This is a genomic window from Rhodococcus indonesiensis (genome assembly GCF_047782815.1).
GTDB lineage: Bacteria > Actinomycetota > Actinomycetes > Mycobacteriales > Mycobacteriaceae > Rhodococcus > Rhodococcus indonesiensis.
On the sequence record NZ_CP180630.1, the window covers coordinates 1,811,543 to 1,869,213 of the forward strand.

At 69.3% G+C, this 57,671-nt stretch carries 47 protein-coding genes (2 of these 47 running past the window's edge); 34 read left to right on the plus strand and 13 right to left on the minus strand.

Annotated features, from left to right (window positions below):
* The 9 genes from ACM26Y_RS08535 to ACM26Y_RS08575 all read left to right on the plus strand — a co-directional run.
* Nucleotides 1-233, plus strand: partial view of a hypothetical protein gene (locus ACM26Y_RS08535; RefSeq protein ID WP_416063191.1) — the 3' portion only. It extends 103 nt beyond the left edge of the window; 233 of the gene's 336 nt are visible here — the last part of the coding sequence; the start codon falls outside the window, past its left edge; the stop codon is at nucleotides 231-233.
* Nucleotides 234-515: 282 nt separating this feature from the next.
* Nucleotides 516-2,633, plus strand: coding sequence for a hypothetical protein (locus tag ACM26Y_RS08540; protein WP_416063192.1), 2,118 nt, complete (start codon nucleotides 516-518; stop codon nucleotides 2,631-2,633).
* Between the two features lie 45 nt (nucleotides 2,634-2,678).
* Nucleotides 2,679-6,248, plus strand: coding sequence for a tubulin-like doman-containing protein (locus ACM26Y_RS08545; RefSeq protein WP_416063193.1), 3,570 nt, complete (start codon nucleotides 2,679-2,681; stop codon nucleotides 6,246-6,248).
* A 1-nt stretch (nucleotide 6,249) separates the two neighbouring features.
* A complete protein-coding gene (locus tag ACM26Y_RS08550) occupies nucleotides 6,250-8,985 on the plus strand; it encodes a magnesium transporter (RefSeq protein WP_416063194.1) in 2,736 nt (911 codons plus the stop codon).
* A 14-nt stretch (nucleotides 8,986-8,999) separates the two neighbouring features.
* A complete protein-coding gene (locus ACM26Y_RS08555) occupies nucleotides 9,000-11,012 on the plus strand; it encodes a hypothetical protein (protein ID WP_416063195.1) in 2,013 nt (670 codons plus the stop codon).
* On the plus strand, nucleotides 11,009-13,774 hold the full coding sequence (locus ACM26Y_RS08560) for a hypothetical protein (protein ID WP_416063196.1): 2,766 nt from the start codon (nucleotides 11,009-11,011) through the stop codon (nucleotides 13,772-13,774). Before ACM26Y_RS08555 ends, ACM26Y_RS08560 begins: the two co-directional genes overlap by 4 nt.
* 46 nt (nucleotides 13,775-13,820) lie before the next feature.
* The gene (locus ACM26Y_RS08565) at nucleotides 13,821-14,840 is read left to right on the plus strand and encodes a hypothetical protein (RefSeq protein WP_416063197.1); all 1,020 of its coding nucleotides are present in this window, start codon (nucleotides 13,821-13,823) and stop codon (nucleotides 14,838-14,840) included.
* Nucleotides 14,837-16,000, plus strand: a complete 1,164-nt coding sequence (locus ACM26Y_RS08570; RefSeq protein WP_416063198.1) for a TRAFAC clade GTPase domain-containing protein — start codon at nucleotides 14,837-14,839, stop codon at nucleotides 15,998-16,000. The genes ACM26Y_RS08565 and ACM26Y_RS08570 overlap by 4 nt, the downstream gene beginning before the upstream one ends.
* A 146-nt stretch (nucleotides 16,001-16,146) precedes the next feature.
* Nucleotides 16,147-16,686 carry a hypothetical protein gene (locus ACM26Y_RS08575; RefSeq protein WP_416063199.1) on the plus strand — a complete coding sequence of 180 codons (540 nt, stop codon included), beginning with the start codon at nucleotides 16,147-16,149 and terminating at the stop codon, nucleotides 16,684-16,686.
* Nucleotides 16,687-16,878: 192 nt separating this feature from the next.
* Here ACM26Y_RS08575 and ACM26Y_RS08580 read toward each other — a convergent pair whose 3' ends face one another.
* Both ACM26Y_RS08580 and ACM26Y_RS08585 read right to left on the minus strand, forming a co-directional pair.
* Nucleotides 16,879-18,759: a DNA/RNA helicase domain-containing protein gene (locus tag ACM26Y_RS08580; RefSeq protein ID WP_416063200.1), complete on the minus strand. Its 1,881-nt coding sequence runs from the start codon at nucleotides 18,757-18,759 to the stop codon at nucleotides 16,879-16,881.
* 217 nt (nucleotides 18,760-18,976) lie between these two features.
* Nucleotides 18,977-20,620, minus strand: a complete 1,644-nt coding sequence (locus ACM26Y_RS08585; RefSeq protein WP_416063201.1) for a DUF262 domain-containing protein — start codon at nucleotides 20,618-20,620, stop codon at nucleotides 18,977-18,979.
* 352 nt (nucleotides 20,621-20,972) lie between these two features.
* On the opposite strand from ACM26Y_RS08585, the gene ACM26Y_RS08590 reads away from it, so the two are divergent.
* Both ACM26Y_RS08590 and ACM26Y_RS08595 read left to right on the plus strand, forming a co-directional pair.
* A complete protein-coding gene (locus ACM26Y_RS08590; RefSeq protein ID WP_416063202.1) occupies nucleotides 20,973-21,479 on the plus strand; it encodes a hypothetical protein in 507 nt (168 codons plus the stop codon).
* Nucleotides 21,480-21,646: 167 nt separating this feature from the next.
* On the plus strand, nucleotides 21,647-22,132 hold the full coding sequence (locus tag ACM26Y_RS08595) for a hypothetical protein (protein ID WP_416063203.1): 486 nt from the start codon (nucleotides 21,647-21,649) through the stop codon (nucleotides 22,130-22,132).
* Between the two features lie 31 nt (nucleotides 22,133-22,163).
* Here ACM26Y_RS08595 and ACM26Y_RS08600 read toward each other — a convergent pair whose 3' ends face one another.
* A complete protein-coding gene (locus ACM26Y_RS08600) occupies nucleotides 22,164-22,784 on the minus strand; it encodes a DUF2510 domain-containing protein (protein WP_416063204.1) in 621 nt (206 codons plus the stop codon).
* A 530-nt stretch (nucleotides 22,785-23,314) separates the two neighbouring features.
* On the opposite strand from ACM26Y_RS08600, the gene ACM26Y_RS08605 reads away from it, so the two are divergent.
* From ACM26Y_RS08605 to ACM26Y_RS08665, 13 genes are all read left to right on the plus strand, one after another.
* A complete protein-coding gene (locus tag ACM26Y_RS08605; protein WP_416063205.1) occupies nucleotides 23,315-24,367 on the plus strand; it encodes a LacI family DNA-binding transcriptional regulator in 1,053 nt (350 codons plus the stop codon).
* 127 nt (nucleotides 24,368-24,494) lie between these two features.
* Nucleotides 24,495-25,580 carry a pyrimidine utilization protein A gene (rutA, locus tag ACM26Y_RS08610; protein ID WP_416063206.1) on the plus strand — a complete coding sequence of 362 codons (1,086 nt, stop codon included), beginning with the start codon at nucleotides 24,495-24,497 and terminating at the stop codon, nucleotides 25,578-25,580.
* A 73-nt stretch (nucleotides 25,581-25,653) separates the two neighbouring features.
* A complete protein-coding gene (locus ACM26Y_RS08615; RefSeq protein WP_416063207.1) occupies nucleotides 25,654-26,622 on the plus strand; it encodes a carbon-nitrogen hydrolase family protein in 969 nt (322 codons plus the stop codon).
* Nucleotides 26,619-28,271, plus strand: a complete 1,653-nt coding sequence (locus ACM26Y_RS08620) for an amidase (protein ID WP_416063208.1) — start codon at nucleotides 26,619-26,621, stop codon at nucleotides 28,269-28,271. The genes ACM26Y_RS08615 and ACM26Y_RS08620 overlap by 4 nt, the downstream gene beginning before the upstream one ends.
* Entirely contained in the window at nucleotides 28,264-29,751 is a 1,488-nt protein-coding gene (locus ACM26Y_RS08625) for an MFS transporter (RefSeq protein WP_416063209.1), read from the plus strand. The genes ACM26Y_RS08620 and ACM26Y_RS08625 overlap by 8 nt, the downstream gene beginning before the upstream one ends.
* Nucleotides 29,748-30,386 carry an isochorismatase family protein gene (locus tag ACM26Y_RS08630; RefSeq protein WP_416063210.1) on the plus strand — a complete coding sequence of 213 codons (639 nt, stop codon included), beginning with the start codon at nucleotides 29,748-29,750 and terminating at the stop codon, nucleotides 30,384-30,386. Before ACM26Y_RS08625 ends, ACM26Y_RS08630 begins: the two co-directional genes overlap by 4 nt.
* 191 nt (nucleotides 30,387-30,577) lie before the next feature.
* Nucleotides 30,578-31,756, plus strand: a complete 1,179-nt coding sequence (locus ACM26Y_RS08635; protein ID WP_416063211.1) for a sugar ABC transporter substrate-binding protein — start codon at nucleotides 30,578-30,580, stop codon at nucleotides 31,754-31,756.
* Nucleotides 31,743-33,281, plus strand: coding sequence for a sugar ABC transporter ATP-binding protein (locus tag ACM26Y_RS08640; RefSeq protein WP_416063212.1), 1,539 nt, complete (start codon nucleotides 31,743-31,745; stop codon nucleotides 33,279-33,281). Before ACM26Y_RS08635 ends, ACM26Y_RS08640 begins: the two co-directional genes overlap by 14 nt.
* Nucleotides 33,281-34,312 (plus strand): ABC transporter permease, encoded by a 1,032-nt coding sequence (locus ACM26Y_RS08645; RefSeq protein ID WP_416063213.1) that lies wholly within the window; start codon nucleotides 33,281-33,283, stop codon nucleotides 34,310-34,312. The genes ACM26Y_RS08640 and ACM26Y_RS08645 overlap by 1 nt, the downstream gene beginning before the upstream one ends.
* A 24-nt stretch (nucleotides 34,313-34,336) precedes the next feature.
* Nucleotides 34,337-34,840 (plus strand): NADPH-dependent FMN reductase, encoded by a 504-nt coding sequence (locus tag ACM26Y_RS08650; RefSeq protein WP_140188484.1) that lies wholly within the window; start codon nucleotides 34,337-34,339, stop codon nucleotides 34,838-34,840.
* On the plus strand, nucleotides 34,837-35,316 hold the full coding sequence (locus tag ACM26Y_RS08655; RefSeq protein WP_416063214.1) for a flavin reductase family protein: 480 nt from the start codon (nucleotides 34,837-34,839) through the stop codon (nucleotides 35,314-35,316). Before ACM26Y_RS08650 ends, ACM26Y_RS08655 begins: the two co-directional genes overlap by 4 nt.
* A 5-nt stretch (nucleotides 35,317-35,321) precedes the next feature.
* A complete protein-coding gene (gene ribB, locus ACM26Y_RS08660; protein WP_416063642.1) occupies nucleotides 35,322-36,599 on the plus strand; it encodes a 3,4-dihydroxy-2-butanone-4-phosphate synthase in 1,278 nt (425 codons plus the stop codon).
* A gap of 191 nt (nucleotides 36,600-36,790) precedes the next feature.
* On the plus strand, nucleotides 36,791-37,669 hold the full coding sequence (locus ACM26Y_RS08665) for an alpha/beta fold hydrolase (RefSeq protein ID WP_416063215.1): 879 nt from the start codon (nucleotides 36,791-36,793) through the stop codon (nucleotides 37,667-37,669).
* A gap of 147 nt (nucleotides 37,670-37,816) precedes the next feature.
* Here ACM26Y_RS08665 and ACM26Y_RS08670 read toward each other — a convergent pair whose 3' ends face one another.
* Both ACM26Y_RS08670 and ACM26Y_RS08675 read right to left on the minus strand, forming a co-directional pair.
* Nucleotides 37,817-38,446: a DUF3558 domain-containing protein gene (locus ACM26Y_RS08670; protein WP_416063216.1), complete on the minus strand. Its 630-nt coding sequence runs from the start codon at nucleotides 38,444-38,446 to the stop codon at nucleotides 37,817-37,819.
* A complete protein-coding gene (locus ACM26Y_RS08675; RefSeq protein ID WP_416063217.1) occupies nucleotides 38,443-38,775 on the minus strand; it encodes a hypothetical protein in 333 nt (110 codons plus the stop codon). The genes ACM26Y_RS08670 and ACM26Y_RS08675 overlap by 4 nt, the downstream gene beginning before the upstream one ends.
* 242 nt (nucleotides 38,776-39,017) lie before the next feature.
* Between ACM26Y_RS08675 and ACM26Y_RS08680 the strand changes: the two genes are divergently transcribed.
* Together ACM26Y_RS08680 and ACM26Y_RS08685 are read left to right on the plus strand one after the other, a co-directional pair.
* Nucleotides 39,018-40,298: a glutaminase gene (locus ACM26Y_RS08680; RefSeq protein WP_416063218.1), complete on the plus strand. Its 1,281-nt coding sequence runs from the start codon at nucleotides 39,018-39,020 to the stop codon at nucleotides 40,296-40,298.
* 70 nt (nucleotides 40,299-40,368) lie between these two features.
* Complete coding sequence (locus ACM26Y_RS08685) at nucleotides 40,369-41,583, plus strand: GNAT family N-acetyltransferase (protein ID WP_416063219.1); 1,215 nt, start codon at nucleotides 40,369-40,371, stop codon at nucleotides 41,581-41,583.
* 88 nt (nucleotides 41,584-41,671) lie between these two features.
* Here ACM26Y_RS08685 and ACM26Y_RS08690 read toward each other — a convergent pair whose 3' ends face one another.
* The 4 genes from ACM26Y_RS08690 to ACM26Y_RS08705 all read right to left on the minus strand — a co-directional run bounded on the left by ACM26Y_RS08690 (nucleotide 41,672) and on the right by ACM26Y_RS08705 (nucleotide 44,291).
* Entirely contained in the window at nucleotides 41,672-42,352 is a 681-nt protein-coding gene (locus tag ACM26Y_RS08690; protein WP_416063220.1) for a DedA family protein, read from the minus strand.
* A 57-nt stretch (nucleotides 42,353-42,409) separates the two neighbouring features.
* Entirely contained in the window at nucleotides 42,410-43,558 is a 1,149-nt protein-coding gene (locus tag ACM26Y_RS08695) for a serine hydrolase domain-containing protein (RefSeq protein WP_416063221.1), read from the minus strand.
* Between the two features lie 105 nt (nucleotides 43,559-43,663).
* A complete protein-coding gene (locus ACM26Y_RS08700; RefSeq protein ID WP_416063222.1) occupies nucleotides 43,664-43,798 on the minus strand; it encodes a hypothetical protein in 135 nt (44 codons plus the stop codon).
* Nucleotides 43,799-43,838: 40 nt separating this feature from the next.
* Nucleotides 43,839-44,291, minus strand: coding sequence for a DUF5994 family protein (locus tag ACM26Y_RS08705; RefSeq protein ID WP_416063223.1), 453 nt, complete (start codon nucleotides 44,289-44,291; stop codon nucleotides 43,839-43,841).
* A gap of 190 nt (nucleotides 44,292-44,481) precedes the next feature.
* Between ACM26Y_RS08705 and ppk2 the strand changes: the two genes are divergently transcribed.
* From ppk2 to ACM26Y_RS08720, 3 genes are all read left to right on the plus strand, one after another.
* The gene (gene ppk2 / locus ACM26Y_RS08710) at nucleotides 44,482-45,429 is read left to right on the plus strand and encodes a polyphosphate kinase 2 (RefSeq protein WP_003935142.1); all 948 of its coding nucleotides are present in this window, start codon (nucleotides 44,482-44,484) and stop codon (nucleotides 45,427-45,429) included.
* 135 nt (nucleotides 45,430-45,564) lie between these two features.
* On the plus strand, nucleotides 45,565-45,735 hold the full coding sequence (locus ACM26Y_RS08715; RefSeq protein ID WP_200863113.1) for a hypothetical protein: 171 nt from the start codon (nucleotides 45,565-45,567) through the stop codon (nucleotides 45,733-45,735).
* Nucleotides 45,736-45,765: 30 nt separating this feature from the next.
* A complete protein-coding gene (locus ACM26Y_RS08720) occupies nucleotides 45,766-46,455 on the plus strand; it encodes an alpha/beta fold hydrolase (protein WP_416063224.1) in 690 nt (229 codons plus the stop codon).
* Between the two features lie 11 nt (nucleotides 46,456-46,466).
* On the opposite strand, the gene ACM26Y_RS08725 is transcribed toward ACM26Y_RS08720, so the two are convergent.
* Nucleotides 46,467-48,554 carry an elongation factor G-like protein EF-G2 gene (locus ACM26Y_RS08725; RefSeq protein ID WP_416063225.1) on the minus strand — a complete coding sequence of 696 codons (2,088 nt, stop codon included), beginning with the start codon at nucleotides 48,552-48,554 and terminating at the stop codon, nucleotides 46,467-46,469.
* 149 nt (nucleotides 48,555-48,703) lie between these two features.
* On the opposite strand from ACM26Y_RS08725, the gene ACM26Y_RS08730 reads away from it, so the two are divergent.
* The 3 genes from ACM26Y_RS08730 to ACM26Y_RS08740 all read left to right on the plus strand — a co-directional run bounded on the left by ACM26Y_RS08730 (nucleotide 48,704) and on the right by ACM26Y_RS08740 (nucleotide 51,855).
* Complete coding sequence (locus tag ACM26Y_RS08730; RefSeq protein ID WP_416063226.1) at nucleotides 48,704-49,777, plus strand: alpha/beta hydrolase; 1,074 nt, start codon at nucleotides 48,704-48,706, stop codon at nucleotides 49,775-49,777.
* Between the two features lie 96 nt (nucleotides 49,778-49,873).
* Nucleotides 49,874-51,298 carry an aldehyde dehydrogenase family protein gene (locus ACM26Y_RS08735; RefSeq protein WP_003935146.1) on the plus strand — a complete coding sequence of 475 codons (1,425 nt, stop codon included), beginning with the start codon at nucleotides 49,874-49,876 and terminating at the stop codon, nucleotides 51,296-51,298.
* A gap of 89 nt (nucleotides 51,299-51,387) precedes the next feature.
* On the plus strand, nucleotides 51,388-51,855 hold the full coding sequence (locus ACM26Y_RS08740; RefSeq protein WP_003935147.1) for a hypothetical protein: 468 nt from the start codon (nucleotides 51,388-51,390) through the stop codon (nucleotides 51,853-51,855).
* An 83-nt stretch (nucleotides 51,856-51,938) separates the two neighbouring features.
* On the opposite strand, the gene ACM26Y_RS08745 is transcribed toward ACM26Y_RS08740, so the two are convergent.
* Nucleotides 51,939-52,235, minus strand: coding sequence for a chorismate mutase (locus ACM26Y_RS08745; protein WP_003935148.1), 297 nt, complete (start codon nucleotides 52,233-52,235; stop codon nucleotides 51,939-51,941).
* Nucleotides 52,236-52,607: 372 nt separating this feature from the next.
* Between ACM26Y_RS08745 and ACM26Y_RS08750 the strand changes: the two genes are divergently transcribed.
* Both ACM26Y_RS08750 and ACM26Y_RS08755 read left to right on the plus strand, forming a co-directional pair.
* The gene (locus ACM26Y_RS08750) at nucleotides 52,608-53,459 is read left to right on the plus strand and encodes a hypothetical protein (protein ID WP_003935149.1); all 852 of its coding nucleotides are present in this window, start codon (nucleotides 52,608-52,610) and stop codon (nucleotides 53,457-53,459) included.
* Nucleotides 53,460-53,573: 114 nt separating this feature from the next.
* Nucleotides 53,574-54,758, plus strand: a complete 1,185-nt coding sequence (locus ACM26Y_RS08755; protein WP_416063227.1) for a thiolase family protein — start codon at nucleotides 53,574-53,576, stop codon at nucleotides 54,756-54,758.
* 63 nt (nucleotides 54,759-54,821) lie between these two features.
* On the opposite strand, the gene ACM26Y_RS08760 is transcribed toward ACM26Y_RS08755, so the two are convergent.
* Both ACM26Y_RS08760 and ACM26Y_RS08765 read right to left on the minus strand, forming a co-directional pair.
* Nucleotides 54,822-56,378: a long-chain-fatty-acid--CoA ligase gene (locus ACM26Y_RS08760; protein WP_416063228.1), complete on the minus strand. Its 1,557-nt coding sequence runs from the start codon at nucleotides 56,376-56,378 to the stop codon at nucleotides 54,822-54,824.
* A 115-nt stretch (nucleotides 56,379-56,493) separates the two neighbouring features.
* Nucleotides 56,494-57,671, minus strand: the 3' portion of a protein-coding gene (locus ACM26Y_RS08765; RefSeq protein ID WP_416063229.1) for a hypothetical protein. 97 nt of this gene lie beyond the right edge of the window; the window shows 1,178 of its 1,275 coding nt (coding positions 98-1,275); its start codon lies beyond the right edge, outside the window; its stop codon occupies nucleotides 56,494-56,496.

A 57,671-nucleotide genomic window follows, 5' to 3' on the forward strand; every position in this document is an offset into this window, starting at 1 on the left:
TCGCCTCCCAGCGCGAGGGCGATCTGCTGTTGATGATCGACGAATCCGGCAGTCTGCAGGTCTCGGACCCTGAGGCGGCGCGGGTCTCCGCGGCCAACTACCTGCTCGAACAGCTCAGCTCCTTCGGCGGCTCCGCCGGGGTCGCGCTCGACGTTTCGGTCGCCGGCTTCTCCGATGACTTCACCGTGCACGCGCCGTGGACCCGCCTCGACGGTGGGTCCCTGCCTGCCTAGCAGGACGAGGTCGACAGGTTCCGATCCCGGACGGACGGTGTCGACACCGACTACTGGGCCGCTCTCGACGGTGCCCGCGGCGCTCTCGCCGACCGCTCGTCCACAGCCTCGAACAGATGCCAGGCCGTCGCCTGGTTCTCCGACGGCAAGCTCGACTTCACGACGCGGGACGCGGAGAAGCCGTACGCCCCAGGAGTATCGCTCGGCACCGACGCAGGCGTTCAGCAGATCATTGCGGCCGCCCGCGAGTCGATCTGCCGGCCCGCAGGTATCGCGGACCAGTTGCGGTCGTCGGGAATCGTCACCTTCGCGGTGGGGCTCGCGGCCGGTACGGCGCAGGCCGGGGACTTCGATCTGATGCGGTCCATCGCCACCGGAGAACCCGCCGCCGGGCAGGCGTGCGGGAACCGGACCTCGCCCCGACCCGGCGACTTCTACCTCGCCCAGAACATCGACGACCTGCTCTTCGCGTTCGATGCGTTCAGCAGTCCGGGCCAAGCGCCGCTCGAGAACGAGACGGGCGTATGTGTGGGTCAGGTGTGCGAGGAAGCGCAGCACCGCTTCGTCCTCGACAACTCCATCGGTTCGGTGACAGTCCTGGGCTTCGCGGACGCGGACGGGCTCGTACCCACACTGGTGTCGCCCGACGGGGCCGAACTTGCGATGCCGCGCGACAACGCCCCGCGCAGCCTGAACGTCGACGGAGTCGGCGTCGACTACCGCTGGTTGTCGGCGCGGTCGGTGTCGTTCACGATGCGCCAGCCGGCGTCGGCGAACCCGGGGCAATGGCAGGGCATGTGGGCTCTCGTGTTCGTCGACCCCGATGGCTCCGATCCCGCGGCGCGCTCCAAGTCCAACATCCATATCTCGGGCAACCTGTTCCCGGCGTGGCTCGGACAGGATGTGACCGCCATCCACAGCGGCGAGAAGACATCTGCGATACAGCTCGGCATCGTCGACTCCGACCGTCGGGAGATCGATCCCTCCGATCTGCTCGGAAGCGCGTACCTGTCGGTGTCGCTCGTCGACTCGGCTCGGGTTGTGCACGAGCTGGTGTCGAGGATCCCGAAGAACGGGATCGACGAGCCGATCGAGCTGGATCTCACGTCGGTGCCACCGGGTGAGGCGACGCTGCGCCTCACTCTCGAGGTGACCACCGCCGACGCCCGGACGGCTTCGGGGACGGTCATCGCGCCCGGTACTCAACTGGCGCCCCAATACGTCGACGTGCCGCTGACGGTGGCGCCCCCGGTCGGCTATCCAACGCTGCCGAACCGGATCGACTTCGGCACTGTCGAGGGAGCCGGTCGGTTCCCGGTGGAGATCCCGGTCGGCGGTCCCGGCTGCGTGTGGCTCGATTCGGCGGAACCGATCCGCATCGATGCCGTGCCGGACGGCGTGGGTGACGTGGCCTTGGTGAACCCCGCGGCGACTTCGGCGGAGCGGTGCCTGGCCGTCGACGAGGGCGCGCAGGACGCGCTGACGGTCGAACTCGACGTGCCCGAGGCCGGCAACGGCTCCCTCAACGGTTCCGTGCGGATGATGATGACCCCCGCCGGGGAGCTCGACCGCGCGATGCCGGTCGATGTGCCGTTCACCGCCGAGCTGCAGAAACCGCTCGACAGTGGCCGGTTCCTGCTGGCCTTCCTTCTCACGCTGTTCCTGGGCATCGCGATCCCGCTGGCTCTTCTGTATGTGCTCAAGTGGCGAGCCTCGCGCATTCCTGCCGAAACCCTGAAGGCCCAGCGCTTCTCCGTGACGATCGCCGACGGCGCCGTTCTGCGGGACGGGGCACCCTTCACGCTGCGCGACGGTGACCTCACCGAAATCGTTCGGAACCTGGACAAGCCTGCGCGACTGCTGACGGCAGACGGCGTCGAGCTCGAAGCGAAGACCGGGCTCTCCCCGGTCGGCACGGGGTACGTCCGTGTCAATGCCGGTGGGCTGCTCGGATCCTCCGGTGCGAAGCCCGACCACGACCCGCGCACAGGTGAGGCCAGGCTGCCGCTGGCGGTGCACAACAACTGGGTGATCCTCCACGATCCGGCCGGACCCGCCGACCACGCGTCGGTGCTCCTGCTTGTCGGCGCAGGTTCGAACCCGGACCGTTTGGCCGAGGATCTGAGCCGGCGCGCACCGGGCATCTTCGCGAGACTGCGTGAGCGTGCCGGATCCGACGAAACGGCGACGCCGGGCACCGGTGCGCCTGACGGGCAACCCGCACCGCAGTCGTCCTTCGATCCCTTCGGGGCACCCACCGCTCCGCCCGCACCGACATTCGGCGCGCCACCGGCGTTCGGCGGCAGTCCCGGATTCGGTGCCGCGCCGCACAGCGGTTCGAGCTCGTCCGCCGCGCCGGGCGCTCAGCCGTTCGACCCGTTCCGTCCGCCCGGCGCCTGACGGTCGGAATCCAGCTTTGCTCTCTCTCGATGTGGAAGGACCGGTATGAGGCGGTTTCTCGTAGTCGGATGCGGTGGTTCGGGTGCCGTCACGCTCGCGTACATGATGGACCAGCTCCGGTCCGATCTCGCCGCGGCGGGAGTGGATCGGATCCCGGGTGGGTGGCAGTTCGTGAGCATCGATGTGCCCACTGCGCCGGAGGCGGGGCCGGACGGGCTCGGCAATGTTCGCGACCAGGGCGGCTACTACTTCGGCAGCGGTCCCCAGGGCGACTCGTACGGGGTGCTCGACAACGCGCTGAGCAACCAGCTCGCCGCCCGCGGCAGCCTCGACGAGATCGCCACCTGGGCTCCGCGGGATCCCTCCGCTGTCACGGTGCCCATCGGGTCCGGCGCCGGCCAGTACCGCGCCCTCGGCCGCATGATCACGCTGAGCAAGGCCGGCGGCATTCGCGAGACCCTGCAGTACGCCTGGGACCAGCTGTTCACCGTGCAGACCGCCACCGAGATGGGCGCGCTGAACGTCCCGGGCGGCGGCAGCTTCGAGCAGGAGGAGTCCCCGATCGTCCTGGTCGTCTCATCGATGGCCGGTGGCGCCGGCGCGTCGATGGCCTTGGATGTGTGCCGCCTACTGACGCTGATTCCCAAGCTCGATCCGCGGCTGATGGGTGTGTTCATGGTCGCCCCCGACATCTTCGACGGTCTCGGCCGCAGCGCCACCACCGGCGTGCGCGCGAACGCCCTCGCGATGCTCGGCGAGATCGTCGCGAGCCAGCTCGGCTCCGCGCGCGAGCACGACGTCGAGATCCTGCGCGCGCTCGGCCAGCAGAACGGCGCCGGTGAGAAGGTGCCGTTCGCTCGGGTGTTCCCGGTGGGCCGCCGTGTCGGCGTCGAGGGCGCACCGTTCGGCGACGGTTCACAGAAGGCGATCTACCGCGGCCTCGCTCGTGGTCTGGCGGGCATGATGATGAGCGGCGCTGCGACGCGCCAGTTCGTGCAGTACGACCTCACCAACGGTGCGGGCCTGTCAGGCCAGCGCGACAACATCGGCTGGGGCGGACAGTGGGACAACCTGCCGTGGGGCACATACGGGTTCTCGAGCTTGAGCATGGGCCGCGACCGATACGCCGAATACTCGGCGCAGCGGCTTGCCCGTAGCACTGTGGACCGGCTGCTCGACGGGCACCGCAACCCCGGCAATGCCGCGTCCGACGACGATCAGGTCAACTCCATCCTCGACAGCCAGTGGCAGACCCTGCTCACCACGATGGGTTTGCCTGTCGTTCAGGCGGATCCGCGGGGCGCGCAGGTCGGAATCAGTGCGTGGCTGACCGGTGTGGTGCTGCCCCAGGGCGACGGCCTGCGGATGGCCCGTCAGGTCACCGAGTCCGAGCTGCGTGGTTACCTTCCGTCCGGAAGCGGTCTGAACGCGAGCCAGTGGGTTCCCGAGATCCAGCGGGTGCTCGGTGCCCGTCGTCAGGCGCTCACGGCGTCCGCCGAAGTGCACGCGCTTGTCCATGCTTACCAGTGGCACCGCACTCTCGCCGACAACATCGAGCGCACGGTGGCGAAGGCGATCGCCGACCTCGGCCTGCCGTACGCCACCGCGCTCGTGAACCGGCTGACCAGCCACATCAAGGACCAGGTGCGGGTCGGGGCGGAGGACCTCGCGAAGCAGGCGCCGACCGACATCACGGCGCAGTCGGCCGACACGGCTCAGGCGCTGTCCGCTCTCAAGGGAACGATCGAGAGCGACGCCGACATCGTCGATCGTGTGCTCGCGAGCTGCAGCCAGAACGTCTATCGCCAGCTGTACGCCTCGCTGTCCGGGAAGGTGGCCGAGGTCGCGGCCGCGCTGGTACCGGAGATTCTGCAGCCCCTGCTCGAGGCGCTGAACGACGCGCAGACGTCGATGCGGCGGGCACGCAGCAAGCCGGCGAGCGACGTCGGCCTGGCGCGCCTGTCCACCGACCAGTACGGTGCGTGGCCCGCGGACAAGGCCGATCGGGTACCCAAGCGGTTCGCGGAAGCGAACAACGAGGTGATGCTCACCCCGTCGGCCGACTTCATGGTGCAGTACCGCAGCGACCTGCCGCTCGCGGTCGCGTCCAGCGGTCTCGGCACGCCGCCGTTCGAGGAGTCGGTCAAGCGGGCCGTCGTCGGGGTCGTCACCGGTCTGTGGCAGACGATCGACGGCAGCAAGTCGCCGGGGGAGGAGCATCCCGTCCTCGAGCGGACATCGGCGTGGCGGACCCGCGCGTTCCCGTACGATCCGGGAACCCGCGAGGCGCTCATTCCCTCGGCCGCACGGTATGACCTGCACCTTCGACCTGCGGAACTGCTCGCACGCGCTCGGCAGTTCGTCGGCCGCACCGGGGAGTCCTTCGACCGCTTCTGTCGCGTGTCGCTGCGGGAGTACATCGAGGATCCGACCGTCCCCGAGTACGCGCTCGAGGAGCGGCGTGAGCGACTGCAGGCGAAGTTCGCCGAAGCGCTGTCGCTGGCGCGACCACTCGCCAGCGTCAATCAGCAGGCGCTCGAGGCGCTGCATCCGGGGCAGCAGGTCGAGTACCGGTACAAGTTCACCTCGGTGCCGTTCCTCAACCTGCCCGTCGCGGATTCCCTCGAGCAGGTACTGCAGAAGAACCCGATGATCGACCACGAGACCCGATCGGAGTTCGTGCGCCTGCTGACCGAGGAAGACCGGTTGACTCGCATCGACATCTTCGGCTCCTACCCGAACTACTCGCCGCTCGCCTATGACTCCGTGCTCACCCCCGCGGCCAAGCAGTGGGCGGATTCGACTCCGACGCAGCAGGAGTCGTTCTGGCAGTGGCGTCGCTCCCGGCCGTTGGCTGCCTCGCTGCCGATGCACTACAGCGAGCGGCGAGCGCTGACCGCCGGCTGGTTCCTCGGGCTCGTGGTCGGCCGCCTGCGCCTTCCTGCGGAACCGTACGACGAGCCGGTGCGGGTGTGGGATGCCGCCTCCGCGGCGTGGGTCGACTTTCCCCATCCCTTGCTGACCCCGCCGTCACGGTTCCTCGCCAACAACGACTGGCTTCCCGCGGTGCTCGAATCGGTTCTGCTGGCGATGGCGCGGTCGCACGAGTCGCCGGTCATGCAGTCGATGCTTCCCTACCGGACGCTGCGCGCGATCTACGATGCCTCCCCGGAGAAGCCGGCCGGCGGCATCCTCGAGGTGTCCGCCAAGTCGATCCTCACGCAGTGGCTGCGGACCGGCGAGACCGGCACGGGATGGCAGTCCCAGGTCACCGACACCGGCCCGGACGTCTCGATCGACGCTCGCGCCGAGAACGCCGCGACATGGCTCGGCCGGGTGCGGGAGTTCACCGGGCTGCACTACATGGCAGCAGGGGAGGACGCGGCACCCGGTGGAGGGACCTTCTCGGCGATCACCGATCGCGTCACTGCGTCCCATACTCCGATGTTCCGGGACATCGCGCCGGACGTGTACTGGGCGACCGGTGAGCTGCTGAATCTGATCGAGGAGTGCAGGCACCGCGCCGAGCAGCCGGACCGGCCGGTGCACGAGCCGGCGGCGTCCACAACGTCGGCATCGCACGCGTTCGTAATTCCCGACGCAGGGCAGTTCTGACATGGCCGATTCGGTGAAGAGTGTTCTCACGGTGTTCCTTGCCTCCACCGGGCCGGCGCTCGGGGTGCGCGACGTCCTTCGCGACCTGTCCACGGCGGGCTTGGTCGCACCGTTCGTGTGGGTCGACGACGCCGGCGTCGCGCCGGGTGGTGCCCGCATCCCGTCCGTCGAAACCGCCTGGGGTGCGGACACAGCGGTGGTGCTGCAGGACGTGCTCGCGTCGCGTCGCGTCGATGTGGTGCGACTGTGCGTGATCGTGCCGGGAGCATGCGACGCCGATCCCGTTCGGGTCGAGTCGGAAAGGACGCTCGCCGACCTCCTGTCGTCGAACTCGGGCGGAGCCCGCCTCGTTCGACTGCGGACGGTGCTGCGTCGTCCCGGCGACACCCCCTCCGACTCGGTCGCGGTTGCGCTCGCCGGTTGGCACAACCTGCTTGTCGCACCGGAGGATTCGCGGGGTCCGGGAATGGGCCACGAGTCCCTCACCGTAACCACCGATCCGATCGACGTCGGCCGCCACGCCGCCCCGGTGATCGCCGGAATCGTGGGTCTGTGGACGGATGCGGAGCATGCCCCGTTCGACGAGCAGCCGGTCCTGCCGGGAAGCACGCTGCGGGTGGTGCGGTCGTTCTACCGCCGACTCGACACCTCGCGTGCCGAGCACGAGCTGCGCACGCACCTGCTCGACTTCGGCGGGCAGCTGCCGCTGCCCCGCGACGCCGGCACTGCCGTCGTGTACGCCGACGACGTCCCGGCCGCCACCCGAACGATGGCCCAGGCACTGTGGGTCAAGCACCGGCACCTGCTCCAGGGCGAGCGCGTGAGCGCGCCCCCGGCCGACGCTCCGCGCCAGGTGAAATTCACCGAGGCCCTGACGATGTTCTTCTCGTTCCTCGTCGCAGTGCTGCGCAACGCCCCGGCCCAGTGGGCCGCCCGGGTCGGTCACCGCGCCTCGGCCGCGGTCGCTTCGGCGGCACAGTCCACGCTGTTCGGATCGGCGCAGGGTGCCAGCCGTGTGGTGGTCCGCGGTGTCGACGCGGACGGCCGCAGGGTCGGATGGTCCGAGTACGAGGCGGCGTCCCGGCAGATCGGCGCAGCACTCGACGGAGCGACGAACACGCCACAGTCCGCGGCGCCCGACCTCTCCTCGCTGTGGCGGGACTATGCTCGCGCCGCCCTCACGCTCGCCGACGCCGCCGAACGGTCACCGGGTCTGCCGACCATTCAGGTCGGCGCGCACCGAGCGGTGTTGCGTTCGGCGTCGGATATCGTGCCGGGACCGGACGACGAGTTCACCGACATCCCCGGCGTCGTCTCGGCGACGCTGAACGTCCACGCCGCCGAAGCTCCGGACCTCCTCGGCATCAGAGACTTCCAGGCACGGCTGCGGGAGCTGGAACAGGATCCGACGATCGGGCTCGACGCGCGGAGAACGAGCGCCGCACTGGCGGGCTGGGTGGGCCGCGTCCGCCGAAGCTTCGCGGTCACCTTCGGATCGATCCTCGCCGACGGGTTGTCGGCCGGCATCGCTGAGGCAGGCATGTTGCTCGAGCGACTCAACACCGCCGAAGCGCCCCGCGATCTGGCCGAAGCGAGCGCCGAACAGCAGGCGCGCATGTTCCGCCAGGTACGCATCGCGACGCTCGGTTTCCTCGCCGCCGCGATCGTCGCGGGCGTGCTGGCCTGGCGGGAGCTGATCTCGTGGTGGACCGGCGGGCCCGTCATCGCAGTGTGCGTACTCGCCTGGGCGGGCGTCGTGGCCTGGATCTGCCAACGCACGCAGCAGTACCTCGAGCAGTTTCTCGTCGAACGCGAGGCGGCGTCGGCGGCGGCCGCAGCAGACCGGAGGAATCTCAGATCCGCCCTCCGTGAGATCGAGAACCTCACTGCCGCGTATCGGCAGTTCCTGTCGTGGAATCGCGCACTCGGAGCATTTCTGGCGAAGCCGCTCGGCGTCACCGACCACACCCATGCAGTCGGCCGCAGCATCGAATGGGGGATGCCCCGGCACAGCGCCGTCGGCATCGGTAGCCCTGAGGCCGCGCAGGTCGAGCGAGTCGCAGACGCGCTGCGGCAGGACATGTTCGGTGTGGGGTGGCTGACCGAGGCGTGGGACGCCGTCGTGGGTTCCGCGGGTTCCTCACTCGGTGCCGCAGGACTCGACATCGATCGCGACCCCTCCCTGCTCGCCGCGAAGGCCGGAGCCGGGTCCGGCTCCCCCCTCGACGAGTGGTCCCTCCGATTCCACCGCGGCGAACGTCAGGCGAGGGGGGCGGCACTGATGTGGGAGCGGGCACTCGGCGAGCTGTCCGGGTCACGTGGCGACTTGGCACGCGAGCTGCTCGACACCATCGAACATCACGCCGACGGGGCCGTGCGTCGCTACGGCATCGACGAGTTCCTGGCCGGAGTCGGACAACCTGCGGCCGAGGGGTTCTTCGACCCGGCCGTCTTCTCCGATACCGCGGCGATGAGGGGCCTCACCACCGTCGCGGAGACGGTGTCGACCCGTACCCCCGCCGGCTGCGGGCTTGTCGCGGTCACCACCCAGTACACGGAGGGAATCACCGCGGAGGATCTGCGGACCATGCTGTCGGACGGTCACCCCGCAGCACCGGTCGACATTCCGCAGGTGCCCGACCTCGAGCTGCGACCGGCCGAACCGACGCACGACCGCGGAGACCGTCCGGCCCCTGCGCCGTTCGCTGCGCCCGTCGCCGACGGCATCAACTTCTGAGAGCGAGTGGAACAATGCCCGACGTTGTCTTCGAGGCTCTGCAGCTGTGGCGACAACAGCAGATCGACGACGGCAGTCTTCGTCCCGGCCTGCTCAAGGACACGCATCTGCAGCAGATCATTCGGTCCGATCGGCGCACTGCCGAGGAGATCGAACCGATGCTGCCACGCCAGGCGAAACCACTGGTCGACGGAATCGTCCACGTGGTGACGTCGGCCCAGCCCGGCGAGTTCGTCACCGAGGCGTCGCCGACGGCGGAGGCACCGGCGCCCGAACCGCCGGTTCCGCCGGCGCCGGTTCCCGGAAGCGAGCACCTGGTCGACCTGCGCACCGAGGACTTCTGCGAGTTCATGCACGGGGAGTCCGATCAGGAGGTCGGGGCGATCACCGTCACGGCCGAACCGGGCGGCGGGCACCTGCTCGAATGGTCACCGCTGCCGGATCGGTCCGGACAGACGGTGCTGTACCGCGTCGTCGCCGGTGAGACGCACCGTCCCTACAAGCCGGAGGCCGGACGACTGGTCGGCGTGACCCGCGGAACCCTCCTCATGGACATCGCAGCTCCGGCCGCCGCGGTGCGGCACCTGCAGGTATGGGCACATGCCGGACGCGACCAGCACGACGCGGTGCGGCGCCAGCCCGTGCTCATCGCCGAGGGGCATGTCCTCAGCCCGGTCGCCGCCTTCGTGGTCGTCGAGGACGACGGCGCCGTGATCGGCCAGTGGTCGGTGTGGCCGGGGGTCACCCGTGTGCGGGTACTGCGCATCCCGCTCGACGGCCGAACCCCCGTGACCAACGACCCACGCCACCGCATCCTGCCCGACCAGCCCAATCTCGGCGGATTCGTCGACCGCGACCCGCAGCGTGGGCATCGCTACCTCTACCGCGCGATCTGCGAGGTCGACGTCGACGGGCACACCAGACTCTCCCCGGCAGCACAGGCGGAAGTCCTCGTGTCCGCGGTGCTCGAGCCCGTCACCGACCTGCACGTCGCCACCCACGGCGACAGCGACGACCTGCACTTCGACCTCGGCTGGACCCCACCGGACATCGGCACCGTGGTGATGTATCGAACGGAGACCGCGCCGCGGCCGGGCATCGACCGGACGCTGCTCGCGGCGGGCGCACTCGACGTCTCCGGTGGGCTGCCGACCTCGGCACGACTGGTCCATCCGGTGACCGTCGGAGGCGACGGCGAACACCGGATGAGCAACGTCTCCTGGCCGCGCGGCTGGGTACGGGCCTACTTCACGCCCGTCACCGTCCTCGACGGAGACGTGCAGGTGGGGCGCACGGTCATCGCGACCAGGCCGCTGCCCGCGCCGCGAGAGGTGCGGATCGTCGAGCGCTGCACCGAGCAGGTGCTCACCTTCCCGTGGCCGGAGGGTGCGGCATCGGTGTCGGTGTACGTGAGCTCGCCACAGGTTCCGGCCGAGCATGCGATCGAACAGCGCCCCTTCGCGGAGATCTCCCGAGCGGCGTACGAACGCGACGGCGGCCTGCACCTGTCGAACCCGCTGCCCGAGCAGGGATGTGCCGTCCACGTCGTCGCCGTCGCCTACACGGCCGGCGAGCGTATCGCGGGCATCCCCGCCACCGTCGACTACCCGGGTCTGTTGCGGATCCAGTACACGACCGAGACTCGCCGCACTGCCGGTGGTGTCGCGCTCGCCGTACGGCTCGCCTCACAGGTCGAACTCCCGACGGCCCCACCGTTCGTTGTGGTGCACAACCAGACCCGGCTGCCGCTCAGCGCTCGGGACGGCCGGCCGCTGGAGGTCCGCGGGGACGGGCGAACCCAGCCCGGCGCCCGGAGCTTCCATCCGCGCGGCCTGCATCGCGAGTGGAGCCAACCGTGGACCGTCGACGTTTCGAACTTGACCGGGTACGTGCGGGTCTTCGCCGACGTGCGGCCCGAGCAGAGCCGTACCATCGCGCTGATCGATCCGCCGATCGAACACATCCGGCTCGATCTCATCGGCGATCACCTCATCGGTGACGACGTGCCGCGCGAAGACGTGCGATGACCGCTCGGAGGGACGAGACCGAATCGCCACGGTTCGGTCAACTCAGCTACACCTCGTTCGACCGGCCCGGCACCGGATCCGGCGGCGGCTGGCAGGTCAAAGAGGTGTCCGGCGACCTCGACGCCGACGAACAGGAACTGCTCCGCGCGGGAGTCGTATCCCGGTTCGATTCCCCGCAGCCGATGCCCCGATTTCCGACCGTCGAGGACGTCGCCCGGCGGCCGCGGCGGCTCATGTACGCCCACATCCGTGACGCGGCCGGATGCTATTGGCACACCGTGCCCGCCGGCTCGGACGCCTCCGGCCGCCCCGGGAATGTCTTTGCCCACGCCGTGCTCGATCGCGGTGCGGCGCCCGGCGACGGAGTGCGTCCGATCGAGCGCTGGCGGTCCACGGACTGGCTGGTCCCGTACGGTGCCGACGAGGTCGCCGAGTCAGCCCTGCCGGCCACGGCACCCGGACCCGGGGGGATCGTCGATCGCGACGCCGCACTCGGATTCCTGCTCGATCCGGGAACCTGGCGGATCGGTGTCTTCAGCGTCCTCCTCGACGCGGTGGCGCGGTCCCTGCGCGGCGGCCCGGCGGTGGTGTTCGGATGCGAGGATCCCGACACCGCCGCACTCTGGATCGGGGCCGTCTCGCACTTCATGTCACCCGGCGCCGCCCGGCGCTTCGGGTGGTCCACTTTCGACCGTCTGCACTCCATCGACGACGCCGTGGCACGCGGCGCGAACCTGGTGGCTGTTCCGCTGTCGGACCTGCCCGGAGACAGTCCCGGCTGCACTGTCTTGGGCGAGAACGAGACTCCCGAACTGGGGGAACTCGACGGTGAGCCGCACTCCGTCGCGAACGGCGATCTCGTTCCGGTGACGTACTGGTCGGTGCTCGCGCAGACGGTTCTGCTCGACATCGGAACAGCGCATCGAGCGCTCGCGCGCCAGGACTCGATCGCGTCCGGTGTGGGTGATCGCGACCTGACCGAGGCGTGGCCGTTGGCGATGGCCGTCGTCGCCGACCCGGGCCTGCACGACGCACTGGACGAGGCCGCCTCGGTCGTACTCGCGGAGTCCCCGATGGATGCCGCCACCGTACCCGATCTCGCCCACGTGATCGTCGGAATCGTGGACGAGCGACTCGGTGCGACCACACAGCAGGCGGAGGAAACACTCGCCCGCTGGCAGGTTGACGACGCCGTCACGCTTGCAGTCCGGCAGCTCGCCGGCACCGTGTTCGCCTTTCGCGCGCTCGGTGACGTCCACTGGGTACGTCGGGCGGGACCCGAGCAGTTCGCTGTCGTCGAGTCGTGCACTCGAACCGAGGATCTGCAGGCCGAGGCCGACGCGATACTCGGCGATCTGCGCTTGCGCGCACGAGGTGGGGGGAACCTGCGCGATGTCGCGTTCGATGCCCTCAAGACGATCGATCTGCTCGTGCGTGCCGACCTCCTCCGCGATCGCGGCGTCGACGTGGCCTTCGAGGTGCTCGAGCGGGCGGTGATCCCAATTTTGTGCGATCGGGTAGACGGTGCCGCGTTCGTCGCGGAGGTCGGGCAGGTCTCTGCGTCGACGCGCGTGAGATTCCTGCAGCCCGCACTGACCGCCCATCCCGTGTTCGCGGGGCGTCCGCTCGGCTCCCGGCTTGCGCCTCCCGTACTCGAATGGCTCGTCGACGGACTGTTGGACGTACCCGACCTCGACGAGCTCGCCTCCGACCCGAAGCGCATCGCCGAGCCCGAGTGTGTGCTGATCGCCGACGGCGTCTTCGCGCTCGCGGAACAAGAATTCGATCGAGCACGAATACGGAGCGAGCTGGTGCCGGTCGCGTTGTGGAGGGCACTCCACGAATCGCGGGAAGGCAGTTGGGCTCCGAGCGATGTTCCGGCGCTGGTCGCCGGGCACGGCTGGACGGCGGAGCAGTGGTGCCGACTCGTCGGCGCGTTTCCCGAGGCCGTTGCGCCCCGTTTCCTGCAGGACGTGGTCGTCCGCGAACCGTGGGGACCGGAGCTCGAGACGCTCGTCCGCCATCTGGCCGAACCCGGCGCTCGCGATGGGGCGTCGAGGTGGGCGGCCGATCCGTACCTGGACGACCTCGCGGTGTCGTGGGCGCTGATCCGGAACGAGGAGCGCTGGGCTGCGATCAGCGGACCGGCACTGCGCCGGGCACTCGACGTGCATGTGTTACCCGTCCTGGAGGACTACGCGGAAGGCTACGAAGCGGACCTTCCCACGGATCTGCTCGCCCGGCTCGCGATCTTCACTGTCGCGCTGTGGGCGCAGACCCCACCCCAATCGGGCCTCCCGGTGCCGGACCTTCCGGACCAGCACCGGGAGGCGCTCGTCCGAGCGGTGGACGAGGACGCACGGTTCGTCGTCGATGCGCTGGCCTCCCTGGTGGAATCCGGTGCGCTCGACGCCTATTGGCTGATGGCACACGCGGTGTTCACGTCTCCGTCGGCGCCGCGGGTGCGGTCGGTGCTGGACCAGCGCGACGTTCTGGCACGGTTCGAGGTCGGATCGCGTGGTGTGCGGCGTTCCCTTCTGGACGAGGTGGCGTCGACGGTGATGAAACGGCCCAGCTACCGCGGCCCGCTGGGGGTGCACGGTCTGATGGACGCGATCCGCGAGGAACTGCACCTGCGCGGACACCGCGATGTCGCCTACGCGTGCGACGTGTACGCCGGGTTCGTCCGGAGGTGGCTCGACGAGCGCCGAGCCGATGCGGAGCGATCGTCGCCGGGTCGGGCGACGCCGAGGCGGGTGTGAGGACAGTGCAGATGTGCAGTGCGTGGATACGGGGAGGACGAGACTGATGCCCGGATATGTGCTCGACGGGGCAGGGGTAGTAGACCTGCCGCACCAGCCGCTGGCCGTGACGGTCGATGCGACCACCGTGACGGTCCAGGTGCAGGCGATGACGCCTGACGGTGCCCCGGAGACGTCCGCGCTCTACCCGAAGCCCGGCTTCCTTGTGCTGCCCCGAGTCACCCATGAGATCGTCGTGGCCGCTCGCCCCGGGGGCGGCGCAGTGGTGTTTCCTCAGGGGACCGTGCTGCAGGCCACAATCGGGGAGGACAGTAGCCGCAGCGCCGACCCGGATCGGGCCGAGCTGACACCGCTGGACGTGTCGGGTCTTCATCACGTCGAGCTTGCGACGATCGCCCCCGCGGGGGAGCGTCTTGCGGTCACGGCCCGCAAGACTGTGGTCGACGTCCCACTCAGCGATCTCGGTGCCCGCGCGCGGTCCGCGGCGCGCGGCGCCCTCGGTGTGGACCGGCTGCCTGAGGCGCGCCGGCTGCGCGTCGAGGTGGATATCGATACGACGATGTCGATGCTGCCGCTCATCGAGGACGGCAGTGTTCGCGCGGCGGTGGACGTGCTCACCGGTATCACGGCGGTGATCGGAATCCGAGAAGAATTGCAGGTCCATCTGATCGGCCGATCCTTCAGGTCGCTGCCCGTCGTCGAGCTGCGGCACGTCGCCGACCAGGTCCAGGCGCAACTGGACGCCGCGCCACTGGGAGTGGGGTTCCGCTCCGCGGAGATCGACCGGTCGAATTACAACACCCCCACGCTGGTATTTACTGTGACCGACGCACTACCCGCCGATCACACCGGCACGGGTGTGCCGGGTGTGCGACGGCGGCCGGTGATCCTGTGTGCAGCCACCTCGGATGCTGCGGCGGGCCTCGCCACCGCCGTGTCGACTGCCGGCGAAACGGCGGGCACGGATTCCGACTGGCTCTCCAGCCCGGAGAAATTGTTCGCAACGGTGACGTCGCTCGTGGCAGGACTGTCGGCGACACCGGAATCGGAAGGTGCGCGGCGATGACCAAATGCCCACGTTGTTTCACGGTGCTCCCGTCGGACCGTTACGCCTGGACCCCGACCGCGCCGGACGAGATCGAGGTCGACGACGTCGCGACTGTCTTTCACGGCAGTCCCGTGCGGTCCGGCAAGGTCGTCGAACTCCAGCGGCCCTCGGGGTCCGGGGACGACTGGTTGCCGCCGATGAGCGACGCCGAGGACAAGGCCGGCGGTCCGGTCGCCGAAGTGTGCTCGACGTGCCACTATCGGCTGCCGACCGGGTGGCGTGGCGCCCATGCCACCTGTGTTGCGATGGCTGGCGCCCGCGCCACCGGCAAGACCGTGTACCTCGCCGTCCTCGTCAAGACCCTGCAGTTGCTCGGCGAGCGGCTCAACTGCGTGGTCGAGCCCGCGACCTCCGAGACCGAACAGGCCTACCGCGAGCTCTACGAGAGGCCGCTGTACGAGGAACGCGGCATCCTCGAATCCACCCCTGCAGCCCATACGAGCAACCCGTACCAGCGGGAGCCGCTGATCTTCAGTCTCGGCCTGTGGAACGGCATTCGGCAGTACCTGGTGCTGCGGGACGTGGCAGGGGAGGACCTCGAGAACCCGGACAACGCGCACGCCCCGCACCTGCGCTTCTTCGCGCAGGCCGACGGCGTCGTATTCATGTTCGATCCGCTCAAGGTCGAATCCGTGCGGCAGCAGCTCCACGACCTGGTCCCGGCTCAGGAACGCGTCGGCGGCGACCCCCGCTCGGTGCTGCGGACCGTGTTGTCCATCATCGGCGACGGCACACCGAATCTTGCAGTCGTCCTCTCCAAGTTCGACGCACTGCAGGCCCTCGAGCATGTCGACGGCAGCGACTGGAGCGAGATCATGTCTCAGCGCGGCGCCGCGTTCTCCCGTGACCCGAGTCTGCAGTACGCACCCTACAACGAGGCCGATGGCAGACTGCTGCACGAGGAAGTCCGCAGCCTCCTCGACAAACTCGAAGCCCGCTCGGTGGTGATGGCCGTGGACCAGCCGCACACCGGTGCCTCACTGCGCAGCCGGTTCTTCGCCGTGTCGGCGCTCGGGGAGTCACCGGTCGGGGACCGGTTGCACCACAGCGGCATCTCTCCCTTCCGGTGCCTCGATCCGGTGCGGTGGGTGCTGGCGCAGCGTGGGGTGTGGGCGTGAGACCAGGAATCGGAGAGCCCTGCGCAGGGCCTGTAACGAAGGCGCCTGCGTGACCGATTCCATTGTGTCCAAAGAACTTTCTATTCCCCCGGGGGAGTGCGGTAGTCACCGCGTCGACCGACCAAACGCTTTGAAGGAGACACTGCATGCTGAGTACCGCTTCGCGTCTGCGTAGGACAGGTCGGGTGGGTGCCGAGGCGCACTTGCGGAACGGCGGGGTGCTGCTGGCGACCGTCGGCGCCGTGACACTGCTGTCCGGATGCGGAGCCGAGGAGAAGTCGGAGCCATCGGCCGCCCCCATCGTCACGTCGACTTCGGCGAAGCCCGCCACGTCCTCCACAACTCGACCGGTCTTGCCGTCCTCGACGACCTCCACGCCTGCGCCTGCATCGACCATTCCTCCGGCCCCGATTGCCGCTGCCACCAGCACCGTGCCGGCGCAGCCGGTTGTGACGACTGTGCCCATGCCTCCGGTCGTCTGCATGAATCTCCAGGACGCGCAGAACGTGATTCAGGAGCTCGGTGTGTTCTATTCGCGCAGCGTCGACGCCACCGGCCGGGGTCGAAATCAGGTGCTCGATTCGAACTGGATCGTGGTCGGGCAGACCCCGGGCGTGGGTGAGCCGGTCGGTGAAGGGGATGCGGTGCTTTCAGTGGTCAAGATCGGTGAACCCAACTCCTGCTGATTCCGACTCGACCGAAGGATTGATTCTCGGCGAAGGATTCGAATACGCGTCAGCCCGTTCGCGAACCGCCCAGTTCAGATGGTCTTGCTTTGTACCCAATCGGCCGTCATGTCGGGCTTCGGACTTGAGATTCGAACGGGACCCGGACGTCGGGCCGCGCTCGATGAACCATCGAGCGAGTTCTTGTCGAAACTATCGGGTGGGTTCGGAGATCAGGCTTCTCAACGCTTGACGGGTTGGCTCGTCAGTGGAGTAGAGGACGGTGCCGATCATTCCTCGTGTGAGTAGGACCTTGTACACATTTCGGACCAGACGATCGAATCGAAGATCGCTGATCTTCTTCGTGTTCTTGAAGTCAGGGTCCTTGTTTGCCTCACGGACCGTCACGAATCTCCCCTCCCGCCACACCAGGTCAGGACCGAGGATGACGCCATTCCAGTCGTACTCGAACCCCTGCGCGGTGTAGACGCAACCGACCTGCCCGAAACCCCCGTCCTCGGTGGCCCACAACGCGGCCGGCGGTGCCTCACCGGTGCGGCGTTCGCTCTTGCTGTTCCACGGCCGTGCCCACGCGCCGATCTGCACATCCGAAACGAGTCGGCCGTCCTTGTCCGGGTTGCTCCACGGCCAGCAGTACCCCGCGGTCATGCGTGCCGAGTATCCGCGGCCGCGCTGCTGCTCGAGCAGGTACTCGAGTTCCTCCGGGGACTCGGCGACGCGCACCGCGAACTGCGGATCCCCCGTCCATCGGACCGGGCCACCCTCGACGAGACCGAGCAGACGCTTGACCCATAGCACATACTCCTCGCTGCCTCCGCAGCGGAACTGTTCCCCGAGGTGCACGTGATGGGTTTCGAGGCCCAGGGTCGCGGCGTAGCGCTCGATCTGTTCGAGCGAGCCGAGTTCACCGGGCCGCACCACCTGGTGTTCGTCGAGCAGGAACACCGGGACGCGTGCCGCGGAGATAAGTTCGTCGATCTGCGGTCTATCGGTGCGCAGCTCGGCGCGGGTGTACCGATCGACGGAAGTCTCACGGATGCGATGTGCCTCGTCGAGGATCAGCACGTCGAGGCCATTGCGTTCGGCCGAGATGAACTGGTTGAAGTACTTGAACATCTTCTGCACCCGCGGGGCGCGCGCCCCGGCGACCTTACGCAGGGTCTGGGTGAACGAACGGGACCCGGTGGCATGCAGCACGGTGCGGCCACGGCGGGCCAGCTCACCGAGCAGAGACAGTGCGATCACACTCTTGCCGCTACCGGGTCCACCGGTAACGATGACAACGCGCTTGTGGTCCGCGGCACGAGACATTTCGACCTCGTGCAGTACCAGGCCCACGGCCAACTGTTGGTTGCCGAGCAGATGGAACTGCGGCCGGTCGCGCACCTCGGCGGCGGCCACCTTCAGCAGCTGCTGCGACGGAGCCACCGCAGACCGCACGAGTGTGTCACCGGCGGTGTGCCCGGGGGCTGGGGCGAGCCGGGTGCGAAGAAATTCGAGCATGTCGCCGCGGTCGGCGGCGGTGAACAGTCGGCCGGTGATTCCGCTCGGATAGTTGCGCAGCTCCGCCACCGCGGTTGGGTCGGTGGCATTGTGAAGGTATGCGATGCCGGCGAGGGCGTCGGGCTGATCGGCCACAGCGCGCGCGAAATCGTTCAGGTAGTCGCAGTAGCCCTTGACCTGCGCGATCGGGTGTAGTTTCGGGCCGCCCGGCATTCCCGCCACCTCGACGAGTTCGGGATCGTCCTCGAAGCGCCGCGCCGCCGACCATTGTTTCAGTTCGACGACGACGTACGAGACCGCTCCGGTGACAGGATGCGCACCGGCGAGCACGACGTCGGCACGCTGCGACGTGAGCGGGAGATGGTACTCGACCAGCATCTCGACATCGCCAAGGCCGGCATCGACTAAATCCTGCGCGAAAACCGGCAGGCTCCGGCTCCACGACTTCTGCTCGGCCTCACTTGGGCGGCGGCCGGTGTGAAACAACATTTGCTCCAACAACTGCTCCGCCACCGAATCGGGTCGATCGAGATCGACGATCCGGCGGGCAGATGTACGAAGCAACGTCACGGTCAGGTCCCCTGGGCAGCACGAATTCAGTCGTGCGGGTGGGGACATGTCCGTAGCTGCTCATCGCAGCGGAAGTCCGTCGGGCCGCAGTGGAAAGGCTAGCGGAGGGAACCGACGCCGACGGCACCGGCAGGCGCGCGTGTCCAGACCCAGGTCACAGGTACTGCGCTCGATCGAGTCATCTTCGATGAATGGACCCGATACCCGCCGGGCGCGATCAATCCAAGGTGCCGGCGTCGTCCTCGGGCAGGATTAGGCCGTCTCGGTCAATGGCTCGATCCATGATCCGCTTCGACAATTCAGCACTGACCCGCTCTGCGCGGTTCCTGATGAACGCGTCGTAGTCGTCCGACCACCCGATCAATCGTCGCAAGTTCCCGATCAGGTGCGAGTCCATCGTCTTGTCGATCTCCGGGTTCGTCCTGTCGAATCGCTTCATATACTTCGCCGGTGAATCGGCGCCGATTTGCCGCTTGTTGAGGTAGTCATCGACGATCGTGATGTTCAGGACATTGTTGGCCTGACGATCGGAGTAGCCCTTCTTCTTCAGGTACGAGCGGGGGAAGAAATGATGGTAGTTCTTGCTGTTCGCGGCCTTGAGCCACGCGTTGCCGATGTGGACCTTGGCGTTGTCCTCGAACGATTTCGGTTCCTGGTACGCGTACAGACACAGGATCGCTTTGACGAATGCCCGACTGGTGCTGAACACGCCGTTTCGAATCAGGAAGTCGGGGCTGATGTTGACGGCCCAATCGTATTCGGGAGATTTGTCGGCCAGGATGCGATCGATCCGGTGCTTGTCCTGACCGAGCCGAGAATCGGCGGACGTCGAATAGCGTCCACCCAGCGAGCAACGCCAGAAGAAGTCTTCGAGAAGCCTGCGCTGCTGCGGATTCGGCTTCCCTGGATGGTGGTAGAAGAAGTAGGCAAAAGGTACGAGCAGCGCGTTGAATGGCAGGAGCTTCGAGGCAGGGATTCGGTACGTGGCGCGGAAGTACTCCACCGCTGATTCGAGGGCGTCGATGGCGCGCGGCCAGCAGGCGATGAAGTCGTCCTTCGCAAGTCGAAGGATCGACTTCTTGGTGCACTCGCCGTCGAGAATCATAGAAACGAGTTGAAGCAGGATTGCATCCGAGACGGTGTCGTACTCCACCGCTTCGAGGCGGGTGACAAGGTCGTCGAATCGGGCTGTCAGGTCGAAGTCGCGGGATTCGTCGTACGTTTTCGCAGCCATGATCTCGAACGTTGTCAGTGACTTGCCACCGACATTGATGCGCGTGAAGATCTCCGTGGCAACATCGATCTCGACATCCGAGACCTTCACGATGGGAAAGTCGTAGGAATCGAGGCGACGCCGGTACTCGTCGATGTTGTCGAGGTACTCATCGGCGTAGGTCCGTGCCACCTTCGTGCCACCGTGCAACAGGTCGTGCAGGCTGATCCACGATCCCGGAGCGAGTTCGGATATGTCCGTAATGACGATCTGATCGTGCTCGCTGGCGCCGAGATCGAGGAAGATCTGCGAAAAGTCGTCGATTGCACCGGACGGCCTCGTGATCTTCGAACCCTTGAGCGCCGCATAAAGGCTGGTCAATCTCTGCTGACCGTCGAGAACGAACGCGACTTCGACGCCGTCGGGCGCATCGGGTAGGGTGGCCGCCCCGATGTTGCGGACGGTGCGCAGTCGCTCGCGGGTATTCCAGAAGATGAAGGTACCGACGGGGAATCCCTTGACGATGCTGTCGAGAAGATTGGCGGAATTCTGCAGTGTCCACACAAACTCGCGCTGGAACTGAGGGATCTTGATCAGCCCGCGATCGATGTCGGACAGCAACGCAGGGTGCTTCTCGTGGGTCGGCATCGGGGAAACCATCGGCGGATCTTTCTCTGGTCGGAATATTGGTGAGGAGTGTACGATCGGCGCTTTCTGCTGGGAAACGCCGACTTCGAGACCTCGACCCACCGGTCGTCGCCTTGTGCCACGTCACCACCCTGCCGCTTGCGTCCCCCGCGGCCGAACTCGGGTCGCGTGCTTCGGTCGCTGAGATTACCAATCGGGGGCGCTGGTACAGCAGTGGCACGCCAGAAGCTCGGACGTGCAGTTTGTAGGAAATTTCAGGTTCGGGCCTGCACCGGAGCCAGAGTCAGAGCCCGGGCCGGTTCGGAATCCGCGGCGCTGGCCGTGGATCGTCGGTATCGTCGCCGCCCTCGCCGTGGGCGTGGGGATCGGTGTCGCCGGCACGCCCTCCGACGAGGAAAACCAGGCGATGATCGACACCTCCGTCGCTGCGGCGGTCTCCGATCAGCGCGCCCAACTCGCGGCCGAACAGGCAGAGGCCGCCGCAGCCCTCGACGATGCGAAGAAGCAGGCGGCGGCTGCCTCGACCGCGCAGCGCGCCGCCGACAACGCGCACGCGGCGGCAGACTCTCGTTCGGCGGAACTCGACAAGCGCGAGGCAGCGTTGCTGCCGAAGGAAGCCGACGCAGCCAAATCCACATTTGGCAACGGCATGCACCTCGTCGGGCGCGACATCAACCCCGGGACGTATCGGACCGCCGGCGGGTCGTACTGCTATTGGGAGCGACTTTCTGGTACTTCCGGCGAGTTCGACGACATCATCACCAACGACAACGTGTCAGGGGCGTCGGTGGTGACCATTAGTTCGTCGGACGTGGCTTTCAAGTCCAATGGTTGCGGAACGTGGACCAAGATCGGGTGAATGCCGGGCCCTGAGCTGGTAGTTGCAGTATTTTCGGCGTCGCATTGCCATCGGATTTGACGGGATCAGTCCGGTGTCGGCTCGAAAGAATCGGAAACGCTGGTCGTTGCAGTAGTTTTCGCTTCGATCTGCGCCTAGAGCGTTGACGATAGTGGGACACTTCGTCGATGAGGATTCCCATCGCGGTTGTCGCCTCGGTGGCTGTGGCCGTGCTCGGAGCATGCGGAGCGTCGACCGGTGGTGACCCTGCTCCGGATCGTGCGGCAGCCCTTTCCAAGTCGACGACTGTTTCCACCTCCGCGTCGCGCGCGACGACGGCTCCGCCTGCCCCTCGAACCACCCGTCAGGCGGCGTCGATGGCGGAGCAGTTCGAGCAAATGACTTCGACATCATGTCGCGAGGATGTGGATCCGGTCGCGTGCATGTATGTGCGGCGCGCGTACATCGAGTTCTTCGAGCGATCCGCGATGCGAAGCGTGGATGCGTCATATCACGAGAGCCTGAGCGAAATGCTCCAGCATGTATACACGCAGCACGACGAGTTCGTGACGAAGGGATGCCCGGCGAGCCCGAATACCGACGAATGCAAAATTCCGCTCATGATCTCCGATATGGTGATGGTGACTCTGGGGGCCTTGTTCTCCGTGGAATGAACATGCGCCAACATCCGGAGCGGCGTGGCTATCAGGGGGCTCCGAACCCATACGTGAAACTCCCGGTGCTCCAGTTCATGGTCGCGTTGTATTTGTAGCCGCTCATCGTGCCATCGCCGTTGTCTTTCGTTGCCGCGAAGCACTCGAATATCGTTGTCATCTCGGTGAGATCGTCTATGGAGCCACCTCCGACCGGCGAACACGACACGGAGAGGATCGGTCCATCGATGATCGACGAATTGGCGTGCTTCTCGGCCATTTGCTTGATACTTGCTTCGATCTGGGTGACGCTTACTCTTCGCACGGAGCGCTCTGCCTCTGCGCGTCGTTCCTCCTCTGCTTTCTCGGCCGCGATCCGATCGGCTTCCCTTTGTGCTGCCGCCGACGCCGCGGCCTCGGCGGCAGCAACTTGAGCCTCGATCTCGGCATCGTGGGAGACCTTCCAGGCGATGCCCGCGACTGCCACAACCGCGAGGAGGGCCGCGATACCCCACGCGATCGGCTTCTGGATCAGGGACTTCCAGCGTGGTGGTCCGGCGTTCGGCTGAGGGGGTGCGGGAAGATCCAACCACTGGCTGCCGTCCCAGTAACGCATGCTGCCGTCAGGGCTCGGATACCACCCCGGAGCTGCGCTATGTGCCTCGTTCGTCATTCCACGGCACCTCCACGGAAGCGGCCGAAATTGCAGTGATCCGTGTAGCGAGCGTATCGCGATAGCGCTGATCAGGGCGTGATTTTGAGGACCGGTACACGACCGAGGCGTCACTGTCCCGCAGCGCCATCCAGGAATGGCTGCAGCGTCCGCACGGGATACCTGGGCGGCGGTACTCTCCGTTATTCTGTAGGCGGTACGAGGGCGACCTCCACGCTCTGCTGAATTCTGCGGTGATAAATGATTCGGTCATCAGCTACGGAGCCGCGGGGTTCCGTTGGGCGCCGGAGCAGTTACACCCCCGATCAGCGACGTTGGGGGGCGAATCTGTCAGAAGCCGCAGCCGTCGCCCTATGCGTGTCAACTGTTGACCGCGTCGTCCACTGAAGTGAATGTTGAGTGGCTCATGGCGACATTGCGCCGTAGTGGGTACCTTGCACCCCATTCGGCGTACTGCAATGGGTCCAACCCGTCGTCGACGGGTGCAAGCCTGAGCGCCGGAAGGGACGGCGCGCACCTAGAATCCGTGCGTGGGCAACAAGTCGGTCACCAGCTACGACGTCGCACGCGCCGCAGGCGTGTCGCAGTCGACGGTGTCGCGTGCCCTGCGGGGCGACCCGCGCGTCATCGAGGAAACCCGAGAGCGCATCCGGGCCTTGGCGAAGGAGATGGGCTACGTCCCGCACATCACGGCGCGGAGCCTGATCACGCGGCGGTCGTCGTCGATCGCGGTGGTCAGCGGTGACCTGCGGAACCCGTCGTATCCGACGCTGGTGAACACGCTGCAGGACCGGTTCGCGCAGCACGACTACCGGATGCTGCTGATGAGCGACCGGACCGAGGGGTCGTTGGAGAAGGACATCCTGGCGCTACGCGGTGGGCTGGTGGACGGGGTCGTGTTCATCTCGGCGCGGCTGGACTCGCCCATCGTGTCGGAGATGATCGACTGGAAGATCCCGCTGGTGATCCTCAACCGCGACGTCGACGGCAGCCAGGCCGGGCGGGTGGACCGGGTGACCTCGGACAACGTCGGCGGAGGCCGGCTCGTCGCCGACCACCTGATCGAGCTGGGGCACCGGCGCATCGGGCTGATCTCCGGCCCCCTGGAGAACCCGAGCGTGAAGCTGCGCGAGACCGGCTTCCGGGAGGGGCTCGACAGGCACGGCGTTTCGCTGGACGAGACGCTCGTGCACCGCGGCGCGGTGGACGCGAAGACCGGGTACGAGGGCGGCATGGAGCTACTGAGCCGGCCGGACCGGCCGACTGCGATGTTCTGCGCGACGGACTACATGGCCTACGGCACCCTCGACGCCACCAAGCGGCTGGGTCTGCTCGTGCCCGACGACGTGTCGATCGTCGGCTACAACGACCTCGACGCGTCGGGCTGGTCGATGTTCGACCTGACGACGGTGCGCCAGCCCCTCGAGGACATGGCCTCGGCTGCCGCCGAACTGCTGCTCGCGCGCATCGACGGCGCGGCGGGCGCGCCGGTGCACCGGAACTTCGCCGTGGAATGGGTGCAGCGGGGGAGTGCGGCCCCGATCGGTCACCTGGGGCGTGCGGAGTCCGTCAAAGATCGTTAACCGGGGCAACAAGTCCGTTACCCATGGGCTCCGATCCGGCAATAACCCCTGCATACATTCGAAGTCATAGCGCGCGGGGCGGTGTTGCCCCACCGCTTCTTCGAATCCCCGCAGCTTCAGGAGCGACATGGAAATCGGCGTCTTCATCCCCATCGGCAACAACGGCTGGCTCATCTCCAAGAGCGCCCCGCAGTACATGCCGTCGTTCGAGCTCAACAAGACGATCGTGCAGAAGGCCGAGAAGCACGGCCTCGACTTCGCCCTGTCGATGATCAAGCTCAAGGGCTTCGGCGGCGAGACCGAGTTCTGGGATCACAACCTCGAGTCGTTCACCCTCATGGCCGGCCTCGCGGCTGTTACCGAGAAGATCAAGCTGTTCGCCTCCACCCCGATCCTCACCCTGCCGCCGGCCATGGTCGCCCGCATGGCGTCGACCATCGACTCGATCGCCCCCGGCCGCTTCGGCGTCAACATCGTGACCGGTTGGGCGCCCAACGAATACACGCAGATGGGCCTGTGGCCGGGCGAGGAGTACTTCGGCTACCGCTACCAGCAGGCCACCGAGTACGTGACCGTCATGCGGCAGTTGTGGGCCGACGGCGTCAGCAACTTCAAGGGTGAGCACTACACGATGGACGAGTGCGTCCTCTCGCCGAGCCCCACCGGCGGCGCCGTGCCGATCGTCGCGGCCGGACAGTCCAAGAGCGGCATGAAGTTCGCCTCCGAGATGGCCGACTACAACTTCATCATGGGCACGGGCATCAACACGCCCACCGCGATCTCCGACGCGACCGCCACCCTCGTCGAGGCGGCGAGCAAGACGGGCCGCGACGTCGGCGCCCTGACGCTGTTCATGATCATCGCCGACGAGACCGACGAAGCGGCACAGGCGAAGTGGCAGGACTACCACGACAACGCCGACCTCGCCGCCCTCGGCTACATGGCCGACCAGTCCGCCGCCGACGCCACCGCGGACGACGCCTCGACGGCCAAGACTATCTCCCTGCCCGAGGGCGCGGTGAACTTCAACATGGGCACCCTCGTCGGCTCGTACGAGACAGTTGCGAAGATGCTCGACGAGGTCGCCGAGATCGAGGGCATCAAGGGCATCATGCTCACCTTCGACGACTTCGTCGAGGGTATCGAGAACTTCGGCACCCGCATCCAGCCGCTGATGAAGAGCCGCACCACCGTTCAGGCCGAAGCCGCCTGACCCCGAGCGGCGGGTGGGGGCGCGTGCCCCGAGCCGCGCCCCCACCCGCCACCCCACACCCGGAGGTTCCCTCTTGCATCCGCGCACCCTCGACGTCGCGATCGTCCAGGCCGGCGAACTCACCGAGGACCTCCTCGGCAATCTGGCCCGCCTCGCCGCCCTCGTCCGCACCGCCGCCGCACCCGACGCGACCGGCGCCGTCCCCGACCTGGTGGTGCTGCCCGAACTGATCACCACCCCCTACTTCTGCACCAGCCACGACGTCGACCGCACCCCCTGGGCGCAGACCGTCCCCGGCGAGGCCACCACGTTGTTCGGCGACCTCGCCCGCGAACTCGGCTGCGCGATCGCCTTCGGGCTGTACGAGCGCACCACCCACGACGCCACCCACAACTCCGTCGTCCTCGTCGACCCGGCAGGCGAGGTCGTCACCTGGCGCACCCCCGACGGCGGCGCAGTGCCCGCCTACCGCAAGCTCTCGCTGCCCGCGAGCAAGGTCGGCGACGTCGACATCGACGAGAAATACCACTTCGCGCCCGGCCAGGCCCCGGCGACCGCCGACCTGTTCGGCACCCGCTTCGGCTGCGTGATCTGCTACGACCGCACCTTCCCCGAGAACTGGGCCGCCGCCCGCGCATTGGGCGCCGAGGTGATGCTCGCGATCGTCTCGTCCCTCGGCACCCGCGAGGACCTGTTCCTCGCCGAGCTGCAGACCCGCGCCCTCGAATCGCAGATGTGGATCGTCGCCGCCAACCGGGCCGGGCCGGAAACCCTCAACGGCGTGACCGTCGACTACTTCGGCCTCTCGTGCGTCATCGCCCCGAACGGCGAGATCGTCGCGCAGGCACCCGCGCACCGGGCGGGGGAGACGCTGCGCTTCACCCTCGACCTCGACGCCGTCCCGGCCGTGCGCGCCGCCTTCCCGCTCGCCCGCGACCGTCGCCCCGACGTGCTGCGCCTGCTCGCCGACCTCACCTCCGGCACCCTCCGGCCCGCGCCGCTGCCCCGGCCGAGTGCCCTACCGCTGGAGGTGAGCGGATGACCACCACCGACTACCCCGACCTCACCGCCGCCGCGGCCACCACCGTCGACGACCTGCTGCCGCAGGCCCGCGCCGACATGAGGTCCCTGCTCGAGACCTCCCGACTCGCGCCGCTGCCGCCCGCGCCCGACGCCCCACCCGCTGAGCCCGCCCATTCCGTCGCGCTGCTTGCCGCGAGCCCCGTCCCGGTCCCGCCCGTCCCTGCCCCGGAATACACCCCGTGCACCGACGCGGCGCTGCACGACTTCGGCGTGCTCGACCTGCTCACCGCCTACGCCGACGGCACCACCACGCCCACCGCGGTGCTCGCCGCGCTGCGCGCCCGCTGGGCCGCCCCGGCGCTCGTGGGCGGGGCGATCCTCGCCGTCGTCGAGGGCGCCGACGAGGCCGCCGCCGACTCCGATCGTCGCTGGCGTGACGGCACCGCCCGTCCGCTCGAGGGAATCTTCTTCGGCGTCAAGGACATCGTCGACGTCGCCGGCGCGCCCGTCACCGCGGGCTCGCACACTACCGGCGACCGCATCGCCGACACCGACGCGACGGCCGTCGCGCGGCTGCGGGCCGCCGGCGCCATCCCCGTCCTGATCACCGCGACCACCGAATTCGCCTGCGGCGCGCCGCACAACGCCCGCTACGGCGCCGTCATCAACCCGTGGGACCGCAGCCGCTGGACCGGCGGCTCGTCGACCGGCTCGGCCGGCGCCCTCGCCGCGCGCCTCGTCCCGCTTGCCCTCGGCACCGACACCGGCGGCTCGATCCGCGTGCCCAGCGCTCTGTGCAACCTCACCGGCATCAAGCCCACCTACGGGCTCGTCCCGCGCACGGGCGTCGCGTCGCTGTCGTGGACCCTCGACCACATCGGGCCGATGGCCCGCTCCGCCGCCGACCTGCGCGTCGTCCTCGACGTCCTTGCCGGACCCGACGGCCTCGACCCCGCCGCGGCCCCGGATGCGGTGGCGCGGCAGGTGCAGGCCGGCCTCGCCGAACCCGGCACTCCCGGCGTGCCGTCGCTGGCGGGCGTGCGGCTCGGCGTCCCCACCACGTGGTTCACCGAGTTGTGCGACGCGGGCGTGCTGGCCGCGTGGGAGGCGGCCGTCGCCGCGCTGCGGGACTTGGGCGCCGAGGTGGTGCCCGTCGACATTCCCGACGCCCACCGCCTGCACGACGACGTCACCATCGTGCTCACCTGCGAACTCGCCGCCAACCAGGAGGGCGCGCTGGCGCGGTTCGCACAGTTCGACATCGGGACTCAGGTGCGCATCGCGCGCGGGCTGGTGCCGTCGGCGGTGGACTACCTGCGCTCGCTGCGCCGCCGCGCCGGCGCCCAGCGCGCGACGGTGCAGGCCTTCGACGCCACCGGGATCGACGCCCTCGTCACCCCGGGCATCGGAGCGACGGCCGCGCGCCTGTCGGACGTCACCGTCGAGATCGACGGCGTGCGCCACCCCATGCAGTCGATCGTGGGCCGCAACACCGGCCTGTTCGACTACCTCGGCCTGCCCGCGGTGATGGCCCCGGCCGGCGTCGTCGACGGCCTGCCCGTCGGCGTGCAGATCGTGGGCCGGCCGTGGGCCGACGACACGTGCCTGCGTCTGGTGCAGGCGCTGCAGACCGTCACCGACGTCCACGAGCGTCGCGCCGATGGATAGCGTTGCCGCACGGGATCATCCGTGGCGGGTGTTCGCGGCCACCAGCGTCGGCGTGGTCGCGGTGTTCCTCAGCATCAGTGGCCTCACCGTCGCGCTGCCCACCGTCACCCGCGAGCTGGGGGCGTCGGCGGCGCAGTCGACGTGGATCCTGCTGGGCTACATGCTCGTCACCACCGCACTGATCCTCGTGTTCGGCCGGCTCGCCGACATCGTCGGCCGGCGCCCGCTGTATCTGGCGGGGCTGGCGGTGTTCACGGTCGCGACCGGGCTGTGCATGCTCGCGCCGTCCGCCGGGTGGCTGATCGCGGCGCGGGTGCTGCAGGGGGTCGGGGCGGCGGCCGTCGTCACCAACAACACGGCGCTGCTCACCGACACGTTCCCGCCGCACAGCCTGGGCCGTGCCCTCGGCTGGAACGCGACCGTCGCGGCCGTCGCGCAGGTCGTCGGGCCGGTGATCGGCGGTGCCGCGACGGCCGCGTTCGGCTGGCGCGGGCTGTTCGTCGTCGTGCTGCCCGTGGGGGTGCTCGCGATCGCGTCGTCGCTGCTGGTGATCCCGCGCGGCACCCGACGTCGCGTCGAGCGCGAGCCGTTCGACCTGGCCGGGGCCGTGCTGTCGACGGCGCTGCTGACCGCCGTCGTGCTGGCGCTGACGCCGGGGGTGACGTCGTCGTCGTGGCTGCCGTGGGCGTGCGGCGCGGCGAGCCTCGTGCTCGGCGCGGTGTTTGCGGCGGTGCAGATCCGTCGCACCCACCCGCTGGTGGACCTGACGCTGTTCCGCGACCGCGGCATCGCGCTCGTCCTCGTCGCGGTGCTCGTCAACGCCGTCGCCACCTACGCGGTGACGCTGCTCGTGTCGCTGTACGGGCAGGCGGTGGGCGGGATCTCGGCCGTCGCGGCCGGGCTGCTGGTGATGCCCGTCGCGGTGGGTACCGTCGTCGCGGCCGCCGCCGCGGGCTCGCTCATGCTGCGCTTCACCCCGCGCACGCTGACCGCAACGGGCACGGCACTCAACGCGGTCGGGCTGCTCGGCGTCACCCTGATGCTCTCGCCGGACGGCGGCTCGCTCGGGGCGACGGCGCCGTTCCTGTTCGTCCTCGGCTGCGGCACCGGGCTGTTCATGACGCCGAGCACTAGCGCGCTGATGCTCACCGCGCCCGCGGAACGTCGCGGGATCGCCAACGGGCTGCGCTCGACGCTGCAGAACGTCGGTTACCTGCTCAGCACCGCGCTGGCGCTCGCCGTCGCGACCGTCGGTCTCAGCGCCCCCGCGCGGCAGGCCGCGTACGGCGGCACCCTCGGCACCCTCGGCAGCGCCGAGCTGGCGCGGTTCGTCGACAACGTCCGCGCGGTGGGCCTGGCCTTGGCCGTCGTCGCCGCCGCGGGCGTCGCGGTGTGCCTTGCCTTCCCGCGTCGGAACGCCACCGCGCTCGCCGCCGTGCGTCCCCTCGAACCAGCCACGACCTTGAAGGAATCCGCATGACCCTCGCCGATCGCACCGCCCAGGCGGCCGACTTCGCCCGCGCCGGGTTCGGGCAGGAACTTCAGCCCGGCACCCGTCCGGCCCTGATCATCGTCGACCCGGCCCGCGCCTACATCGACCCCGACTGCCCGCTCTACGCCGGGGTGGAGGAGAACGTCGCGGCGATGCGCACGCTGCTCGCCGACGCCCGCGCCGCCGGCATCCCCGTCGTGATCACCGAGGTGCGGCTGCGCGCCGACGGTGCCGACGCCGGGGTGTTCTTCAGGAAGTCGGGCACGCTCGTCGCGTTCTGCGAGGGCAGCCCGTACGGGGAACTCATCGACGGCCTCGAGCCGAGGTGTGCCGAGCTGCTGGTGACGAAGAAGTACGCCAGCGCGTTCTTCGGGACGTCGCTGAATTCGTACCTGACGTCGCTCGGGGTGGACACCGTCCTCATCGCGGGCCTGTCCACGAGCGGCTGCGTGCGCGCGACGACCCTCGACGCGATGCAGCACGGCTACATCCCCATCGTCGTGGAAGACGCCGTGGGCGACCGGGATCCGGAAATCCACCACTCGAACCTTTTCGACATGCAGCAGAAGATGGCCGAGGTCTGGCCGCTGACCCGCGCCCAGTCCTACCTCGCCCGTGCGTGATTCCGGTAGCTCTGACGACCGAAAACGCGCACGGGCGGGGGAGACGCACGGCAGTTAACACGAACGAACCAACGGTGTTGTTGGACGCAACACGGCACCCGATACATTCGAAGTCATCGACCGCATCGACCGGCTCCGCAACGTCGCGCCCCGCCTCTCGTCGAACCTCCTCTTCCCCTCCAGGAGAATTCATGCGCACCACCCTTCCCGGCCGCGCCGCGATCGCCGCGCTCACTCTCACGGCCGCCCTCGGTCTCGCCGCATGCAGCAGTTCCGGCTCCGGCGGTGGCGACGTCTCCGACGCCGACGTCGCCGCCGGAATCGACTATGCCCGCGCCCAGCTCGCGAAGTACGAGGGCGACCCGGAGTTCACGCTCGAGGCCGAGCCCTTCCCGATGCGGAACATCGCCGGAAAGACGATCTTCGCGATCCCCACCAACAGCGAGAACCCCTACAACGTCGCGGTCGACGAGGAATCGAAGAAGGTCGCCGAACGCTACGGCGCCACCTGGATCGAATACACCAACCAGGGCCAGCCCGCCCAGTGGGCCACCGGCGTCGAACAGGCCGTCAACCAGCGCGTCGACCTGATCATCCTCTCGCAGGGCATCGACGCCTCCCTCATCAAACCCTCCCTCGAAAAGGCAGACGCAGCAAACATTCCCGTCCTGCTCACCCACACCATCCTGCGCGGCGAGCCGCTGCCCGCCGACCTCGAGGACCTCGTCGACGCCACCACCGACGCCCCGCTCGCCGAGGCCAACCGTCTCACCGTCGACTGGATGATCGACCGGACCGAGGGCGAGGGCAACGCCCTGATCATCACCTCCAACGAGGTCCCGCCCGCCAAGGCCGAGGTCGCGGCGATGGAGGACGAGATCGCGCAGTACTGCCCCAGGTGCGAATACAAGATCGTCAACGTGCCCGTCGCCGAGTGGGCCACCAAGATCCAGTCCGAGGTGCAGTCCGCCCTCTCCGCCGACCCCACCATCGACTTCGTCCTGCCCATCTACGACTCGATGTCGCTCTACGCCCAGTCCGGCATCAAGGCCGCCGGCAAGACCGGACAGGTCGAGATCTCCTCGGTCAACGGCACCCCCGCCGTGCTGAAGATCCAGCAGGACGACGGCATCGTCACCATGAACGTCGGCGAGTCCATCCCGTGGCTCGCCTGGGCCACCATGGACCAGGCCGGCCGCCTGCTCCTGGGCTACGACCCCGTCCCGAACGGTGCCCAGCAGACCCCGCTCAAGCTCATCACCGCCGACAACATCGACGAGACCGGCATCCCGCCGCAGCCCGACAGGGGCTACGGCACCGCCTACGTCACCGGCTACGAGGCCCTCTGGGGGTCCAGTGAGCAGCCCTGACCCCATCGTCAACATCGTCGGCCTGTCCAAGACCTTCGGCAGCCACACCGTCCTGAACGACGTCGGCCTGACGATCCACGCCGGCGAGGTGCACGGCCTGCTCGGCGAGAACGGCTCCGGCAAGTCCACCCTCATCAAAGTCCTCGCCGGGTTCCACGCCCCCGACCCCGGCGCCGCCCTGCAGGTCCGCGGCCGCGACGTGCCCCTGCCCGTCCCCGCCGGCGCGTTCCGCGACATCGGCATCAGCTTCGTCCACCAGGACCTCGCCCTCGTGCCCGACCTGTCGGTGGTGGAGAACCTGCGCGTCGGCCCCGTCGTCGCCGGCTCGCGGCCGTGGATCTCTTGGCGGCGTGAGAAGTCCACCGCCCGAGCGCTGTTCGACCGCTTCGGCCTGGACGTCGACCCCGACGCGCCGGTGTCGAGCCTCGGCGAGACCGACCGCGCGCTCGTCGCGATCCTGCGGGCCGTGGAGGAACTCGGCGACCGCCGCACCCTCCTCGTCCTCGACGAGCCGACCGTCTTCCTGCCCCGTGAGGGCACCGACCTGTTGTTCTCCGTCGTCCGCGAGATCGTCGCCGACAAGAAGGCCGCGGTCCTGTTCGTCTCGCACGACCTCGACGAGGTGCTCGACCACACCGACCGCGTCACCGTCCTGCGCGACGGCGTCTCTCAGGGCACCCACCGCACCCGCGACCTCACCGCCGCCTCGCTCATCGACCTCATCGTCGGCCGCAGCCTCGACTCCGCCGACCCCCGCGTCGCCGGGCCCGTCCGCGACTTCGACGACGCGGCGCCGCTCGCCCGGATCGAGGAACTCGAGACCGCGACCGTCGACGGGATCGGCTTCGACGTGCGGCCCGGCGAGATCGTCGGCCTCACCGGCATCGCCGGCTCCGGCTATGACGACGTGCTGCCCGCCCTCTACGGGGCCCGACAGGCCCGCGGGGGACGGTTGACGATCGGCCCCGACACTGTTGCGCTACAGACGATCACGCCGATCGACGCGCTCGACCGCAAGGTCGTGTACGTGCCGCCGGACCGCAAGGTGGAGGGCAGCGCGCCGGAACTGACCGTCGCCGAGAACGTCACCCTGCCGATCCTCGGCGCGGCCCTGGTCAAACCGGGCGCGCTCAGGGCCGTCGCCGCGTCCCTCGCCGAACGCTGCGACGTGCGGCCCCGCGACCCGCAGGCCGTCTACGGTTCCCTCTCCGGCGGCAACCAGCAGAAGGCCCTGCTCGGCAAGTGGCTCCAGACCGACCCAGCGCTGGTGCTGCTCGCCGAACCCACCCAGGGCGTGGACATCGGTGCCCGCGCCCGCATCTTCGAGATGCTCCGCGAGACGGCGCGCGGGGGAGCGGGCATCGTCGTCGCCAGCTCCGACTACGAGCAGCTGTCGGTGCTGTGCGACCGCGTCCTCGTCTTCTCCCGCGGCCACATCGTCGCCGAACTCACCGGCGACCACCTTTCCAAGCACCACATCTCGGACAGCGTCCTCGGACTGACCCGACAGGAAGTGAAAGCCTGATGTCCGTCACCCTCGACAAGACCACCACCACGAAAACGCCCGCCACCGTTGCAGAGTCGACCCGGCCACGCGTCGCGCTCGGCCCGCTGGTCGAGAAGTACGCGCTCGTGCTGGCCCTCGTCGCCGTCGTGCTCGTGTTCAGCGCGCTGCGCCCCGAGATCTACCCGACCGCGAACAACCTGCAGAACATCCTCGGCTCGCAGGCCGTGCTGCTCATCCTCGCCCTCGGGCTGATCGTGCCGCTCACCGCCGGCGAGTTCGACCTCTCGGCCGTGTCCACCATGTCCCTCGCCGCAATGACCATCGCGGTGCTCAACGTCCAGCAGGGCTGGTCGCTGCCGCCGGCCATCGCTGTCGCCGTGCTCGTCGCGCTGTTCGTCGGCATCGTCAACGCCGTGCTCGTCGTCCGGCTGCACATCGACTCGTTCATCGCGACGCTCGGCAGCGGCACCGTCGTCCTCGGCGTGGTGCAGTGGATCTCCGACTCCACCTCGGTCACCGGCATCGACGCCGCGCTCGTCGACGCGACCATCGGCACCCGCCTGTTCGGGGTGTCGCTGCAGTTCTACTACGCCCTCGCCCTCGTCCTGCTCACCGCGGTGATCTTCCAGTACACGCCGATCGGGCGCCGGCTGCTGTTCGTCGGGCGCGGCCCGCAGGTCGCGCGGCTCAGCGGCCTGCACGTCGACCGCATCCGCGGCGGCGCGCTCGTCACCTCCGCGCTCGTCGCGGCCCTGGCCGGCATCGTCTACGCCGGCATGCTCGGCGGCGCCGACCCGTCGTCCGGGCAGTCGTTCATGCTGCCGGCGTTCGCCGCCGCGTTCCTCGGCGCCACCGCGATCGTGCCTGGCCGCTTCAACGCCTTCGGCACCCTCGTCGCGGTGTACTTCCTCGTCGCCGGGGTCGTCGGCCTGCAGATGCTCGGCGTCGCCAGCTTCGTCCAGCAACTGTTCTACGGCGGCGCACTCGTCGTCGCCGTCGCCCTCTCCGGTGCGGTCCGTCGCCGCACCGCCTCCCGATCCGCGCGCTGAGCGCCCGACCGAAGGACACCCGCCATGAAGACCACCGTCGTCGCCGGCAACCCGAAGCCCGGCTCTCGCACCCTCGACGCCGCCACCCTCCTGGCCACCGAACTCACCGGCTCCGCACCCGACCACGTCGTCGATGTGATCACCCTCGGACCCGGCCTGCTCGGCTGGGGTGACGACGCGGTCAAGGCCGCGGTGGACACCGTTGCCGCCTCGGACCTCGTGGTCTTCGCCAGCCCCACGTTCAAGGCCACCTACACCGGCATCCTCAAGCTGTTCCTCGACCAGTTCGCCACCGGCGACGGCCTGCGCGACGTCACCGCCGTGCCGCTCATGCTCGGCGCCGGCCCGGCCCACGCCATGGCCCCCGACCTGCTGCTCAAGCCGGTGCTCGTCGAACTCGGCGCCACCACCCCGGCGCCGGGGCTGTACCTGCTCGACTCCACCTACACCACCGACACCCGGATCGCCGACTACGCCGAGCGCTGGGCGCCGGTCCTGCGTTCCACTCTCCGGACGGAGGCACGATGACCATCTTTGACGGCGCCGCGCTGCGCCGCGCTTTCGCCCACGTTCCCTCGGGTGTCGTCGCGATCTGCGCTGACACCGGCAGTGAGCGGATCGGCATGGCCGCAAGCACTTTCGTTCCCGTCTCGCTTGACCCGCCGCTCGTCGCGTTCTGCGTGCAGAACAGCTCGGCCACCTGGCCGAAGCTCGCGGCACGGCCGCGTCTCGGCATCAGCGTCCTGAACTCCGACGGTGCCGCCCGGGGGCTCGCGGCCAAGGACGGCGACCGGTTCGCCGGCGTCGACACCGAAACCCGGGACGGGGGAGCGCTGTTCGTCGCCGGCTGTAGCGTCCAGATGAACGTGTCGATCGAGCAGCAGGTCCCCGCGGGCGACCACGCCATTGTAGTGTTGCGCGTCCACGAGCTGCTCTGCGACGACACCGGCACCGAGCCGATCGTGTTCCACCGCAGCGCCTTCCGCAGGCTGGTGGCGTCGTGAGCCGGATGGAGGCGGCGCTGGCCGCGCTGCGCGCGGGGCGGCCCGTCCTCGTCGCCGACGACGCCGACCGCGAGAACGAGGGTGACGTGATCCTCGCCGCCCACCACGCCAGTCCGGAGTGGATCGCGTGGACCGTGCGGCACACCTCGGGCCTGCTGTGCGCGCCGATGACCGGCGCCCGCGCCGACGCCTTGGAGCTGCCGGCGATGGTGACCGACAACCAGGACCCGAAGCAGACCGCGTACACGATCACCGTTGACGCGGCGCGCGGGGTGAGCACCGGCATCAGCGCCGCCGACCGCGCCACCACGCTGCGGGTTCTCGCCGACCCCACCGCCACCGCCCGGGACCTGATCCGGCCCGGGCACATCCTGCCGCTGCGCGCCCGGACCGGTGGTGTGCTCGAACGTCCCGGCCACACCGAGGCCGCCGTCGACCTGTGCGCTCTCGCCGGTCTGCCGCAGGTCGGGGTGATCGCCGAGCTCGTCGCCGACGACGGGTCCATGATGCGCATGCCCGGCATCGAGGACCTCGGCGCCCGGAACGACCTGCCCGTCCTCACCGTCGCGGAGCTGATCGCCTATCGCGCCGCGCACCCGCTACCCGCAGCCGCGGTGCCGGCCGGGCGGGTGATCCGCGCCGACGAGACCGTGATGCCGACCCGGTTCGGCACCTTCCGCGCCGTCGGCTACCAGGACCGGCACACCGGCGCCGAGCATCTGGCGTTGCTCGCCGGTGAGCCGGATGACGGCGCGCTGGTGCGGGTGCATTCGGAGTGCCTGACCGGCGAGTCGTTCGCCTCCCAGCGCTGCGAGTGCGGCCCGCAGCTCGACGCCGCCCTCGAACGCCTCGCCCACGAGGGCGGGGTGCTGGTGTACCTGCGCGGGCACGAAGGCCGTGGCATCGGCCTGCTGAAGAAGCTCGCCGCCTACCGGCTGCAGGACGGCGGCCTGGACACCGTGCAGGCCAACCTCGAGCTCGACGAACCCGCCGACGGCCGCGAATACGGCGGCGCCGCCGCGATCCTGCACGACCTCGGTGTGTGGTCGGTGCGGCTGCTCACCAACAACCCGGCCAAGATCTCCGGCCTCGAGGCCAACGGCATCGTGGTGTCGGGGCGGGTGCCGCTGCACGTCGGCAGGGCCCCGGCGAACGTGCGTTACCTCGAAGCCAAACGACGGCGGATGGGGCATCTGCTGCCGGTTGCGGAAGGCTCAGGCGCAGAACATTATCCGCGCGTCCTGCAGTCATCCGCTCGTGCAATTGCAGGAGCGGATGACTGACGGCCGAGCGGCTGTGAGGGCCTTTCAGCGGTTGCGTGACTCGAACTCGTCGAGTGCGACGACGATACGCGCGACGGTGTAACTCCACAGCTGCCTCGAGTCCGCGCTCCCGGGTAGCCGCCGGCATGGACACACCCTTTCCGAGAGGGCCACTATGAACGTGGTATCTCCACCGTGCGAAGGGGGTCGCCGTGCCTACTCCCGCCTCGGCCTGGTCGCCGCCGCTGCCCGAGGCGTCCGGCTTCGACCATCTCGTCGTGGAGACGCCCGGACTGCATACTCACGTCGCCGCCATCGGCGAAGGTGAACCGGTCGTGCTGTTGCACGGATTTCCCGAGCACTGGTGGCAGTGGCACGCCATAGCGCCGGTCATCGCGGCAAGCGGTTACCGCGTCATCTGTCCCGACCTGCGCGGGGCGGGCTGGACCGTGGCCGACGATCCGCGTGTCGAACGCGAAACCCGGCTCCGCGACCTGATCGCTCTCTTCGACGTCCTCCACATCGAGCGCACCCACCTCGTCGCCCACGACATGGGCGTCCTGACTGCAATGCAGCTGACCTACGACCACCCCGAGCGGGTTCGCACGGCAGTGCAACTCGCCGTGCCGCCGGCCTTCATGACGTTCAGCCCGAAGATCCTGCCGGGCTTCCGGCACCTGTCCGCGTTCGTTTGGCACCGCCCGGGCGCCTCACTGCGTGGAGCCTTCTCCCCGGCGTACGTTGCTCGCCCGATGTCGGAGGCAACCGTTGAAGCGCACCTCGCCCCGATGCGCCGCCCCGACATCGACGGCGCGGTGCGTCCGCTCCTGCGTGGCATGGTGCTGCCCGAAGCCGTGCGCATGGCACGGGGGGTCTACCGACGTCGGAGGCTCACGGTGCCGACCCTCGTCGTGTTCGGCCGCCAAGACCACCCGTGGAACCAACAGCTGGGCCGCATCTGCCGCAATCCGGAGCGGTACGCCGATCGCCTCGAGTTCGCCTACGTCGACGACGCAGCGCACTTCATCACCGACGACGCTCCAACCGAGGTCGCCGACCTCGCGATCGACTGGTTCGAACGAGCAGCATGACGTAGGGCTCACTACTCGCTCTTCCGCTTACCGCTCCGAGCACTCTTGCGCGTCTCACTGGACAGAGCGCAGCTCCAGTGTGATCAACCGTAGCGTGGGACGCCGACACAAAGGCGGTGCTCTCTGCGTGAATCCTGGGGATGCCGTTCAGCGCGATGTCGATTCGAAGTCGTCGAGAACCGCGACGATCCGACCCACAGTGTCCTCCAGGCCGACGCACCACTGTGATTCCGGTAGGGGAGCGCTGCTGTCGCGGAAGTGGATTCGGCCGAATATGAGCACCCCATATGACGTTTCGACGCTCATCCCACATCGGTACGGTAGGGACGAGTTGATCTTCAAGAGCGCTCTCCGTCCGGCGAGTTCCGTGAGCACCAGGTCATCGCCGTTGCCGATGGCCTTCTGCCGTTCCTCCTCGAAGTCGAAGTTGGCGGATAGCACGGACAGGTCATAGCGCGCCAGAACTCCGGGAATGTGCACGATGCCGTCGTAGGCACAGCCGAGCATCGTGAAATGGGTGGCGGCGAAGTCCGCGTTGTCTTTGGTGGCCGGGTCGTAGCCGGCGGCGGTGAGCACCTCGTCGGGGATGTCGAGACACGGGTCGAAGGCAACGAGCGGTCGGTCGGATTCGTCGACCAGGCGCGGCGGTCGCGTCGTGGAGGCCGGCGAACTCGGCGACTCGCCAGCGGTGACCGTGGTTGGTGTAGGTGCAGCGCAGCCGGTGAGCGCAACCAGCACCCAGAGCGCGCCGGCGACCGTAAGGCGGCGTGTGATCACTGCTCCTCCTGGTTCGCGGCACGTAGGCGTTCGGCCCAGTCGTACTCCGCGGCGAGGAAACCGTCTCCGCCGGCGGCGAACGTCGCCCGCATGTCGGAGAGGACCGCCTGAAACTGTTCGAGCCGCTCGTAGAGGGACGCAGGCGTACCCCTGGCCTTGCGCACGAATCCGGCACGCAGAGCCTGAGCCGATGCGAAACCCCCGAAGCTTGGCGCATCGGCCAGATTGCCTGCCTGTCGCGCTGCTTCTCGGAGCGTTCCGAGCATGGTGTCGCAGAGTTCGACGATCTCGTCGATCGCCTGCGGGTCCAGACGAAGTTCCTCGGCCATGAAATCCCCCCATGATGTCCAATGGCCCGGGTACTGTAGCGCGCCGGCGGAGAGGATCGGTCTGTCGGTGCCGAATCCCCTCGAACCGGTGGCGGAAAGCTGGGCCGCACTGCGACATCGGCGCATGCGGGTTCCGCGCTGCCGTCAGTCGTCCGCGGCGGCAATCGCAGGGGCGGATGACTGACGGGCGAGCGGGTGCGGTACCCGCCGCCGATACGCCGACGGTCGGGAAGGATGGGGGCATGCGCTCCCCGATACCGGACTACCTGACCGAGGTGCTCGACACGTGCACCGCCGATGTGAGCGGGACCGTCGCCGACTACATTCCGGAGCTGGCCGCGGCCGACCCGGATCGTTTCGCGGTGGCTCTCGTGACGGCGGACGGGACGGTGTATTCGGCCGGCGACATCGAGCATGCCTTCTCGATCCAGTCGATCTCCAAGCCGTTCGTGTACGGCATGGCGCTCGACCGGCTGGGGTTCGATGCGGTGCTCGAGAAGATCGATGTGGAACCGTCGGGGGAGGCGTTCAACGAGATCTCCCTCGAACACGACTCGGGGCGGCCGCTGAATCCGATGATCAACGCGGGCGCGCTCACCGCCCACGCGCTGCTGTCCGACGATGCGTCGCCGCACGCGCGGGGCGAACAGGTGCGGTCGCTGTTCTCCGACCTGGCCGGCCGCGACCTCGCTATCGACGAGCGCGTCGCCGCCTCCGAGCTGACCACGACGTACCGCAACATCGCGATCGCGAACCTGCTGCGCAGCTACGAGGTGTTCTTCGACGACCCCGAGGACGTGGTCGCCGGGTATGTGCGTCAGTGTTCGGTGTCGGTGACGGTGACCGATCTGGCGATGATGGCAGGCACACTCGCCAACGGCGGGGTCCAGCCGCGCACGGGTGCCCGGGTGTTCTCCCGGCCGACGGTGCGTCAGGTGCTGTCGGTGATGGCCACGTGCGGGATGTACGACGCGGCCGGCGACTGGCTGACCACCGTCGGCATCCCCGCGAAGAGCGGGGTCTCGGGCGGTATCATCGGGATCCTGCCCGGCCAGCTGGGCATCGCCGTGTTCTCGCCGCGGCTGGACCGGCACGGCAACAGCGCGCGGGGTGTCGTCGCCTTCGAGCGCCTGTCCCACGACATGAATCTGCATCTGATGGACGCCCCGATGGTCGCGCATTCGGTGCTACGCCGGCGCGAGATCCTAGGCGAGGAACCGGAGGCGGTCACCGTGCTGGAACTGCAGGGCGATATCCAGTTCACCAACGCCGAGACCGTGGTGCGGGCCGTGGTGGACGAGCCGGTGACCACCCGGCGGGTGGCGCTCGACCTGACGTTCGTGCACTCGGTGCTGCCGGTCGGGCGGCGGATGATCCTCGAAGTGCTGCGACGGCTGCTACTCGACGGGCACGACGTCACGCTGATCGACCCGGACGAGCACCTGCCGGACCCCGACGTCGGCGACGGTCGCCGCCCGGACGTCCATCGGTCGGTCGACGACCTGCTCGCGGCGTCGCCGTGACCGCCGGGCGGGCACCGTCAGCGGTCCGCGTCGGGACCCGTCCCGGACCGGCGGCCCGTATGCTGCGGTAATGCCGGAGATCCGGGTCCTCGAGACCGAATCAGAGCTGCTGTCGGCGGCGAAACTGTTCCGTACCGCGATGATCGGGATGCCCGCCCCGAATCCGCTCCAGCCGGGCCAGATCCTGACCCAGCGCGAGCAGGGCCGCACCCTCGGCGCGTTCGTCGACGGGGAGTTGGTGGGCACCGTGGAGTCGGCGTCGAGCGGGATGATCCTGCCGGGAGGGCGCCGCGTCCCGCACGCCGCCGTCACGCACGTCGGGGTGCTGCCCACGCACACCCGTCGGGGCGTGCTCTCGGCGTTGATGCGGCACCAGCTGAGCGACGCCCAGGACCGGGGTGAGGTGGTGACGTCGCTGCGGGCCTCCGAGGCGACGATCTACGGCCGTTTCGGGTACGGCATCGCGACCACGACGCACACCGTCGAACTGGACGTGCGGCGAGCGACGCTGCGTCCGTCCGTGGGGGAGGGCGGGCCGGTGCGGCTCGTCGACCCACACGACGCGTGGGACCTGCTCTCGCGCATCGCCGACGACAATCCGTCGTCGCGGCCCGGGAGCATCGATCGCATCCCGCCGTGGTGGCGGTCGCAGGAGCACCGGATCGTCGGGGACCGTGAACCCCGGTACGTCGCGGTGCACGGCGAGCCGGGAGCGGAGACGGGCTTCGCCCGCTACCGCCCGATCGGCACCGACACCTGGTTCGGCAGCCGGGAGCGCACGGTCGTCGTCGAGGACTTCTTCGCGCCGACCCGCACGGCCTACCTGGGCCTGCTGCGGTTCCTGCTCAACCTCGACCTGGTGGACACGTTCGTGTTCGTCGCGATGCCGCAGGACGACCCGCTGCCGTGGTTGCTGACGGACTCACGGGCGGTGCAGCTGCGCCGCGCCGGCGACGAGACGTGGCTGCGGATCGTCGACGTGCCCGCCGCGTTGCGCGACCGGACGTTCGCCGGTTCCGGTGAGGTGCGGCTGGGGGTGGTCGACGAGCGTCTGCCGGAGAACTCCGGCACCTACCGGATCTCGGCGTCGGGTGCGGAACGCGTGGACGAGCCGGCGCAGCTCGAGGTGGACGCGTCCACGCTCGCCGCGACGCTGCTCGGCGGGACTCGCTGGCATCAGCTCGAGGTCGCCGGTTTGGTGCAGGTGCACGACGCGGAGGCGCTGCCGGTGGTCGAGCAGCTGTTCGCGACGGCGTCGGCGCCGTTCGCCGGCGTCATGTTTTGAACCCGGGCTTGCACCCGTTGTCGCGTCCTTGCATCCGTTTCGTCGCGCCGGAACGGGTGCAAGCCGACGGGAACGGGTGCAAGGTCGGCTAGTTCGCGTCGCTCTGCGCGCGGCGCTTGCGCACCCGCTTGACCACCGCGTACCCGGCGAAGAGGACGACGGCCCCGATCACGATGTTCTGGAACGTGGAGGCGTACGGCTCGACGCGGGACCAGTTCGCGCCCAGCCCGTAGCCGGCGAAGACGAAGATGCTGTTCCAGATGAGGCTGCCCGCGGTGGTGAAGAGGACGAACCGCCATGCGGGCATGCGGGTGACGCCCGCGGGGATGGAGATCAGGCTGCGGAACAGCGGGACCATGCGGCCGAAGAACACGGCCTTGCCGCCGTGTCGTTCGAACCAGGCGGTGGTGCGGTCGAGGTCCTCGACGTCGACGAGGGGAAGCCGGTCGACGATCCGGCGGATCCGGTCGGGGCCGATGCCGCGTCCGGTCGCGTAGAGCCCGAGGGCGCCGACGAGCGAGCCGAGGGTGGTCCAGAACAGGGCACCGAAGAGGGTGAAGCTGCCGAGGCTCGCGGCGAAGCCGGCGAGCGGCAGGATGACCTCACTCGGCAGCGGCGGGAAGAAGTTCTCCAGCGCGATCGCGATGCCCGCGCCGACGCCGCCGAGCCGGTCCATCAGGGACAGCGCCCAGCCGGCGATGCCGTCGGTGGGGGCGGCGGCGTCGGCCGGTATGGCAGCGAGGAGTGCGACAGTCACCTGATCCACCATAACGACCGATCACGCCGGATCCGGGCCGACGTGAGGGCCGCCACGGCCGTCGTGCGGTCAGGATCCGGCGAGCGCGGCCTGCAGTTTCTGCACCACGGCGGGCGCCGGGTTCTGGTTCTGGGCGTTCGGGATGTCACTGTTGACCGCGACGAGGATGATGTCGCGCGTGTCCTGGTTGTAGCCGAAGTAGGTGTTGAAGCCGGGTAGTTCACCGGTGTGGCTGAGCCAGCCGTCGGCGTCCCCGAGTCCGAGCCCGTATGCCGCGGTCGCGGTGTTGGGCGGCAGCCCGTACAGGAACGACGACATCCGCACGTCCTGGGTCTGCTGGTCGTAGAGTCCCTCGCCGGTGCCGATGGCCTTCGCCCAGATCTGCAGGTCGTCGAGGGTGGAGATCATCGCCCCGGCCGCCCAGGCCCACGACGGGTCCCAGTTGGTGGCGTCGGTGGTCCGCCCCTCCGGCTGTCCCTGTTCGGTGATGCCGTCGAGGTGGGGGGAGGGGATGTCGGCGTTGTCGGGGAACGAGGTCTCGCTCATGCCGATGGGCTCGGTGATCCGCTCGGTGATGTAGTCACCCAGGCTCTGCCCGCTGACCTGCTCGACGACGAGTCCGAGGGCGATGAGATTGGAGTTGGAGTACTCCCATTTCTCGCCGGGTGCGAAGTTCGGCGGGTCGCCGCGCACGATGTCGAGCAGCTGTTCCGGAGTCCAGGGCTTGGTCGGGTCGCCGAACAGCTGGTTCTGGAAGTTCTCGTCGAAGGTGTAGCTGGGGATGCCGCTGGTCATGTCGGCGAGCTGGCGCAGGGTGGCGGTGTCGCCGTTGGGCAGGCCCGGCACGTACTTGCCGATGGGATCGTCGAGGGAGAGCTTGCCGTCCTGCATCAGCTGGAGGATCGCGGTGACGGTGAACGTCTTGGTGATGCTGCCGATGCGGGTGTGGTCGGCGGCGGTCGGTGGCTCGGTCGAGTCCGGCCCGGCCGTCCCGGAGCTGCCGGTCCATTCGTAGTCGGCGGTGATCACCCGCGCGACCACCCCGGGGAACTTGAAGTCGTCGCGCACGTCGTCGAGTGCGGCCTGGAACTGCTCGGCCTGGGCCGCGTCGGGGGCGCGCGTGGTGGTCGTCGCGGAGTCCTCGGTGCCGGTGTCGGAGCCGCAGGCGGCGGCCGCCAGAACGAAGGTGGTCATCGCAAGGATCGACAGCCGGCGCATGGCGTCTCCAGAGTTCGGGGGATTTCTCCGGATTTCAGTGTGACGCCTGCACCGGGGTCGTGCGCTGGATTCGATCATGTTCCCCCGCATCGGGGGTATGCCCGGTCAGTTCGGAGCCGAGAAGAGCCCGGAGTAGTCGTGCGGTCCGTGCCGGCGGGGATCCGTCTCGGCCTCGGTGGGAGTGTCCGCGTCGGCAGGGGCGCCGGGCTGGAGGAAGATCGGGTACTCGTGGTGCTGCATGGTGTCCTGTTCTGTGGTGGGAAGGGAGGGGAGAAGCGGGTCAGTGGTTGCCGGGCGCACCGGCGACGGTCCGCATGATCTCGTAGGCGCGGTCCGGATCGGTGTGGGGCGCGACGATCGTCAGCGCGATCCGGGTTCCGGATTCGCCGAACAGATACATCAGATTCGACGGCTGACCGGGGATCGGACCGGTGATCTCGATGCCGTCGACGTCGTCGATGCGCCGCTGAGCAGAGCTGACCGCATTCCATTCGAACGCGATCCGCGTGACGGGCCCGAGCCTCGGGACGAGCGCCGAGACCAGGTCGTGCAGTTCGGAGGTGACGTTCTGGGTCCAGGGGAACCAGGCGCCGTCGACGGACGACGTGGGCGCCCCGGCAGGTCGCAGCAGCAACCGCGGGGTGCGGGTGGGTTCGGGGAACGGTTGTGTTCCCGGCTGCGCCGGCGCAGCCCGGTCGGTGCCGAGCTGTCCGGGCAGCGGTGTGTGCGTCACGGGACGCTCCTTGGTCGGCCGCGAATCAGCCGGAAGATGTTCCAATCGGGGCCCACCGGGCGGGAAGCCCGATGCGAAATGCCCATCGATGACTCGAAGCCTACAGGGTGGGGTGGAAGCGGGCGAATGCGCCGCGGGTCGCACCGGCGTTCGAACCGCACCGTGCCGGTGGCGGCGGTAACCTCACGGAGTGGACGAGTTGAACGAGAAGGGCGAACCGTTCGAACTCGCGTCGGACGGTCAGGTTGACGTCACCCCGGAGATCGACGAGATCGGCGAGTTGCTGCGGAAGTCCGGCCGCAAGAATCGGATCGCCGACGTCGACGAGCCGTGGCGGAACGGGTATCCGTACGACACGAAAATGACGCGGCGGCAGTACGAGGCCCGCAAACGCAAGCTGCAGATCGAGCTGCTCAAACTGCAGGCCTGGGTCAAGGAGCACAACGAGAAGATCGTCGTCATCTTCGAAGGCCGCGACGCGGCCGGCAAGGGTGGGGCGATCAAGCGGTTCACCGAACACCTCAATCCGCGTGGTGCGCGGGTGATGGCGCTCGAGAAGCCGACCGAGCGGGAACGCACGCAGTGGTATTTCCAGCGCTACGTCGAACACCTGCCGGCGGGTGGGGAGATCGTGCTGATGGACCGGTCCTGGTACAACCGGGCCGGTGTCGAACGGGTGATGGGCTACTGCACCCCGAACGAGTACCGCGAATTCACGCGCTCCGCACCGGAATTCGAGCGGATGCTGGTGCAGTCCGGGATCCACCTGGTCAAGTTCTGGTTCTCGGTGGGCCGCGAGGAGCAGCACGCGCGGTTCGTCGCGCGCAGCACCGACCCGGTCAAGCAGTGGAAGCTCTCGCCGACGGACCTCGCGAGCCTCGACAAGTGGGACGCGTACACGGAGGCGAAGGAGGCGATGCTGTTCTACACCGACACCCCGCATGCCCCGTGGACCATCGTCAAGGCGAACGACAAGAAGCGTTCGCGGATCGAGGCGATGAAGTGGGTGCTGCACCGCTTCGACTACACCGGCAAGAATCCGCGCGTGGTCGGCACCCCCGATGCCCAGATCATCGGCTCGCCCGAGACGGTCTACGACGAGGGGGAGCGCCCCTCGGAGACCTTCCCGAAGGTGTGATGTGCGCCCGGTGCGCGGTTTCGGGGCGCGGGCGACCGGGTAATGCGGGAGGGCTGCACCGACCGAGGTCGGCCGACATCGAAAGGACGTCACACCGTGGGAAGTCCGGAACAGCGCGATGACCGAGAAGAGCCCGTGGAGGCCACCGACCGCCCCGCCCCGGTCACCGGGGAGGACCTGGAGAACCTGGTGGACGACATGGAGAAGCGGGTCGAGAGCGAACGCGAGGAGGAAGGTGTCGAGGGCAGTGTCTCGGACCGTGAGCAGCAGCGGCCGATCGAGACCGGCGACGAGGCGCCGGACTGACCGGCCCGGCCCGTGACGGATCGGCAGACGATGCCCGGTGCCACGACCCGCACCTTCGTCCTGTTACCGGGCGCGGGGTCGGACTCGTGGTACTGGCACCGGGTGGTGCCGCTGCTGCGCGGGCACGAGGTCGTGCCGGTCGACCTGCCGTACACCGATCCCGGCGCCGACCAGTACGCGTACGCGGACGTCGTGGTGGCGGCCTGCCGTGACCTCGCGCGCCCACCGACCCTGGTGGCGCAGTCGATGTCCGCGTTCACCGCGGCGATCGTCGCCGAGCGGATGCCGGTCCACGCGCTGGTCCTGGTGGCGCCGATGGTCCCGGCGCCGGGCGAGTCGCCGGGACAGTGGTGGTCGGCGGTGGGCCAGGCCGAGGCGAAGCGCGCCCAGGACGTCGCCGACGGACGTGACCCGGATGCGCCGCTGGATCCGCGCACGCTGTTCTTCCACGATGTGCCCGCCGACGTTGTCGACGAGGCGTTCGCGCACGAGCAGCCGGACATGGCGGAGTCGGCCTTCGAGCCGGCGTGGCGGGCGCAGCGGTGGCCGGACGTGCCGGTGCGGGTGATCGCGGGCCGCCACGACCGGCTGTTTCCGCTGCCGCTGATCGAGCGGCTCGCGCGCGAGCGGCTGGGGGTGGACGCCGAGGTGATCGACACCGGGCACCTGCCCGCGCTGGCCCGTCCCGCGGAACTGGCGGCGCTGCTGCTGCGAGAATGATCCGCCCGGCGTCAGCGGTTTCCGTTGCGGGACTTGCCGTTCGACGGGGACTCGTGCTGCGCGCCGGTGAACTGCGCCGCCGCCGCGGCCGGCATGGGCTCGTAGCGCAGGTGCATCCGGGAGAACTCCGCGGTGCCCTGCGTGAGCGACCGCAGATCCACCGGATAGCGGGCGAGTTCGAGTTCGGGGACTTCCGCGCGCAGCAGGGTGCGGCCCGGCTCGGCGCTCTCGGTGCCCAGGACCCGGCCGCGCCGGGCGGACAGGTCGCCGAGGACAGCGCCGAGGTACTCCTCGGGCAGGATCACCCGCACCGCGGCGACGGGTTCGAGCAGCGTGACCTCGGTGTGCGTGGCGGCGTCACGCAGGGCCAGCCCGGCCGCGGTCTGGAACGCGGCGTCGGAGGAATCCACCGAATGCGCCTTGCCGTCGACGAGGGTGACGCGGACGTCGATGAGCGGGTTCCCGGTGGCCACCCCCTTGGCGGCCTGCGCCCGCACGCCCTTCTCCACGGACGGGAAGAACTGCCTGGGCACGGCGCCGCCGACGACGCGTTCGGCGAATTCGATGCCGCCGCCGAGCGGCAACGGTTCGACCTCGACGTCGCATACCGCGTACTGGCCGTGGCCGCCGGACTGTTTGACGAGCCGGCCGTGGCCCTTGGCCGGGGCGGCGAACGTCTCGCGCAGCGCCACCCGGTACGGGACGGCGTCGACGTGCACGCCGTGGCGGGTGCGCAGCCGGTCGAGGACGACCTCGGCGTGGGCCTCGCCCGTGCACCACAGCACCAGCTGGTGGGTGTCGGGGTTCTGTTCGAGGCGCAGGGCCGGGTCCTCGGCGGTCAGCCGGGCGAGGGCTTGCGAGAGCTTGTCGTCGTCGCTGCGGGTGTGGGCCTCGACGGCCACCGGCAGCAGCGGCTCGGGTAGCGGCCAGCGGTCCAGCAGGGTCGACGCCCCCGCCTCGGAGAGCGTGTCGCCGGGCTGGGCGGTGAGGAGCTTGGCGATGCACACGAGGTCCCCGGCGACGGCCTCGGGCACCGGGCGCTGTTGCCGGCCGAACGGGCTGGTGAGGGTCGCGACGCGTTCGGTGGTGTCGTCGCCGGCGGAGCCGGCCAGCCGGATCGTCGTGTCGGGCCGCAGGGTTCCGGAGTACACCCGCACGAGGCTGATGCGCCCGACGTAGGCGTCCCCGGCGACGCGGATCACCTGCGCCGCCAGCGGTGCCTCGGGGTCGGCGGCGGGCGCGGGCGGGCGACGGTGGGTGGGGTCGGGGAAGGCCATCGCCACGAGGTCGAGGAGCTCGGCGGCGCCCACCCCGTAGTCGGTGGTGGCGAGCGCGGGATGCAGTGCGCAGTCGACGATCTCGTGCCGCAACCCCTCGTCGAGGGATTCGGTGTCGAGGGTTTCACCCGCGAGGTAACGCTCCATGAGGGTGTCGTCCTGGCCGGAGATGGCCTCGACGAGGCTCTCGCGTGCGGCGCCGGTGTCCGGGACGGCGGCGGGATTGCCGTAGCCGCGGCCGGTGAGCAGATCGATCGAGCCGCAGGGGCGGCCGCCGTCGAAGACCGGCACGTAGACCGGCCGCAGGGTGTCCGGACCGAGGTCGAACGCGTCGTGGCACGCGGTGAGCATGTCGTCGAAGCCGGTGCGGGCGACGTCGAGCTTGGAGACGACGATGGCGCGGGGGATCGCGGTCTCGGCGCACTCGCGCCACAGGGTGCGGGTGGCGGCGGAGATGGGATCGGTTGCGGAGACCACGAATACGGCCGCGTCGGCGGCATGCAGGCCCGCGCGGACCTCGGCGTCGAAGTCCGGGTGCCCGGGGGTGTCGATGATGTTGATCTTCACCCCGTTCCACTCGAGCGGCAGCACGGCCAGCTGCACCGAACGGCGGTGCTGCTGTTCGATCGCCTCGTAGTCGGACACTGTGGTGCCGTCCGCGGTCCGGCCGGCCCGGCCCACAGCGCCCGCGGCCAGCGCGAGGGATTCGGCGAGGGTGGTCTTGCCGACCCCGCTGCAGCCGACGAGGACGACGTTGCGGAGTTGTGCGGGGCGCTCGACGGCGGGCGCCCGTTCGGTGCGTGCGGCAGAGCGGTCGGGCATCGGCGACTCCTCCCGTGGCCTGTGCCCAAGTGTAGGAGGCGCCTCCGCCGCCGTGGCGTCTTTCGGGCACGCCGACGGTCCGGGAAAGGCGCCACGGGGACGACTCGTCCGCTACTCTCAACCTGAACTTGAGGTTTAGGGAGGTCCTCGTGGTGGTTGCCCGGCGCCCGGCACTCGTCCGCCTGCTCACGACCGGGACGGCGCTCGCCGCCGTCACCGTGCTGGGAGCGGGAGCCGCCGTCGCGGCACCCGACACCGGGTCGAGCTCCGGCTCCTCGGTGCCGTCCGCCTTCCAGGAGGACCCCGGCCCCCTGCCTGAGCTGCGCGACATCGAGACCGCGGCCATCGTGGGGGAGACCCCGATCGCCGAACGCGCGGTGCGGCTGACGGTCGCAAGCCCCGCCCTGCGCCGCGACGTGGGCGTCGAGGTCCTGCTCCCCGCCGACAACTCCGTCCCGCGCCCCACCCTGTTCCTGCTCGATGGGGTCAGCGCCCGCAACCACACGAGCGGGTGGATGAACATCGGCGGCGCCCCCGCCTTCTTCGCCGACAAGAACGTCAACGTCGTCATGCCCAACGGTGGTCGCGGCAGCCTCTACAGCGACTGGCTGCAGTCCGATCCCAAGCTCGGGCTCAACAAGTGGGAAACCTTCCTCACCAAGGAACTTCCGCCGCTGCTCGCCGCGCGGCTGAACAGCAACGGGGTCAACGCGATCGCCGGGAACTCGATGGGCGGGCAGGCGGCCATGATGCTCGCCCACCGGCACCCCGAGCTGTACCGGGGCGTTGCCGCGTTCAGCGGCTGCTATTCGACGGGCGACCTGCTCGGCAGCGCCGTCGTGCAGACCAGCACCTCGTCGCAGGGCGGCGACGCCGTGAACATGTGGGGGCCGCCCGGCAGCCGGGAGTGGGCCGAGCACGACACCGTCGCGCACGCCGAGAACCTTGCCGGCAAGGAGCTGTACATGTCCGCCGCGACCGGCGTGCCGGGACCCCACGAGACACCCGGCACCCCGGACCTCGCGCGCACCCTCGTCCTCGGCGGCATCCTCGAGGCCGGGTCGCGGATGTGCACCCAGCGGCTCGAGGAGCGTCTCGCGGCTCTGAAGATCCCCGTCACCGTCACCTACGAACCCGTCGGGGTGCACGCGTGGGGCTACTGGCGCGACCAGCTGCCCAAGGCGTGGCCGACCCTCCAGCGCGCCCTCGAGACCCAGCCCTGACGCGCCGCGGCGGGCCGGGCCGGCTTCCCGCGGTGCGTCGGACACGCGTCGTACGCTGCCTGTGAAGCACATCACTCAGGGGAGAAGGACCGACACATGAACAACGTGCTCGATCGCACGAAGATCTACATCGGCGGCGAATGGGTGGACTCCGACGGCACCGGCCGGATCGACGTGATCGCCCCGGCCACTGAGGACGTCATCGCCGTCGTCGCCGAAGGCACGGCGCAGGACGTCGACCGGGCCGTCCGCGCCGCGCGGGCGGCGTTCCCGGCGTGGTCGGCACTCAGCGGCGCCGAACGAGGCGCCCACCTCGGCAAGGTCGCGGCCCTCATGGCCGAGCGCATCGACGAACTCGCCGAACTCGTCTCCCGCGACATGGGCATGCCGGTGACCCTGGCCAAGCCGGTCCAGATCGGCATGCCGCTGAAGAACATCACCCGCTACGCCGAACTCGCCGCGACCTACGACTTCGACGCCGGCGAGGTGGGCAACGCCCTGATCGTCCGCGAGCCCATCGGCGTCGTCGGCGCCATCACCCCGTGGAACTACCCCCTGCACCAGGTGGTCCTGAAGGTCTTCGCGGCCCTCGCGGGCGGCTGCACCGTCGTGCTCAAGCCGACCGAGGTCGCGCCCCTGATCACCTACGCGCTCGTCGACCTCTGCGACGAGGCCGGACTGCCGCCCGGCGTGTTCAACCTCGTCAGCGGCTACGGGCCCGTCGTCGGCGAGGCCATCGCCGCGCACCCCGACGTGGACATGGTGTCGTTCACCGGCTCCACCCGCGCGGGCAAGCGCGTCGCCGTGGTCGCCGCGGAGACGGTGAAGAAGGTCGCCCTCGAACTCGGCGGCAAGTCCGCCAACGTAATCCTCGACGACGCCGACCTGACCCGGGCCGTCACCGACGGTGTCGCCCAGTGCTTCCTGAACTCCGGGCAGACCTGCTCGGCACTGACCCGCATGCTCGTCCCGGCCGAGCGGATGAACGAGGTGGCGGCCCTCGCCGAACAGGTCGCGCGCGCCTACACCGTCGGGGATCCGACCGCGGCCGGCACCCGCCTCGGCCCGCTGGTCAACGCCAACCAGTTCAAGCGGGTGCGGTCCTACATCGACAAGGGCATCGAGGAGGGCGCCGAACTGGTCCTCGACGGGCGCGAAACCGGCCTCGGCACCGGCTACTTCGTCGGACCGACCGTGTTCGCGAACGTGACCGAGGACATGACGATCGCGCGCGAGGAGATCTTCGGGCCGGTGCTGTCGATCATCGGGTACCGCGACGAGGACGACGCCGTGCGCATTGCCAACGACAGCGACTACGGGCTCTCCGGCGGCGTCTGGTCCGCCGACCGCGCCCGGGCCGAGCGGGTCGCTCGGCAGATGCGCACCGGGCAGGTCTACATCAACGGCGGCGCCTTCAACACCGACGCACCGTTCGGCGGCTACAAGCACTCCGGTGTCGGCCGCGAGGCGGGCGTCTTCGGCCTCGAAGAGTTCCTGGAGGTGAAGGCACTGCTGCGGTGACCGGCCCGTCACGTTCGGGCGCCACCGAACGATAGACGGAAAGACGGCATCGGTTTCCCCGGACCGGGAACGCGCGGAGGGAGCGGACGATGTACATCATGCCGCCGGACCCCAATGGCGGGTCCACAGGCGACCCGAGTGGTCGTGGTCTGCGCGAGGTGCTGGAAGGCCGGCTCCCGGACCTCGCCGCGTGCGCGCGGCTGCTGTCCGGCGGCTCCGAGCGGGCGGCTCCGGTCCTGGACCGGGCGCTGGCACGGGCGGTCGCGACCTGGCGCGGCCCGATCGGTCCCGAACTGTGCGCGTACGTCGTGTCGTGGTTCGTGTACCTGTTGCACGCCGAGAGCCGGGCCCCCCGGCGTGCGGAGGGCTGCGGTGACGACGCCGTGCTGTTCTCGACGTTGCCGCCGGTCGAGCAGATCGCCCTCGTGCTCGGCGAGTTCGAGGAGCTGCCGCCGGCGGGCATCGCCGCCGTCGCCGGCCGGGCGCTCGCCGAGTTCGAGCTCGAGGCGCCGCGCGCGGCCTCGGTGCGGGAGGGTGTCCTGCACGCGAGGCGCTGAACGCCCCGGGTGCCGGTGTTCCGGCGGCTACGACGACGCGGCCCCCGCACCGATCGGTGCGGGGGCCGCGTGAAGTCGTGGGTCTAGGACAGGCGGGTGCGTCCGAGGCGGAGCAGCGTCATCGCCAGGGTCTTGCCGTCGGCGCCGAGTTCGGCGAAGCGGTCGAGGACCCCCATCTCGAGGTTCTGCGCCTGCCGAGCGTTTCCGGACTCCTTCGCAGCGATGCCCGCCCGGCGCGACAGCTCGCTGCGGCGCTCGATCGCCTCGAGAATCTGCGCATCGAGCTCCCCGATCTCGTCGAACAGTCGACCGAGGTCTTCCTGGGTCGAAACCACCTCGCGGGCGGACTCGAAGCCAGGCGAATCAAGCTGGACAGTCATGCAGATTCCTCCGGTCTCGTCTGGATCGTCGATGATTGTGTCGTTCCCGTCGGGGCCAGTGTTACTCATCCGTAGACAAGATTTTCGTGTCCCGCCGCCCGGGCTCGACGGCCACGAGATGAACACCTCTTGAACTGGGCTTTATGTCCGTCCTGTGGCGTATGTGGCAATGGTCACACCCCCGGCTGCGGGCCCGGATTCGGCCCCCGGACGTAGGGTCGAAGGTCCCTTCGGCGGGCGACCGCGATCGCGGTGCGTGTCGTGCGCCACGATCGGTGGGCCCTGCGGTAGCGTTCCCCACCTACCGGCAACCGGTCGGGGCGGTGGGGTCCCGGCGCTTCCGGAAGGGGAACGCAGTGGGACGGGTGTTTCGTGCACGGCACCGATGAAGACGAGTCCGCCTCCGCGCCGCTGATCCGCCCGGAGGAGTGGCCGCCTCCCAAGGTCAATACCCGGGTCGCCGCCGCGATAGTCCTGGCGGGCTTCGTGATCCTCGTCTCTCTCTGGCGGGCTTGGGATGCCGGTCACGCGGGAGCCTGGCCGGTGACCCGGTTCTTCCTCATCCTGTCCGGCCTGATGGCTCTCACCGCGCTCTTCGGATACGTGTTCTGGCGGCCGCGTCGTGGTGACCCGGAGATTCGTCTCGTCGAGGCGCGGGGCCGCGGGGCCACCGAGATCCGCGCGTCCGGCCCGGTCTTCCATCTGATGGGCGCCATGACGACGAGCGCGGCGTTGCTCTCGCTCGGCGCTGCCGTCGAGATCGTGCTGTTCGACCACGGCGTGCCGTGGGTGAGTGTGCTCCTCACGGCTTTCGGGCTGCCGTGCGCGGCGTTCGTCGTGGAGGTGCTGCGCGGCGGGATCCGTCGCGGGGCGCTGCTGCTGACACCGGACGGGATCCGGCAACGCGGCTGGACGATCGAGTCGTATCTGCCGTGGGTGTCGGTGGCGGGGGTGCACGCCGTCCATCACGGCTTCCCCGAGATCTGGGTGCTGGGCACGCCGGCCGCGGCGTGGGCGCGACGACGGACCAGCCGGCTGTTCCGCCTGGAGCGGTTGCCCCCCGAAGCGGTGATCGAGATCGATTCCCGCAAGTTCGACTGCGACCCGGTGCTGCTGTACCGGGTGCTCGAGTTCTACGCGAACAATCCGCAGGCCCGCACGGAACTCGGGTCGGCCGCGGCGACCGAGCGCGTACATCGGCACGACCTCGACGACCCCGCCTGACACTGCCCGTCTTGCGCCGCAGTGCCGCCCGACTGTGTTGCGGCTCACTGCTCCGGTATCGTCGGCAGCAAGAGATGGCACTCGGTGCCGTTCCTGCGAGAGATGGGACGTGAGATGAGCACTGCGGAACGGATCGTCATCGTCGACGGTGCGCGCACCCCGGTCGGTAGCTTCGGCGGCGCCTTCAAGGACGTGCCGGCCCACGAACTCGGCGCGACCGCCGCCAAGGCCGCCCTCGAGCGCGCCGGGGTCGCACCCGGGGACATCGACGAGGTCGTCATGGGCTGCATCGGGCAGGTCGGACCCGACGCCTACAACGCCCGCCGCGTCGCCCTCGCCGCCGGACTGCCGGTGGCGACCCCCGCGTACACCGTCAACCGGCTGTGCGGCTCGGGCCTGCAGGCGATCTGGTCGGCGGCGATGCAGATGCGCTGGGGCGGGGTCGATCTGGCCCTGGCCGGCGGCGACGAAAACATGTCCCGCATGCCGTTCTACGACTTCGGCGCCCGCTCCGGCTACAAGCTGGGCGACCGCACCCTCGTCGACGGCACCGTCGGCATGCTCACCGACCCGTTCCACGGCATCCACATGGGCGTCACCGCCGAGAACGTCGCCCGCGAGTACGGCATCGACCGCGTCGCGCAGGACGAGTTCGCCGCCGAGTCGCAGCGCCGCGCCGCCACCGACGCCGCCCGCGCCGCGTTCGCCGAGGAGATCACCCCCGTCGAGATCGGCGGCCGCAAGCCCACCGTCGTCACCACCGACGAGCATCCCAAGCCCGACACCACCGTCGAGACCCTGGCGAAGCTGCGCCCGGCCTTCGTCAAGGACGGCACCGTCACCGCCGGCAACGCCTCCGGCATCAACGACGGCGCCGGCGTCGTCGTGCTCGCCCGCGAGTCCGTCGCGGCCGAGCGGGGCCTGGGTGGGCTCGCGGTGATCGAGTCCGTTGCCACCGCCGCGCTCGAACCGGAGCTGATGGGCTACGCGCCGGTGCTCGCCCTGCAGAAGCTGTTCGAGCAGACCGGCACCACCCCGGCCGACATCGACACCGTCGAGCTCAACGAGGCGTTCGCCTCGCAGGCCGTCGCGGTGCTCCGCGACGCCAAGCTCGACCCGGCCCGCACCAACCCGTACGGCGGGGCGATCGCCCTCGGCCACCCCGTCGGCGCGACCGGCGGGATCCTGACCCTGCGGGTGGCCAAGGACCTGGTGCGCCGCGATCTCGAGCTCGGCATCGTCACCATGTGCATCGGCGGTGGCCAGGCCCTCGCCGCCCTCATCCGCCGCATCCGCTGACCCGGGCCGCTCCGCGGCCGGTGTGTCCTTTGGGCTGCCCTGGCAGCCCAAAGGGCACACCGCTCACAGATTGCGGTCGTGCCCGGCCCAGTACGGGGCGCGCAGGGAGCGCTTGAGGATCTTGCCGGTGGGGTTGCGCGGAAGCATGTCGACGATGTCGATGCTCGACGGGCACTTGAAGTGCGCGAGGTGCCGGCGGGTGTAGTCGACGAGTTCCTGCTCGTCGGCCTTCTGGTCCGGGGCGAGCACCACCACCGCCTTGACCGTCTCGCCCCATTTCTCGTCCGGGACGCCGATGACCGCGACCTCGGCCACGGCCGGATGCTCGACGAGGACCCGCTCGACCTCCGGGCAGTACACGTTCTCACCGCCGGTGATGATCATGTCCTTGAGCCGGTCCTCGATGAACACGAACCCGCCGTCGTCGACCCGGCCCATGTCGCCGCTGCGCAACCACCCGTCGGGAGTGATCGTTTCGGCCGTCGCGTCGGGCCGGTTCCAGTAGCCGGGTGTGGTCTGCGCCGAGCGCCACCACAATTCGCCGATCCCGCCCGGTGCCACGTCCTCGAGCGTGGCCGGGTCGACGACGCGCATCTCTACCCCGGGGATCGGGGTGCCCGCCGACGCCATCCGCCGTTCCTGCGCCGGGTCGCGGTGCACGTCCGGCAGCAGCGCGGTGATCACCCCGGCGAGTTCGGTCATGCCGTACACCTGGACGAACTCGGTCTCCGGCCACGCGGCAAGCGCGCCGCGCAGCAGCGGCAGCGGCATCGGCGCGGCACCGTAGGTGATGCGCTTGAGCCGGGCGAAGGCGCCGATCGCCTGCTCGCCGGCGGCGAGGACGGCCCCGATCACCGGTGGCACCAGGAACGCGATGTTCGCTCCCGCCGCGAGACCCCCGAACAGGGAGGGCGCGTCCGCCTCGCGGGTGAACACGCAGCGGCGGCCGTCGTGGATACCCATGATCGCGTAGCAGGTGCCGCCCACATGGAACAGCGGCATCGCCACGAGAAGGCAGTCGCCGTCGGTGAACGGCAGCACCGCGAGCACGTCCTCGGAGTGCGCGAACAGGTTGCGGTGCGTCAGCTGGACGCCCTTGGGCCGGCCGGTGGTGCCGGAGCTGTAGAGCAGCAGCGCGGTCGTCTCGGCCGCGATCTCGGGCAGGGTCGCCGGGGCCGCGGCCGCGAGCCACGGCTCGAACTCGTCGTTCTCCCCGCCGACGACGACGATCTTCGCCACCGTGGACAGTCGCGGCCGCAGCGACTCGATCTCTTGCGCGAATTCCGCTCCCACGAACAGGATTCGTGCCTGCGAGTCGTTGATCACGTAGTCGAGTTCGTCACCGGCGAGCCGGAAGTTCGGGATCGCGTTGGCCGCGCCGAGCGCGGAGGCGGCGTAGGTGACCTCGAGGCAGGCGAGGTTGTTCTTGTCGACGAACGCGACGGTGTCACCCTGCCCGATGCCCTCGGCGGCGAGAGCGCCGGCGAGGTGGAGCAGTCGCTCGTGCCACTGCGCCCAGGTGTGGGTGCGGTCGAGGTACTGCACCGCGACCTCGTCCGGCTTGGTCTGCGCCCAGTGCGCGACGCGGTCGAGGATGACGGACGGAGCGGGAACGGACATGCGGGGGCCTCCTGGAAGAACAGCGGCCCGCCCTGTGGCGGGTGTCACACAGGTTATTGCTGGGGCGGCGTCGCGTCTCGGAATCGGACGTATCGCCGCGGCGACCGTCGGGCCCTCACTGTCCGGGCAGGCAGGCCGCGACGCCGCCGGTCTCGAAGGTGGAACTCTCGCAGTAGGCCGCCCGCGGGTAGTAGGGCCCCATCGTGGCGGCCGGGTCGCCGCCCTGTGCCGCCTGCACCGACTGCGGCAGGAATGCGTCGGACGGCAGCATGTTCCGGTAGAGCAGGGTCTTCTTCGGGACCTCGGTCGAGCCCCACGGCAGGACCGTCACCGTCGGATCTGCCGTGGCGCGGGCGGGCACGTCCTCGGGCGCGGCGACGACGTAGGTGAACCAGCCCTGCGCGTCGACGGCCGTCTCGAAGTCGGCCGCGCACGCGACGACCGGGTACGGGGTGACCTGGTCGTTCTGGCACATCGACCAGTACCGCACCTGTCGGCCCGGTGTGGTGACCGGTTCGCCGGCGCGGGTGTCGGGGAACGTGGGGGCCTTGCCGCGCACGACGACGATCCGGCCCGGCTGGTACGTCAGGACGGTGCCGATGTACTTGTTGTCGCCGTTGGGGAACAGCCCGGAGGTGGTGGCGGGACTGACGAAGGTGGCCTCGGGATTGTTCCCGGGGAAGGCGCCCGATGCGGCGCCCTCGACGATGCGGTCGACGGCCGCCTCGGCGGCGCGCTCGACCGGTCCGCTGCCGTAGTCGGCCGGGTCGAAGTCGGAGGTGCACGTGGGTACCGGCGTGGCGCGTCCACCCTGGTGCAGGGTCACGTCCGGGAGGGGAACCCCGCCGGTCGCGGAGGCCGGATCGTCGGGCACGTAGACCCGGATGATGAGGAATCCGGCCGGTGCGCTGGGGGATCCGGTGGGGAGCGCGGCGATCTCGTTGCGGGCGTGGTCGGCCGGACCGGTGACGACGGTCGCGCTCCAGCGCCGGGCCGACGCGGGCAGCGTCTCGGCGGCCGCGTCCGCGAACGGGTTGCCGCTGCCGGGGTCGGGTGCGATCTGCGCGTCGCGCAGGGTGTCGACGGTGTCGAAGTTGGTTCCGTAGGTGTTGAGCGAGAAGTACCGGGCCGCCGGGTAGGTGCCGTGCAGTTCGATGCTGTCGCCCGGGGCCAGCGCGTACGGCAGCACCCAGTAGGTCGCATTGCCGTCGGGGAACGCGACGTCCAGCACGGTCGAATCGGACCGGAACTGCCACGCGCACGACCCGACGGGTTGCTGTGCCGCGGAGGTCG

Excerpts from the sequence above, each read along its gene's own strand:
- ACM26Y_RS08595 (WP_416063203.1), top strand. The coding sequence starts at position 21,647 with ATGAGGATTCCCATCGCGGTTGTCGCCTCGGTGGCTGTGGCCGTGCTC.
- ACM26Y_RS08575 (WP_416063199.1), top strand. The coding sequence starts at position 16,147 with ATGCTGAGTACCGCTTCGCGTCTGCGTAGGACAGGTCGGGTGGGTGCC.
- ACM26Y_RS08655 (WP_416063214.1), top strand. The coding sequence starts at position 34,837 with ATGACCATCTTTGACGGCGCCGCGCTGCGCCGCGCTTTCGCCCACGTT.
- ACM26Y_RS08760 (WP_416063228.1), bottom strand. The coding sequence starts at position 56,378 with ATGTCCGTTCCCGCTCCGTCCGTCATCCTCGACCGCGTCGCGCACTGG.
- ACM26Y_RS08570 (WP_416063198.1), top strand. The coding sequence starts at position 14,837 with ATGACCAAATGCCCACGTTGTTTCACGGTGCTCCCGTCGGACCGTTAC.
- rutA (WP_416063206.1), top strand. The coding sequence starts at position 24,495 with ATGGAAATCGGCGTCTTCATCCCCATCGGCAACAACGGCTGGCTCATC.
- ACM26Y_RS08650 (WP_140188484.1), top strand. The coding sequence starts at position 34,337 with ATGAAGACCACCGTCGTCGCCGGCAACCCGAAGCCCGGCTCTCGCACC.
- ACM26Y_RS08565 (WP_416063197.1), top strand. The coding sequence starts at position 13,821 with ATGCCCGGATATGTGCTCGACGGGGCAGGGGTAGTAGACCTGCCGCAC.
- ACM26Y_RS08740 (WP_003935147.1), top strand. The coding sequence starts at position 51,388 with ATGTACATCATGCCGCCGGACCCCAATGGCGGGTCCACAGGCGACCCG.
- ACM26Y_RS08550 (WP_416063194.1), top strand. The coding sequence starts at position 6,250 with ATGGCCGATTCGGTGAAGAGTGTTCTCACGGTGTTCCTTGCCTCCACC.
- ACM26Y_RS08685 (WP_416063219.1), top strand. The coding sequence starts at position 40,369 with ATGCCGGAGATCCGGGTCCTCGAGACCGAATCAGAGCTGCTGTCGGCG.
- ACM26Y_RS08545 (WP_416063193.1), top strand. The coding sequence starts at position 2,679 with ATGAGGCGGTTTCTCGTAGTCGGATGCGGTGGTTCGGGTGCCGTCACG.
- ACM26Y_RS08585 (WP_416063201.1), bottom strand. The coding sequence starts at position 20,620 with ATGCCGACCCACGAGAAGCACCCTGCGTTGCTGTCCGACATCGATCGC.
- ACM26Y_RS08755 (WP_416063227.1), top strand. The coding sequence starts at position 53,574 with ATGAGCACTGCGGAACGGATCGTCATCGTCGACGGTGCGCGCACCCCG.
- ACM26Y_RS08680 (WP_416063218.1), top strand. The coding sequence starts at position 39,018 with ATGCGCTCCCCGATACCGGACTACCTGACCGAGGTGCTCGACACGTGC.
- ribB (WP_416063642.1), top strand. The coding sequence starts at position 35,322 with ATGGAGGCGGCGCTGGCCGCGCTGCGCGCGGGGCGGCCCGTCCTCGTC.
- ACM26Y_RS08635 (WP_416063211.1), top strand. The coding sequence starts at position 30,578 with ATGCGCACCACCCTTCCCGGCCGCGCCGCGATCGCCGCGCTCACTCTC.
- ACM26Y_RS08745 (WP_003935148.1), bottom strand. The coding sequence starts at position 52,235 with ATGACTGTCCAGCTTGATTCGCCTGGCTTCGAGTCCGCCCGCGAGGTG.
- ACM26Y_RS08625 (WP_416063209.1), top strand. The coding sequence starts at position 28,264 with ATGGATAGCGTTGCCGCACGGGATCATCCGTGGCGGGTGTTCGCGGCC.
- ACM26Y_RS08735 (WP_003935146.1), top strand. The coding sequence starts at position 49,874 with ATGAACAACGTGCTCGATCGCACGAAGATCTACATCGGCGGCGAATGG.
- ACM26Y_RS08700 (WP_416063222.1), bottom strand. The coding sequence starts at position 43,798 with ATGCAGCACCACGAGTACCCGATCTTCCTCCAGCCCGGCGCCCCTGCC.
- ACM26Y_RS08695 (WP_416063221.1), bottom strand. The coding sequence starts at position 43,558 with ATGCGCCGGCTGTCGATCCTTGCGATGACCACCTTCGTTCTGGCGGCC.
- ACM26Y_RS08725 (WP_416063225.1), bottom strand. The coding sequence starts at position 48,554 with ATGCCCGACCGCTCTGCCGCACGCACCGAACGGGCGCCCGCCGTCGAG.
- ACM26Y_RS08600 (WP_416063204.1), bottom strand. The coding sequence starts at position 22,784 with ATGACGAACGAGGCACATAGCGCAGCTCCGGGGTGGTATCCGAGCCCT.
- ACM26Y_RS08690 (WP_416063220.1), bottom strand. The coding sequence starts at position 42,352 with ATGGTGGATCAGGTGACTGTCGCACTCCTCGCTGCCATACCGGCCGAC.
- ACM26Y_RS08560 (WP_416063196.1), top strand. The coding sequence starts at position 11,009 with ATGACCGCTCGGAGGGACGAGACCGAATCGCCACGGTTCGGTCAACTC.
- ACM26Y_RS08555 (WP_416063195.1), top strand. The coding sequence starts at position 9,000 with ATGCCCGACGTTGTCTTCGAGGCTCTGCAGCTGTGGCGACAACAGCAG.
- ACM26Y_RS08675 (WP_416063217.1), bottom strand. The coding sequence starts at position 38,775 with ATGGCCGAGGAACTTCGTCTGGACCCGCAGGCGATCGACGAGATCGTC.
- ACM26Y_RS08720 (WP_416063224.1), top strand. The coding sequence starts at position 45,766 with ATGCCCGGTGCCACGACCCGCACCTTCGTCCTGTTACCGGGCGCGGGG.
- ACM26Y_RS08645 (WP_416063213.1), top strand. The coding sequence starts at position 33,281 with ATGTCCGTCACCCTCGACAAGACCACCACCACGAAAACGCCCGCCACC.
- ACM26Y_RS08630 (WP_416063210.1), top strand. The coding sequence starts at position 29,748 with ATGACCCTCGCCGATCGCACCGCCCAGGCGGCCGACTTCGCCCGCGCC.
- ACM26Y_RS08620 (WP_416063208.1), top strand. The coding sequence starts at position 26,619 with ATGACCACCACCGACTACCCCGACCTCACCGCCGCCGCGGCCACCACC.